This is a genomic window from Streptomyces sp. NPDC056628, assembly GCF_042792555.1.
In the GTDB taxonomy this organism is placed as follows: domain Bacteria; phylum Actinomycetota; class Actinomycetes; order Streptomycetales; family Streptomycetaceae; genus Streptomyces.
Genome location: NZ_JBHTWG010000006.1, coordinates 173,406 through 229,436, shown reverse-complemented (window position 1 = coordinate 229,436; position 56,031 = coordinate 173,406). Strand labels below are relative to the sequence as shown.

The following is a 56,031-nucleotide window of genomic DNA, read 5'->3' as shown; positions in this document are numbered from 1 at the left end:
CTCCCCCGCGGCGACGGCGAGCGGCACGTCGTCGCTGACGAGTTCCCCGCGCGCCGGTACGGCCGCCTCGGCTGAGCCCCCGAAGGTGAGCCGGGTGAGCGTCCCGGGCCGTACGGCGCCCCCGGGTGCCGTACGGCCGACGCTCGCGGCCGCGATCCGCACGGGCGAACTGCCGTACGCGTGCCCGAGCCGTATCCGCAGCCGTTCCCCGCCCGCCGACAGCCGGACGGCCTGCCGCAGCGACTGGCGCCAGAAGCCCTCCCGGGACCAGTTGGGGGTGAAGCCCTCGCTGGGTGGCTGGGGCGAGGCGCTCCAGGACGTGGTGAACACGCGAAGCCTCCAAACGGAATCACAGTCCCATTAATTAATGGCACAGTAGCACCGTTAGGAGAAAACCTGAGTACGCGTACTCAGGCGCCGGGCGCTCCGCCCGGCCGACGATGGAAGGCATGCTGTGGTCCGACCCCGAGAACGAGCCGCCCGAGGAACTGCGCGAGATGCAGGACAGGTTGCGGCGGCTGGGCGTTCTCATGGCACTGGCCATGGTCCTGACGATGATCGTGATCGGGTTGAGGTGAGCACGGCCCTGCCCGCCGATACGCTGACGGCATGACTGATCAGCCGCGCCGCCGACTCGTCCTCGCCTCCCAGTCCCCCGCCCGGCTCAACCTCCTGCGCCAGGCCGGACTGAGCCCCGAGGTCCTGGTGAGCGGCGTCGACGAGGACGCCGTCACCGCCCCCACCCCCGCCGAGCTGGCGCTGGCCCTGGCGGAGGCGAAGGCCTCCGTCGTCGCGGCACGGCCCGAGGTCCAGGGCGCGATCGTGATCGGCTGCGACTCGGTCCTCGACCTCGACGGGCAGCCGCTCGGCAAGCCGGCCGACGTCGAGGAGGCCGCCGCACGCTGGAAGGCCATGCGCGGCCGCGCGGGCACCCTCCAGACCGGCCACTGCATCTACGACACCGCCATCGGCCGCTACTCCTCGGCGACCGCCTCCACGGTGGTCCATTTCGGTGAGCCGACCGACGACGAGATCGCCGCCTACGTGGCCTCCGGCGAACCGCTGCACGTCGCCGGGGCGTTCACCCTGGACGGCCGTTCGGCCCCGTTCATCGACGGCATCGAGGGCGACCACGGCAACGTCATCGGCATCAGCCTGCCCCTGGTCCGGCGGCTGCTCGGCCGGCTCGGTGTCGGGATCACGGAGTTGTGGGCGCCGGCGGGGGCGTGACCGGGGAACCGCCACCCGCGGAGCCGTCGCCGTCCCCTGCGGACGGGGCGTCGGCCGGCTTCGCGGGCGCGCCCTGACCGTCGTACGTCATCAGCACCAGCACGATCAGGGCGAACACGACGACCATGAAGAGGAACGCCGTCCAGCCCACCAGGCCCCAGGCGAACGCGCCCAGCAGCGCGTGCACCACGGCGGCGCTGATCAGCAGGACACGCCCGAACCCGGCCGGCGCGCGGTCGCGCAGGGCCACGAGCAGGGCCACCAGACCGCACAGCGCGAAGTAGGCGCCGAAGACGACACCGCCCGCCTTCGACGACACCGACATCACGTCAGGATCCAGACCGGCCAGGGACATGTCCTGGCGGTCCACGACGATCCCGAGGAACCAGTTCAGCGCCCCGACGCCGAGCGCCTCGACGAAGAGCACGACCGCCACGACCCACGCCACCGGTCTGCGCACCACCGGCCCCACCCACTTCCGAGCTCACCGAGCGCCGCCCCGGCCCATCCGGGCGCGGCCGCTGTTACCCCAAGTACGTTTCGAGACATCGCGAACGCTACTAACGGGTAAACCCCGGGACAAGGGTCCGGGCGGGGGCAAAGAATCATTGGGCCATTCGTAGGGATTCCACAAAGAAACCAAGTGGCCCGCAGCACGTGGTGACAGAGACCTTGACCACAGCGGAGGGCTAGGGTTTTCCGGGAGAGACCTGCGTGCCGAGGCGCGACATGGGATTTCGCAGGGTGGGCCGACCCCGAATCACGCTCCGTGTGGGCAAGGTCACCACTGGGGACGGGTCGAAGTGCCGTGTCGGCAGTCCCTAAACTCGGCTTGTTTCAAGGAGGGAGCCTCAATCGTGCGCAAGGTGCTCATCGCCAACCGTGGCGAAATCGCTGTCCGCGTGGCCCGGGCCTGCCGGGACGCCGGGATCGCGAGCGTGGCCGTCTACGCGGATCCGGACCGTGACGCGTTGCATGTCCGCGCCGCGGATGAGGCGTTCGCCCTGGGCGGTGACACTCCGGCCACCAGTTACCTGGACATCGGCAAGGTCCTGGCCGCCGCCCGTGAGGCCGGGGCGGACGCGGTCCACCCGGGGTACGGGTTCTTGTCGGAGAACGCCGACTTCGCCCAGGCCGTCCTGGACGCCGGGCTGATCTGGATCGGCCCGCCGCCGCAGGCCATCCGCGACCTCGGGGACAAGGTCGCCGCCCGGCACATCGCCCAGCGTGCCGGGGCCCCCCTGGTCGCCGGGACGTCCGACCCGGTCTCCGGCGCCGACGAGGTGGTGGCCTTCGCCGAGGAGCACGGCCTGCCCATCGCGATCAAGGCCGCCTTCGGCGGCGGTGGCCGCGGCCTGAAGGTGGCCCGCACCCTGGAGGAGGTCCCCGAGCTCTACGACTCCGCCGTCCGTGAGGCCGTCGCCGCGTTCGGCCGGGGCGAGTGCTTCGTGGAGCGCTACCTCGACAAGCCCCGCCACGTCGAGACGCAGTGCCTGGCCGACACCCACGGCAACGTCGTGGTGGTCTCCACCCGTGACTGCTCGCTGCAGCGCCGCCACCAAAAGCTCGTGGAGGAGGCCCCCGCGCCGTTCCTGTCCGAGGAGCAGGTCCGCCAGCTGTACTCGGCGTCGAAGGCGATCCTGAAGGAGGCCGGGTACGTCGGGGCCGGCACGGTGGAGTTCCTGGTCGGTGTGGACGGCACGATCTCCTTCCTGGAGGTCAACACGCGTCTGCAGGTCGAGCACCCGGTCACCGAGGAGGTCGCCGGGATCGACCTGGTGCGGGAGATGTTCCGTATCGCCGACGGTGAGGAACTCGGCTACGGCGATCCGGTCCTGCGGGGGCACTCCTTCGAGTTCCGCATCAACGGCGAGGACCCGGGGCGGGGCTTCCTGCCCGCTCCCGGCACGGTCACCACGTTCGCGCCGCCGTCCGGTCCGGGCGTGCGTCTGGACGCGGGGGTGGAGTCCGGCAGTGTGATCGGCCCGGCGTGGGACTCCCTGCTGGCCAAGCTGGTCGTCACCGGTGCCACCCGTGAGCAGGCCCTGCAGCGGGCCGCGCGTGCTCTGGAGGAGTTCACGGTCGAGGGCATGGCCACGGCCATCCCGTTCCACCGGGCCGTGGTCAAGGATCCCGCGTTCGCTCCCGAACTGACCGGGTCGAGCGAGCCGTTCACGGTCCACACCCGGTGGATCGAGACCGAGTTCGTCAACGACATCAAGCCCTTCACCTCCCCCACCGACACCGACACCGACGAGGAGGGCAGCCGCGAGACGGTCGTCGTCGAGGTCGGCGGCAAGCGCCTCGAGGTCTCCCTCCCGGCGTCGCTCGGCATGTCGCTGGCCCGCACCGGCCTCGCCGCCGGCGCCAAGCCGAAGCGCCGCGCGGCCAAGAAGTCCGGTCCGGCCGCCTCCGGCGACACCCTGGCGTCCCCGATGCAGGGCACGATCGTCAAGGTCGCGGTCGAGGAGGGCCAGGAGGTCAAGGAGGGCGACCTGATCGTCGTCCTGGAGGCCATGAAGATGGAGCAGCCGCTGAACGCCCACAAGGCGGGCACGGTCAAGGGCCTGACCGCCGAGATCGGTGCCTCCCTCACCTCCGGCGCCGCGATCTGCGAGATCAAGGACTGACGCCCCACCACGGCACCGACGAGGCGCCCGGCGGACCCCATGGACGGTCCGCCGGGCGCCTCGTCGTACGGGTGGCATTCTTGAGGCACACCGGAGCCGGGGCGACTAGGAGGCAGGGTGGGCGCCACCTCACGCGAGCGAGCGGGGAGCGAGGACCTCTTGGTGCCTGTGCGTGCCATGCGCGCGGACGCCCGCCGCAATCACGAACGGCTGCTGACGGAGGCCCGCGCGGCCTTCGCCGAGCACGGCACCGACGCGTCCCTGGAGGACGTGGCCCGGCGGGCCGGCGTGGGCATCGGCACGCTGTACCGGCACTTCCCCAACCGGGACGTCCTGGTGAGCGCCGTCTTCGAGGACGCCGCGGGTGAGCTGCTGACCCGCTCGCGCCAGCTCCTCGACGCCCCGGAGCCCTGTGCGGCCCTGGTGACCTGGCTGCGCGAGACGGTGACGCACGCGGGCGAGTACCGGGGTCTGGCCCGCTCCCTGATGGCCGTCTCCGCCGACGGGTCCTCCGCGCTCGCCCGGTGCAGCGACCCGATCCGGCAGGCGGGCGGGGCGCTGCTCGCCCGCGCCCAGCAGGCCGGCTCCGTCCGCGCGGACGTGGCGATCGCCGACCTGCTCCAGCTGACGCACGCGATCGCCCTGGCGGCGGAGGAGACCCCGTCCGACCCGGGCCTCGCGGACCGGCTGCTGAACCTGACCCTGCGGGGCCTGAAGCCCTAGACGAATTCAGCGCCGCCGCAGATCGGCGACCCGGGCCCGCTCCCGCTCGGCGCCCTGCTCACCGAGCATCGTGGCGGCGGGCCGCAGCCCCGGAGGAGCCTGACCCCGGCGCGGTCCCGGCAGCGCGCGCTGCTGCCGCCGCGCCGGGGCCTCGTCACCCCCCGACGCCCCGGCCGCCCCGGCCACGGCGATCTGCACCCCCTGGTCGGCGAGGGCCTGGAGCTCGGTGTGGGCACGGTCGTCATGGGCCGGCGGCTCGTCGGTGACCAGCCGCGTGATGACGTCCGAGGGCACCGTCTGGAACATGGTGTCGGTCCCGAGCTTGGTGTGGTCGGCGAGGACGACGACCTCCGCTGCGGCCTGCACCAGCGCCCGGTCGACGGACGCCGACAGCATGTTGGACGTGGACAGTCCGCGCTCGGCGGTCAGACCGCTCCCGGAGAGGAAGGCCCGCGACACCCGCAGCCCCTGGAGGGACTGCTCGGCGCCGCTGCCGACGAGCGCGTAGTTCGAACCGCGCAGCGTGCCGCCGGTCATCACGACCTCGACCCGGTTGGCGTGGGCCAGTGCCTGCGCCACCAGAAGGGAGTTGGTGACGACGGTCAGCCCGGGCACCCGGGCGAGCCGGCGGGCCAGCTCCTGGGTGGTGGTCCCCGCCCCGACGACGATGGCCTCGCCCTCCTCCACGAAGTTCGCGGCGAGGTCGGCGATGGCCGTCTTCTCGGCGGTCGCGAGATGTGACTTCTGCGGAAAGCCGGACTCCCGCGTGAACCCGCCCGGCAATACCGCACCGCCATGCCGGCGGTCGAGGAGTCCTTCTGCCTCCAGCGCGCGCACGTCCCGCCGTACGGTCACTTCGGAGGTCTGGACGACGCGGGCGAGCTCACGGAGCGACACGGCCCCGTTCGCTCGCACCATTTCGAGGATCAATTGGCGACGTTCTGCAGCGAACACGAAACTGACAGTAACCCCAACGACCGTCTGGTTTCAGCAGTTTGCGCCGAATAACAGAAGTTGTTCGTCCGCTGGCACGCGGAGTGGTATAAGGCCTAGTCCCGCCGCCTATGCCGCTCGCATGCCCGGCAACTCCCCGTGACCAGCGAGGAGTCGGATCCAGCCGTCAGAGGTCGGCGCCCGCCTTGCGCGTGTGCAGCTGCCGGGCGACCTCGGCGATCGACCCCGAGAGCGAGGGGTACACGGTGAAGGCGTTCGCGATCTGCTCGACCGTCAGATTGTTGTCGACGGCGATCGAGATGGGGTGGATCAGTTCCGAGGCGCGAGGGGCGACGACCACCCCGCCGACCACGATGCCGGTGCCCGGCCGGCAGAAGATCTTGACGAAGCCGTCGCGGATGCCCTGCATCTTCGCGCGCGGATTGCGCAGCAGCGGCAGCTTCACCACGCGGGCGTCGATCTTGCCCCCGTCCACGTCGGCCTGGCTGTAGCCGACGGTGGCGATCTCGGGATCCGTGAAGACGTTCGAGGACACGGTCTTCAGATTCAGCGGGGCCACCGCGTCGCCCAGGAAGTGGTACATGGCGATACGTCCCTGCATCGCCGCGACCGAGGCGAGGGCGAAGACGCCCGTCACATCACCGGCGGCGTAGACGCCCGGCGCGGTCGTCCGGGACACCTTGTCGGTCCAGATGTGCCCGGACTCGCGGACCTTGACGCCGGCCTCCTCCAGGCCGAGGCCCTCGGAGTTCGGGACGGCGCCGACCGCCATCAGGCAGTGGCTGCCGCTGATGACCCGGCCGTCCGCCAGCGTGACCTCCACCCGGTCGCCGACGCGCTTGGCGGCGGCGGCGCGCGAGCGCGCCATGACGTTCATGCCGCGGCGCCGGAAGACGTCCTCCAGGACAGCGGCGGCGTCCGGGTCCTCGCCGGGCAGCACCCGGTCCCGGGACGACACCAGCGTGACCCGCGACCCCAGCGCCTGGTAGGCACCGGCGAACTCGGCGCCGGTGACACCGGATCCGACCACGATGAGCTCCTCGGGCAGCTCGTCGAGGTCGTAGACCTGGGTCCAGTTCAGGATCCGCTCGCCGTCCGGCTGGGCGTCGGGCAGCTCGCGCGGATGACCGCCCGTCGCGATGAGCACGGCGTCGGCGACCAGCGTCTCCTCGCTCCCGTCGGCGGTCCGCACCACGACCTTGCGCGACCCGTCGAGGGCCTGCATGCCCTCCAGCCGCCCGCGCCCGCGCATGACCCGGGCGCCGGCCCGGGTCACCGAGGCGGTGATGTCGTGCGACTGGGCGAGCGCGAGCCGCTTCACACGGCGGTTGACCTTGCCCAGGTCGACACCCACGACACGCGCGGGCGTGTCGATGTGCGGGGTGTCGTCGGCGACGATGATGCCCAGCTCCTCGTACGAGGAGTCGAAGGTGGTCATCACCTCGGCCGTGGCGATCAGAGTCTTGGACGGTACGCAGTCGGTCAGCACCGACGCCCCGCCCAGACCGTCGGAGTCGACGACGGTCACCTCCGCGCCGAGCTGAGCGGCCACCAGCGCCGCTTCGTATCCGCCGGGTCCGCCACCGATGATCACGATCCGAGTCACGTACTCCATTGTCCCGCACGCCACGGGGTGCGACCGCCTGGGGGGCCGCCCGAGACACCACCGTTACGGGAGTGGCACTGCCGTACCCTCTCCCCATGTCGCTCTACGCCGCGTACGCCGGCAATCTCGACGCGCGGCTGATGACCCGCCGCGCCCCCCACTCGCCGCTGCGCGCCACCGGCTGGCTCAACGGATGGCGGCTGACGTTCGGCGGCGAGCAGCTCGGCTGGGAGGGCGCGCTGGCCACGCTCGTCGAGGACCCGCTGGAGCAGGTCTTCGTCGCGCTCTACGACCTCGCGCCGATGGACGAGGAGTCCCTGGACCGCTGGGAGGGCGTGGGCCTGGGCGTCTACCGCCGCCTACGGGTGCGCGCCCACACCCTGGAGGGCGAGGAGCCGGCCTGGACGTACGTCCTGAACGCCTACGAGGGCGGCCTCCCCTCGGCCCGCTACCTGGGCGAGATCGCGGACGCCGCCGAATCGGCCGGAGCCCCTCACGACTACGTCATGGAACTGCGCAAGCGCCCCTGCTGACCCACCAGCCCCGCTTTTCGTCGGATACGACAAGACAACGATCGCCATCCCGTGAGCTCCGTCATCTACGCGCGTAGGACCAAACCGGCTACCCTCAGGCGCGTGAACGCATCTCTTCTTCCGGACGACATCCAGGGCGACCCGCACGCGGCCGCCGACGCCGCTGCCGCGCGCCTGCGCGAACTCACGGGCGCCGACACCCACGACGTCGCCCTGGTGATGGGCTCCGGCTGGGCACCGGCCGTGGACGCCCTCGGCGCGCCCGAGGCCGAGTTCCCGGTCACCGAGCTGCCCGGCTTCCCGCCGCCGGCGGTCGAAGGGCACGGTGGCAAGATCCGCTCGTACCGCACGGGCGACAAGCGGGCCCTGGTCTTCCTGGGCCGCACGCACTACTACGAGGGCCGCGGCGTGGCCGCCGTCGCCCACGGTGTGCGCACCGCGGTGGCGGCGGGCTGCAAGACGATCGTGCTCACCAACGGCTGCGGCGGCCTGCGCGAGGGCATGCGCCCCGGCCAGGCGGTCCTGATCAGCGACCACATCAACCTCACGGCCACCTCCCCCATCGTCGGTGCCAACTTCGTCGACCTCACCGACCTCTACAGCCCCCGCCTGCGCGCCCTGTGCAAGGAGATCGACGCCACCCTCGAAGAGGGCGTCTACGCACAGTTCCCCGGCCCGCACTACGAGACGCCGGCCGAGATCCGCATGGCCCGCGTGATCGGCGCCGACCTGGTCGGCATGTCGACGGTCCTCGAGGCGATCGCCGCCCGCGAGGCCGGCGCCGAGGTCCTCGGCATCTCCCTGGTCACGAACCTGGCCGCCGGCATGACGGGCGAGCCCCTCAACCACGAGGAGGTCCTCCAGGCGGGCCGCGACTCGGCCGCCCGCATGGGCTCCCTCCTGGCCCAGGTCCTGGGCCGCCTGTAGGCCCCGAGCCGCGGCGCCCCCGTGAAGCCCCCGCCCGGGTGCCGCACGGCGGGGACAGCCGCGTACGGCGAGAAGGGCCCGGGATGGCGGTGTCCGCCCCCCAGCGGCCGGCGTCAAGGAACGGCACAGCCGTTCCGCCCGAGCCGCCGTACCGAGGACGGACACCCCCATCCCGGGCCCGCACCCCGTTCCACGGCCCGGCGCCGCACCAGCCCCACCCGGCGGAACGGGCCCCCGCAGGCACGGACAACGCGGCCCGCACCGGGAAGACGGCCCGCACCCGCCCTCCGACCCGACCACCACGAGAGGCTGACCGACGTGCAAGACGACCTCATCGCCCGGGCCCAGGCATGGCTCGCCGAGGACCCCGACCCGGAGACCCGCGCCGAACTCGCCGCGCTCCTGGACGCCGGGGACACCGACGAGCTCGCCGCCCGCTTCGCCGGCACCCTGCAGTTCGGCACCGCGGGCCTGCGGGGCGAACTCGGCGCCGGCCCGCTCCGCATGAACCGCTCGGTCGTCATCCGCGCCGCCGCCGGCCTCGCGGCGTACCTCAAGAAGCAGGGGACCCCCCACGGGGACGGCACAGCCGGCCTGGTCGTGATCGGCTACGACGCCCGCCACAAGTCAGCCGACTTCGCCCGCGACACCGCGGCCGTCATGACCGGCGCCGGCCTCCGCGCCGCCGTCCTGCCCCGCCCCCTCCCCACCCCGGTCCTCGCGTACGCGATACGGCACCTCGGCGCGGTGGCCGGCGTGGAGGTCACCGCCAGCCACAACCCGCCCCGCGACAACGGCTACAAGGTCTACCTCGGCGACGGCTCCCAGATCGTGCCCCCCGCCGACGCGGAGATCGCCGCCGAAATCGCCGCGATCGCGTCCCTCCACGACGTCCCCCGCCCCGACACCGGCTGGGAGATCCTCGGCGACAGCGTCCTCGACGCCTACCTCGCCCGCACGGACGCGGTCCTCGCCGAGGACTCCCCCCGCACCGCCCGCACCGTCTACACGGCGATGCACGGCGTCGGCAAGGACGTCCTCCTCGCCGCCTTCGCGCGCGCGGGCTTCCCGGCCCCCGCCCTGGTCGCCGAGCAGGCCGAGCCCGACCCGGACTTCCCCACCGTCGCGTTCCCCAACCCGGAGGAGCCCGGCGCGATGGACCTGGCCTTCGCCAAGGCCCGCGAGGAGGACCCGGACCTCGTCATCGCCAACGACCCGGACGCCGACCGCTGCGCGGTGGCCGTCAAGGAGAACGGCGCGTGGCGCATGCTGCGCGGCGACGAGGTCGGCGCGCTGCTCGCCGCGCACCTGGTCGCCCGCGGAGCGCAGGGCACGTTCGCGGAGTCGATCGTCTCGTCCTCCCTCCTCGGCCGTATCGCCGAGAAGGCGAAGCTGCCGTACGAGGAGACCCTGACCGGCTTCAAGTGGATCGCCCGGGTGGACGGTCTGCGCTACGGCTACGAGGAGGCGCTCGGCTACTGCGTCGACCCGGAGGGCGTACGCGACAAGGACGGCATCACGGCCGCCCTGCTGATCACCGAGCTGGCCTCGACGCTCAAGGCCGAGGGCCGCACCCTGCCCGACCTCCTGGACGACCTCGCCGTGGAGCACGGCCTGCACGCCACCGACCAGCTCTCGGTGCGGGTGGAGGACCTGTCGGTGATCGCGGACGCGATGCGCCGCCTGCGCGAACAGCCGCCGGCCGAGCTGGCGGGCCTGCCCGTCACCCGCGCCGAGGACCTGACCGAGGGCACGGAGAAGCTCCCGCCCACGGACGGCCTGCGCTACACCCTGCGGGGCGCGCGCGTCATCGTCCGCCCCAGCGGCACGGAGCCCAAGCTCAAGTGCTACCTGGAGGTCGTGGTCCCGGTGGCGGACCACGAGGCCCTGCCGGCAGCGCGCGCGAAGGCGGCGGACCTGCTGACCGCGATCAAGAGGGACTTGTCGACCGCGGCGGGCATCTGAGACACGACGGGGGTGCCTCGGACCGACCGAGGCACCCCACCGAGCCGCACCCGACCGGGGGCGCTCAGCCCGCGGCGAGCAGGATCACCAACAGCACGGCCCCGGCCACCGCGGGCCCGATCACCTCATAGGCCCAGCGCACGCTGACCTCGCCCACGCTCGGGGCGTCACTGCGCGACGCCCGGTCCTCCCACCGCTCCAGCAGCTCCCGCAGCTCGTCCATGACCTTGTCGGTCTCGGCGCGCACGGGCCCGTCCGCCCCGGCGCCCCCGCCCGGCGTCCCGAGGCCCAGCCCGAGCCCCCGGTCACCGCCCCGGCGCCCGCCGCGTGACCCGCCGCGCTCGGCGGCCGCCGTCTGCCGCGCCGCCTTCTTGCGGGCCCGCAGCGACACCGGGACGGCCCAGAGCGCGAACTTGGCGCCGGACGCCGTGACGACCTCGTTGGAGTAGCGCGACCGCAGGGACGCGACCTGCCCCCAGGGCAGCACGACGACCCGGAGCGGGTTGCGGATCCGCAGCCGCTCCTCGTTGGCGTACACGGCCGGGCGCAGCGTGAACGCCGAGACCAGCGGCACGGCCAAGATGAGGGCGGCGAGGGCCAGCCACGGGGTGCGCCCCGTGCCGATCACCAGGGCGTCGATGCCGAGCCACAGGGCGATGGCCAGCAGGAGGGCACCGCCGAGGATGCCCATGGGCGAGCGGTAGACCCGGTCCTTCACGGCGGGGTCGGGGCTGGGTGCGGGGGTCGTCATGGTGCCGATTCTGCCGTACGTCCGAAAAACGGAACCGCTCGCCTGTTCCCCGGACCGCCCCGCCACCCACCTCGCACTCCGCACACCCCCACGCACCCCACCGACCCACCACCACCACGCATCCCACGCCGGCGCCGCCCGCCCCCACGGATCCGTCGCATGGGGTGTACAGCTGCTACGCGCGTAGATATGCTCGTCTGGTGACCATGCCCACCAATGCACCTGCCGCAGCTCACGCACTCAAGGACGTCGCCGCGTCCGACAGCACGCTGCGCCGCTTCCTCCACGGGCTGCCCGGCGTAGACGCGGTCGGCCTGGAGGCGCGGGCCGCGTCCCTCGGCACCCGTTCCATCAAGACGACCGCCAAGGCGTACGCCATCGACCTCGCCATCTCGATGGTCGACCTGACGACGCTGGAAGGCGCGGACACCCCGGGCAAGGTCCGGGCGCTCGGCGCCAAGGCGGTCGGCCCCGACCCGACCGACCGCACGACCCCGTCGACCGCGGCAGTCTGCGTCTACCCCGACATGGTGGCCACCGCGAAGGAGGCCGTCGCCGGCTCCCCCGTGAAGGTCGCCTCGGTCGCCACCGCCTTCCCGGCGGGCCGCGCCGCGCTGTCCGTGAAGCTCGCGGACGTGCGGGACGCCGTCGCCGCCGGTGCCGACGAGATCGACATGGTCATCGACCGCGGCGCCTTCCTCGCCGGGAACTACCTCAAGGTGTACGACGAGATCACCGCCGTGAGGGAGACCTGCGGATCCGGCGCCCGGCTCAAGGTCATCTTCGAGACCGGCGAGCTGTCGACGTACGACAACATCCGGCGGGCGAGCTGGCTCGGCATGCTGGCCGGCGCGGACTTCATCAAGACGTCCACCGGCAAGGTCGCCGTCAACGCCACCCCGGCCAACACCCTCCTCATGCTGGAAGCGGTACGCGACTTCCGCGCCCAGACCGGTATCCAGGTGGGCGTGAAGCCGGCCGGCGGAATCCGCACCTCCAAGGACGCGATCAAGTTCCTCGTGCTGGTCAACGAGACCGCGGGCGAGGACTGGCTGGACAACCACTGGTTCCGCTTCGGCGCCTCCTCGCTTCTGAACGACCTGCTGATGCAGCGGCAGAAGCTGGCCACCGGCCGCTACTCCGGCCCTGACTACGTGACGGTGGACTGATCACCATGGCATCGGTATTCGCATACGCCCCGGCCCCCGAGTCCCGCTCGATCGTCGACATCGCGCCGTCGTACGGCCTGTTCATCGACGGCGAGTTCACGGACGCGGCGGACGGCAAGGTCTTCAAGACCGTCTCGCCGTCGTCCGAGGAGGTCCTGTCCGAGATCGCCCAGGCCGGCGAGGCGGACGTGGACCGCGCGGTGAAGGCCGCCCGCAAGGCGTTCGAGAAGTGGTCCGCGCTGCCCGGCTCCGAGCGCGCCAAGTACCTCTTCCGCATCGCCCGCATCATCCAGGAGCGCAGCCGCGAGCTGGCCGTCCTGGAGACGCTGGACAACGGCAAGCCGATCAAGGAGACCCGCGACGCGGACCTCCCCCTGGTCGCCGCGCACTTCTTCTACTACGCGGGCTGGGCGGACAAGCTCGACCACGCCGGCTACGGCCCGAACCCGAAGCCGCTCGGCGTCGCCGGCCAGGTCATCCCCTGGAACTTCCCGCTGCTGATGCTGGCGTGGAAGATCGCCCCTGCGCTCGCGACAGGCAACACGGTCGTCCTGAAGCCCGCCGAGACCACCCCCCTCTCGGCCCTGTTCTTCGCGGACATCTGCCGCCAGGCGGGCCTGCCCAGGGGTGTCGTCAACATCCTGCCCGGCTTCGGCGACGCGGGCGCGGCCGTCGTGGCGCACCCGGACGTGAACAAGGTGGCCTTCACCGGCTCCACGGCCGTCGGCAAGGAGATCGCGCGCACCGTCGCGGGCACCCGCAAGAAGGTCACCCTGGAGCTCGGCGGCAAGGGCGCCAACATCGTCTTCGACGACGCCCCGATCGACCAGGCCGTGGAGGGGATCGTCAACGGGATCTTCTTCAACCAGGGCCAGGTCTGCTGCGCGGGCAGCCGCCTGCTCGTCCAGGAGTCGATCCAGGACGAGTTGCTGGACTCCCTCAAGCGCCGTCTGTCGACGCTGCGCCTCGGCGACCCGCTCGACAAGAACACCGACATCGGCGCGATCAACTCCGCGGAGCAGCTGAGCCGTATCACCGCTCTGGTGGAGCGGGGCGAGGCCGAGGGCGCCGAGCGCTGGTCGCCCGCCTGCGACCTGCCCGAGAGCGGCTACTGGTTCCCCCCGACGCTGTTCACGAACGTCACGCAGGCGCACACCGTCGCCCGGGACGAGATCTTCGGCCCGGTGCTGTCGGTCCTCACCTTCCGCACCCCGGACGAGGCCGTCGCCAAGGCCAACAACACCCCGTACGGCCTGTCGGCGGGCATCTGGACGGAGAAGGGGTCGCGGATCCTCGCCGTGGCCAACAAGCTCCGCGCGGGCGTCGTCTGGTCCAACACGTTCAACAAGTTCGACCCGACCTCGCCGTTCGGCGGTTACAAGGAGTCGGGCTTCGGCCGCGAGGGCGGTCGCCACGGCCTGGAGGCGTACCTCGATGTCTGACCGTTTGAGTGTCCTCAAGACTTACAAGCTGTACGTCGGCGGGAAGTTCCCGCGTTCCGAGAGCGGCCGGGTGTACGAGGTGACGGACTCGAAGGGCAACTGGCTGGCGAACGCACCGCTGTCGTCCCGCAAGGACGCCCGTGACGCGGTGGTCGCCGCCCGCAAGGCCGTCGGCGGCTGGTCCGGCGCGACCGCGTACAACCGCGGCCAGGTCCTCTACCGCGTCGCCGAGATGCTGGAGGGCCGCCGGGCGCAGTTCGTCCACGAGGTCGCCGACGCCGAGGGCCTGTCCAAGTCGAAGGCGGCCGAGCAGGTCGCCGCGGCCGTCGACCGCTGGGTCTGGTACGCGGGCTGGACCGACAAGATCGCCCAGGTGGTCGGCGGCGGCAATCCGGTCGCGGGCCCGTTCTTCAACCTGTCCTCGCCCGAGCCGACGGGCGTGGTGGCCGTCCTGGCGCCTCAGGAGTCGTCGTTCCTGGGCCTGGTCTCGGTCGTGGCCCCGGTGATCGCGACGGGCAACACGGCGGTCGTGGTGGCCTCGGAGAAGGCCCCGCTGCCCGCCCTGTCCCTGGCCGAGGTCCTGGCCACGTCCGACGTCCCCGGCGGAGTGGTGAACATCCTCTCCGGCCGTACGGCGGAGATCGCCACGCCGCTCGCCGCGCACCAGGACGTCAACGCGATCGACCTCGCGGGCGCCGACGAGGTGCTGGCGAAGGAGCTGGAGATCGCGGCGGCGGACAACCTCAAGCGCGTGCTGCGTCCACAGCCTGTGGACGACTGGTCGGCCGCCCCCGGCACCGACCGGATGACGGCGTTCCTGGAGACCAAGACGGTCTGGCACCCGACGGGTTCGCTGGGCGCGTCCGGCTCCTCGTACTGAGGACGCCCTGTCGACCGGAGAGCCGTGTCTCCCCTCCGTCCGGGGGAGCCACGGCTCTTCGCCGTTCCGGTGCGCGCCCGCCGGGACGGCCCCGGGATGTGATGCGCGCATCAACGGCGTCCGCCGGGTCGTCCGGGGGCCGGTGGATGCCTCAGACTGGTGTCCCGTGAGTTCCCCTGTGCCCATACCGACGCGAGTCGTGCTGCTCTGCGGCCCCTCCGGCTCCGGCAAGTCCCTCCTCGCGGCCCTCTCCGGTCTTCCGGTGCTCCGGCTCGACGACTTCTACAAGGAGGCCGGCGACCCGACCCTGCCGCGGGTCCCCGGGAGCTCCGACATCGACTGGGACCACCCCGGCTCGTGGGACGCCGACGCGGCTGTCGCGGCGATCGCCGACCTGTGCCGCAGCCAGCGCACGGACGTGCCGGTCTACGACATCTCGCTGAGCGCCCGCACCGGGCACGAGAGCGTGGACATCGGGCGGACCCCGCTGTTCATCGCGGAGGGCATCTTCGCGGCCGAGATCGTGTCGCGCTGCCGGGAGCTCGGGCTGCTGGCGGACGCCCTGTGCCTGAGCCGCGGCTCGGTGAGGACGTTCCGGCGCCGCTTCCTGCGCGATCTGCGGGAGGGCCGGAAGTCGGTGCCGTTCCTGCTGCGCCGCGGCTGGCGGCTGATGCGCCTGGAACGCTCGATCGTCGCCCGCCAGACGGCCCTGGGCGCCCACGCCTGCGACAAGAACGAGGCCCTGAGCCGCCTCACGGCGGCCGCCGCGGTGACGCCGGCACCGGCGGGCTGAACGCTCACGCCGCCTCCTCCGTCGTAGACACGGCATCCGACGACTCCTGCGGCGGAGAGGACGCACGATGAGGCGTGCGGTTCTGGCGGCGGCCGGGTGCTCCGGCGGGGGCGGCGGGGAGTCCGGCGAGGCGTCCTGCTCGGGGCTGGTGACCTACGACGGCCGCGACTACCTGCCCACGGGGAGGTCCGGCTTCACCGTGGGCGAGCTGCTCGGCACCGCCACCGTCGCGGCCTGCGACGACACCCCGAACGACGCGGAGACCGGCCTGGCCGAGGCCACGACCGGCGTCTACGCGGTCGAGGGAGCCGATCCCACCGAGGCCGTCGCCGTCGGGGACGACCCCGCCGGGGCGGCGCACATGACCGCCCGCCGACCGCACACGGAAACGGGGCCGGCGGACCCCCCGGCCCCGGCCCCGCACCGTCGTGCTCCACCGCTTCCCCCGTGGTGGAGCACCCCCCGTTCCCCCCGTGGTCCCCCCGGTGGCCCCCCAGCCTCCGTGAGTCCCCCCACTGGGTACCGCTCCCCCGAACGGTCCCCCCTTCACCTTCAGGCGACGAGCTCCCCGAAGGCGTCCTCCTCGTCACGGCCGAAGCTGAGGACCTCGTCCTCGCGCAGCCGGCGGAGCGACCGCCAGATGCTCGACTTCACCGTGCCGACACTGATGTCGAGGATCTCCGCGATCTCCGGGTCGGTGCGGCCCTCGTAGTAGCGCAGGACCAGCATCGTCCGCTGGAGTTCGGGCAGCCGGGCCAGCGCCTGCCACAGGACCGCGCGCAGCTCCGTGCCGCGCATCGCGTCCGTGTCGCCGGGCGTCTCCGGCAGCTCCTCGGTCGGGTACTCGTTCAGCTTGCGGCGGCGCCACGCGCTGATGTGCAGGTTCGTCATCGTCCGCCGCAGGTAACCACCCACCGCGGCCTTGTCACTGATCCGGTCCCACGCCCGGTACGTCGAGAACAGCGCGCTCTGCAGCAGGTCCTCGGCCTCGAAGCGGTCACCGGTCAGGTGGTAGGCGGTGGCGTACAGGGAGGCGCGGCGCTCCTGGACGTAGGCGGTGAACTCCGCCTCCGACAGCGAGCGCCGGCTCTCCCCCGAGTCCTCCCCGTACGCGGATCCCCCGTGCGTCTCCCCCGTGCGGCCGTCGACCACCGTCATGTAACCGGTGTGCTGACGCCCCGTGCCGCGAGCGCACCCCCGCCCCGTCGTCCCCCGGCCCCCGTTCACGTCGTGCAGACGCGTGATCACTGCGCTGGTGCTGATGCCGTGCAGCGTGTTCATCTCGCGCCCCCCGTCGTGGACTTCCGGTCGTTCTTCGGTGCTGTCTTGCCTGTGCCGAAAAGCTTGCCCGGCCACTTTCATGGCCCTGTCCGCCGACTGTCACAGACCTGTCACAGGGGTCCGGGACACCCCAGCACTGCGCGCGCGTGAGCGAACTGCTCGTACAGGTGTCGAAACACCACCCCCGCATGGGCCAGAATGTGCGGCGTGCCTTCCCTGTTGCTGATCGAGGACGACGACGCCATCCGTACGGCCCTGGAGCTCTCACTGACGCGCCAGGGACATCGGGTGGCCACCGCTGCCACCGGCGAGGACGGTCTGAAACTGCTGCGTGAGCAGCGGCCGGACCTGATCGTGCTGGACGTGATGCTGCCCGGCATCGACGGTTTCGAGGTGTGCCGGCGCATCCGGCGCACGGACCAGCTGCCGATCATCCTGCTCACGGCCCGCAGCGACGACATCGACGTCGTGGTCGGCCTGGAGTCCGGCGCGGACGACTACGTCGTCAAGCCCGTGCAGGGCCGGGTCCTGGACGCCCGGATCCGCGCGGTGCTGCGCCGCGGGGAGCGGGAGTCGAACGACGCGGCGACCTTCGGCAGCCTGGTCATCGACCGCGCGGCGATGACCGTCACGAAGAACGGCGAGGACCTCCAGCTCACCCCGACCGAGCTGCGCCTGCTGCTGGAGCTCAGCCGCCGCCCCGGCCAGGCCCTGTCCCGTCAGCAACTGCTGCGCCTGGTCTGGGAACACGACTACCTGGGCGACTCCCGCCTGGTGGACGCCTGTGTGCAGCGTCTGCGCGCCAAGGTGGAGGACGTCCCGTCCTCGCCCACCCTGATCCGCACGGTCCGCGGGGTCGGCTACCGCCTGGACGCGCCTCAGTGACGGACACGCAGGCAGGTCTCCGCGGCTGGTCCGCGGCTCGCAAGGGAGTGTGGTCGAGGCTGCGTTTCACGAGTCTGCGGCTGCGGCTGGTGGTGGTGTTCGGCCTGGTGGCGCTCACCGCCGCCGTCTCCGCCTCCGGGATCGCGTACTGGCTCAACCGGGAGGCGGTCCTCACCCGCACCCAGGACGCGGTGCTGCGCGACTTCCAGCAGGAGATGCAGAACCGGGCCGGGCTGCTGCCCGAGCGGCCGACCCAGGACGAACTGCAGCACACCGCCGGGCAGATGGCGAACAGCAGCCAGCGCTTCAGCGTGCTGCTCGTCGCCCAGGACGCCGACGGCAAGCCGCTGTACAGCAGCTCCGGCGCCCTGGACGGCTTCACCCTCGCCGACGTACCCAAGTCCCTGCGCACGGCGGTCAACGACAAGCAGCAGGTCGACTCCTCCGACAGGGCCGAGTACCACCTGTACTGGCAGCGGATCGTGGAGGACGACAAGCCGTACCTGATAGCCGGCACCAAGGTGATCGGCGGCGGCCCGACCGGCTACATGCTCAAGTCCCTCGAACAGGAAGCCAAGGACCTCAACTCCCTGGCCTGGTCGCTGGGCATCGCCACGGGCCTGGCCCTGATCGGCTCCGCGCTCCTCGCGCAGGCCGCCGCCACGACCGTGCTGAAGCCGGTGCACCGCCTCGGTGTCGCCGCCCGCCGCCTCGGCGAGGGCAAGCTCGACACCCGGCTGCGGGTGTCCGGCACGGACGAACTGGCGGATCTGTCGCGGACGTTCAACAACGCCGCCGAGGCGCTGGAGAAACGGGTCGCCGACATGGCCGGCCGGGACGAGGCGTCCCGGCGGTTCGTGGCCGACATGTCCCACGAACTGCGCACCCCGCTCACCGCGATCACCGCCGTCACCGAGGTCCTCGAGGAGGAACTGGAGGCGGGGACCGGCTCGGTGGACCCGATGATCGAGCCCGCCGTCCGCCTGGTGGTCAGCGAGACCCGCCGCCTGAACGACCTCGTCGAGAACCTCATGGAGGTCACCCGCTTCGACGCGGGCACGGCCCGCCTGGTCCTCGACGACGTCGACGTGGCCGACCAGATCACCGCCTGCATCGACGCCCGCGCCTGGCTGGACGCGGTGGAGCTGGACGCCGAGCGGGGCATCATGGCCCGCCTCGACCCGCGCCGCCTCGACGTCATCCTGGCCAACCTGATCGGCAACGCCCTCAAGCACGGCGGCTCCCCGGTACGGGTCACGGTCCGCGAGGAGGACGACGCGGTCGTCATCGACGTACGCGACCACGGCCCAGGCATCCCCGAGGACGTCCTCCCGCACGTCTTCGACCGCTTCTACAAGGCCAGCGCCTCCCGGCCGCGCTCCGAGGGCAGCGGCCTCGGCCTGTCCATCGCGCTGGAGAACGCCCACATCCACGGCGGCGAGATCACCGCCGCCAACTCCCCCGACGGCGGAGCCGTCTTCACCCTGCGCCTGCCCCGGGACGAGCCGGCGGACAAGAAGGAGGACGCCTGATGAACCCGCGTCTCACGGCCCTCCTCGCCCTGGCGGCCGTCCCACTGGCGGGCTGCGGCATACGGTCCACGGAGGTGCCGACCAACTTCGGTCCCGCCCCCTCCCGCGTCCACTGCTCGCTCTCCGAACCGGACCCCTCCCAACAGGCGAGCCGCGGCCTCCCGGTACAGGTCTTCCTGCTGTGCGGCTCCCAGCTGGTCGCGGTCGACCGGACCGTGCGCGTCCCCGACAGCACGGCCGACGCGGCGCGCCGCGTCCTGGTGGCCCAGGTCCTCCTCGACGAGCTCCAGGCGACCCCGTCGGCGGCCGAGAAGGAGGCCGGCTACACCACGGACGTCCGAGGCGCCATGGGCGTCACGGGCCCGCGCCGGAACGACCCCGACGAGACCCTGCGCCTGACCACCGCCCCGACGTCCCTCACCTCGTACGCCCTGGCCCAGATCGTCTGCACGTTCTCGGACTCCGCGGCGGCCGAGGGCGACGGCTCGGTCATCCTGGGCGGCCCCACGGACACGCCGCCCCGCCGCTACGAGTGCACGGACGAGGTCCGCACCCGCCCCGGCAGCAACGAGCCCCCGTCCACGGAGGCGGGCACGACCTGACAGGCCCCGACCGGGACGGGCACGGCGGGCCCCCACGCCGCAGGCGTGAGGCGCTCCCCCACCGAAGGCGAGGACGCGCCCGCGGACACCCCTCACGGCGCCGCCCCCTCGGACGCACCGCACCCCCCGCACCGCCCCCGGCCCCACCGTGTGGCGGACACCTCACCCCGCCCCGCCCCCACCACCCGGAACCGATCCCACCGATGGGCGCGTCTTGGGGGGCGTGCAGCGTCAAGGCTCCATCGGCGACAGCGCCGTGATCCGCGTCCGCGCGACAGGAGGCATCCTCCTGGTCGCCCACCTTGCGTTGGTCGCCTGGCTCACGCTGCGCCCCCTGGACGTCCCCTGGGTGATGCCCGCCAACCTCCAGCCGTTCGCCGGCATCCGCGCCGACCTCGCCCTCGGCTGGCGCGAGGCCACCCGCTCCCTCGTCGAGGGCCTCGCCCTGCTCGCCCCGCTCGGGGTGCTGCTGCCGATGGCCCACGGCAGGACGACGTCCTCCCCGCTGGGCTCCCTGGCCCGTACGACGGCCGCCGCCGCCCTCATCTCCCTCGGCATCGAGCTGCTCCAGACCGGCGTCCCCGGCCAGCTCGTCGACGTCGACTCCCTGCTGCTCAACACCGTGGGCGTGGCACTGGCGCACACGGCCGTCGTCCCCGCGGCCCGGGCGCGCTTCCGTCGCGGGTCCACCGAGGGGCGCCGCGCGCCGGTACCCCAGGAGGAGCCGTCTCAGGGTCGGACCCCGACGATCCCCAGGGTCGGGATGGCCCCGTAGCACGACGCTTCATCCTGTTTGTCCTCGTAGCGTCGAGGTCAGTGGAGGAGACACCACTCGGAGGGCCCGACAAGGAGCCGCCGACCGACGCTCACGAAGGAGCCGCACCATGACCGCGCTCGCCCGACCCACCCACGGCCGCATGATCGGCGGAGTGTGCGCCGCGCTGGCGCGCCGCTTCGGCACCTCCGCCACGACGATGCGCGTGATCTTCCTGCTCTCCTGTCTGCTGCCGGGCCCGCAGTTCCTGCTCTACATAGCGCTCTGGCTGCTGCTGCCGTCCGAGGAGAAGGCGGACAGCACCCGCACGGCGTGGTGACATGACGGACCCCCTGACCCGGTACCGGTCAGGGGGTCGTCCGTCACGTGGACACACACGGCCCGCAGCCGCCCGCCCCCGTCAGGCGACCGCCACGGCCGCCCGGGCCCGAGCCGCCCGCGTCCCCAGCACGGTGATCGTCACGACGCCGAGGACCGCCAGCAGCCCGACGCCGACCGTCCCGCCCCAGCCACTCGCGTGGAAGGCGACCGCGCCCACGGTGCTGCCCGCGCTGGAGCCGATGTAGTAGGCCGACTGGTACAGCGCCGCCGCCTGAGCACGCCCGTGCGTGGCGGTCTTGCTGACCGCGGACGACGCCACCGCGTGCCCCGCGAAGAACCCGCCGGTGATCAGCACGAGCCCCAGCAGCACCATCGGCAGCGATCCCGCCAGGGACAGCAGCAGCCCCGACGCCGTGGTGGCGCCGGCCGCGTACAGGGCACCGCGCCGGCCGAGCCGGTTCACCAGCCGTCCCGCCGTGGACGCGGAGACCGTGCCGACGAGGTACACGAGGAAGATGGAGCCGACGACGCCCTGGGGCAGCGAGAACGGCGCCTCGGTGAGCCGGTAGCCGATCACGGTGTACACGCCGCCGAAGACCGTCATGAACAGCGCGCCGATCGCGTACAGCCGGCGCAGCAGCGGGTCGGAGAGATGGTCGCGCACGGTCCGCGCCAGCACCCGCGGCCGCAGCGACCCGGACGAGAAGTGGCGCGGTGCCGGGAGCAGCAGCCGGAAGGCGACCGCGCAGGCCACCGCGACGGCGCCGATGACGCCGACCGCGACCCGCCAGCCCCACTCCTGGGCCACCCAGCCGGTGATGACGCGTCCGCTCATGCCGCCCACGCTGTTGCCGGCGACGAACAGCCCGATCGCCGTGACCAGCGCCCTGGGACGCACCTCCTCGGCGAGGTACGCGGTCGCCGAGGCCGGCAGGCCCGCCAGCGCCGCGCCCTGGACCGCCCGCAGGAGGACGAGCGCGGTCAGGTTCGGCGCGAAGGGCACCGCGAGGCCGACGGTGACCGCGACGGCCAGGGAGGCCGTCATGACGGTACGGCGGCCGAACCGCTCGGACAGGGCGCTCATGGGGAGCACGAACAGGGCCAGTCCGCCGGTCGCGGCCGCCACCGTCCAGCTGGCCGCGCTCGCGGGCACGCCGAACTCACCGGAGATCAGCGGCAGGAGGGCCTGCGTGGAGTAGAGGAGGGCGAAGGTCGCGACGCCGGCGAGGAACAGGGCGAGGCTCATCCGGCGGTAGCCGGGACCGCCCGGGGCCATACGGGAGTCGGCGACAGGGGCTGCGGGTGCGGCGACCACGGGAGTGGACGCCGCGGTACTGGCGGGAGACATGCTTCGACGCTACGTACGGGTCACTGATCCGTCCAATGCATGGATTCGCCATAATCGTTCCCATGGCGCATCAGCACAGTTCACGAGGTCGGCTGTCACCGTACGGTGACACAGAAGACATGGCCGACATGGCGCGGCTGCTCGCTCCCCGCCTCGCCTACTTCGCCGGTGTGGCCCGGACCGAGCACGTCACCCGGGCCGCGCGGGAGATGGGGGTGCCCCAGTCGACGCTGTCCCGCGCCATGGTCCGCCTGGAGCAGGATCTCGGCGTGGATCTGTTCGCCCGGCACGGCCGTACGGTCTCGCTGACCCCCGCGGGCCGCACGTTCCTCGCCTCCGTCGAGCGTGCGCTCGCCGAGGTGGAGCGCGCCGCCGAGGAGGTCCGCGCCGACGCCGACCCGGCGACCGGCAAGGTCGCCTTCGGCTTTCTGCACACCATGGGCGCGGAGACGGTGCCGGGCCTGCTGCAGGCCTTCCGCGCCGATCATCCCCGCGTCCGCTTCAGCCTGGTACAGAACTACGGGGAGGCGATGCTGGAGGGCCTGCGGGCCGGTGAACTGGACCTGTGCCTGACGTCGCCGGTCCCGGACGCCCCCGACCTGGTGGCCCGCCGCCTGGACGAGCAGAAGCTCCGGCTGGTCGTCCCCGTCGACCACCGGCTGGCCGGCCGCCGGCGCATCCGGCTGGCGGAGGCGGCGGAGGAGAACTTCGTGACGCTGGAGCCGGGCTACGGGCTGCGCCGGATCACCGACGACCTGTGCCTGGAGGCCGGGTTCCGGCCGCGGATCGCCTTCGAGGGCGAGGAGGCGGAGACCCTGCGGGGGCTGGTGGCGGCCGGTCTGGGCGTGGCGCTGCTGCCGCCGCCGGCCGTGCCCCGGCCGGGGGTCAGCGAGCTGACCGTGACGGCTCCCCGGGCGGCCCGCGAGATCGGCGTCGCCTGGCTGGCGGACCGCCCGGACACGCTCCCGGTGGCGGCGTTCAAGAAGTTCCTGCTCTCCCGCAGGGGGACGCTGCTGCCCTGAGAGAGCGATGACGGGGCTACCGGCGCAGCGACTTGCCGAACCCGGAGGCGAGCGGCATGCGCAGCCCGAGGGGCGGCGGTGCGGCGAACGCGTCGGCGACCGGCCGCGAGAACACCGTCCCGAACAGCGCCCCCATGACGAAGTCCTCGGCCAGGGCGAGGACTTCGTCGCGGTGCTGCTGCAACCGGTGCCGGTCGGAGTGCACTTCGAAGCGGCACACCTCCCGGTTCGCCTTCTTCGCCCGCGCCGCCAGCCGGAAGGACAGTTCGGGGTCGGTGCGCTCGTCGTTCGTGCCGTGGACGATCATCACGCGCCGCCCGGCGAGCTGCTTCACCGGTTCGGGCGGGTCCGCGGTGTCCTCGTCGGGCAGCCAAGGGGCGATGGCGAGCACGGAGTTGACGGCCTCGTGGCCGCCCGCGCGCAGCGCCGCACGTCCGCCCATGTCGAGGCCGGCGAGGCACACGGGCACGTCGCCGTAGAGCCGTACGGCCTCGTCGGCGGCCCACAGGGCGTCGCTCAGGAGGGCAGCCTCGTCGCCGTTCCAGCCGCGGTAGCGGTAGTGGACGACGTGGACGGCGAGCCCTTCCCCGCGCCCGGCGCGGGTGAGCCGGCGGCCGAGGGTGCGGGTCATGGGGGTGGCCAACAGCGGTGCGGGTCTGCGGTATGAGGTCTCGTCACCCGGTGGGAGCAGCAGGACGACGCCGCTCACCGCCGTCGGCTCCGGCCCCATCGCCCTGCCCAGCCGGACCCTGCGCACCGGCGTCGCTTGCTGTGCCATGACAGAACAGTGGCAGAAGTGGGGGCGTCCGCGACCCGTCCGTGCGGTCACCGTTACGTATCGACGGATGTGTAAAGCGGCGATCCGGACGTGTGCGCGGGGACGCGCTCTCTACGCGCGTAGGCGTTAGAGTGCGGAAATGACGAGCCAGACCGCCCCGCAGGCGCACACCCCGAGCTCGGACCAGATCCGCCGGGCCCCGAAGGTTCTGCTGCACGACCACCTCGACGGCGGGCTCCGCCCCGGCACGATCGTCGAGCTCGCCCGCGAGTCGGGCTACTCCCAGCTTCCCGAGACCGACCCCGGCAAGCTCGGCCTCTGGTTCCAGGAGGCCGCCGACTCGGGCTCCCTGGAACGCTACTTGGAGACGTTCTCGCACACCGTGGCGGTCATGCAGACCCGCGACGCCCTGGTGCGCGTGGCCCGCGAGTGCGCCGAGGACCTCGCGGAGGACGGCGTCGTCTACGCCGAGGTGCGCTACGCCCCGGAGCAGCACCTGGAGGGCGGGCTGACCCTGGAGGAGGTCGTCGAGGCCGTCAACGAGGGCTTCCGCGAGGGCGAGCGGATCGCCCGGGAGAACGGCCACCGTATCCGGGTGGGCGCCCTGCTCACCGCGATGCGTCACGCGGCCCGCTCGCTGGAGATCGCCGAGCTCGCCAACACCTACCGTGACCTGGGCGTCGTCGGCTTCGACATCGCGGGCGCCGAGGCGGGCCACCCGCCGACCCGGCATCTCGACGCCTTCGAGTACCTCAAGCGGGAGAACAACCACTTCACGATCCACGCCGGTGAGGCGTTCGGGCTGCCGTCCATCTGGCAGGCCCTCCAGTGGTGCGGCGCCGACCGGCTCGGGCACGGGGTGCGCATCATCGACGACATCCGGGTGCGGGACGACGGCTCGGTGGAGCTCGGCCGGCTCGCGTCGTACGTGCGGGACAAGCGCATCCCGCTCGAGCTGTGCCCGAGCTCCAACCTGCAGACGGGCGCGGCCGACTCGTACGAGGCGCATCCCATCGGGCTGCTGCGCCGGCTGCACTTCCGCGCCACGGTGAACACCGACAACCGCCTGATGTCCCACACCAGCATGAGCCAGGAATTCGAGCATCTTGTCGAGGCGTTCGGTTACACGCTCGACGACATGCAGTGGTTCTCCGTCAATGCGATGAAATCATCGTTCATTCCTTTCGATGAACGGCTGGCGATGATCAATGACGTGATCAAGCCCGGATATGCCGAACTCAAGTCCGAGTGGCTTTTCCGACAGACAACCCCCACCAGCGGTTCTCCGAGCGCGGGCGACTGATCGGCGGCCCGGCGCGCACAGGGACTTCGGACGCCGTTCACAATCCGTCCGCAATTCGATGTTTGCGGCCGAACGGCGGGGTTGTTTACGGTCGAAGAACCGCTCACATCCCCGTTCTCGAATTCCGAGGTTTTCCATGAAGCAGTCTGCCGCCAAGTCCCTCGGTGTCGCCGCGCTCGGTGCCGCCTTCGCCGCCACGGGCGCGGGTGCCGCGAACGCCGCGCCCGCCGTCCCCGACGCCGGCGCGGCGCTGGACACCGTGACCCGCACGCTCCCGGCCGAGAGCCTCACCCAGGCCGCCCCGAGCGCCGCCGAGGGCCTCATCCAGGCCGCCCCGAACGCCACCGAGGGCCTGGCCGGCGGCCAGGAGGCGGTCGCCGCCGGGCTGGCCGCCGCGCAGCCGGCCGCCGAGCGGACGCTGGCCGGCGCCCCGACGGGCGTGGCCGCCGGGCTCCTCGGCGGTCTGCCGGTGCAGAGCCTGCCGACGCAGGGCCTGCCCGTGAACGGCGTCCCGCTGGGCTGAGCCCGGCACACGGCCGCACACCATCGGGGCGCACCCGTGACAGGGTGCGCCCCGCAGCCATGTCCCCGTCCACCTGCGGCTTTTCCGACTCCGGGGGCCATTGTCAGTGGGCTGCGGTAGCTTCCGAAGTGGTGGGACGCGACGAGGCGTCCCCCAGGACGGCCACAGGGGTGGGTGGACGATGAGCGACGGTACGGCGACCACGAAGACGGACCTCGACGTCAGGCTGGAGAAGCACCGCGTCGAGCTGACCGGGTACTGCTACCGCATGCTCGGTTCGTCCTTCGAGGCCGAGGACGCGGTGCAGGACACGATGGTGCGCGCCTGGCGCAGCTACGACAAGTTCGAGGGCCGCTCCAGCCTCCGCTCGTGGCTCTACCGCATCGCGACGAACGTCTGCCTGGACATGCTGACCGCGGGCAGCAAACGGGCCAGGCCCATGGACCTCACCGAGTCGACGCCGCTCGCGCAGGCGGCCCTCTCCCCGCGCCCGGACCACACCTGGCTGGAGCCGGTGCCGGACAGCCGGGTGCTGCCCACGACCGACGACCCGGCCGAGGCCGCGGTCGCCAAGGAATCGGTGCGGCTCGCCTTCATGGCCGCGCTCCAGCAGCTGCCGCCGAAGCAGCGGGCGGTGCTGATTCTGCGCGAGGTGCTGGCGTGGCGGGCGAGCGAGGTCGCCGAGCTGCTCGGCACCTCGGTCGCGTCGGTCAACAGCGCGCTCCAGCGGGCCCGGGCCACCCTCGCCGAGCAGCAGCAGCCCGGCGCCGAGGCGGCGGTCGCCGACCCGCTGGACGAGGAGCAGCAGAAGCTCCTGGACCGCTATGTCGCCGCCTTCGAGGGGTACGACATGACGGCGCTGACCGCGCTGCTGCACGAGGACGCCATCATGACGATGCCGCCGTTCGACCTGTGGCTGACCGGCGCCGGGGACATCACCGGGTTCATGACGACGCTGGGCGCCCCGTGCGCGGGCTCCCGGCTGGTCCCCGTCCAGGTCAACGGGCTGCCGGGGTTCGCCCAGTACAAGCCGGACCCGGAGGCGGGCGGGTTCACGCCGTGGGCGGTCCAGGTCCTGGAGATCTCAGGGGGGCGGATCACCGGGTTCCACTGCTTCCTCGACACGAAGCGCTGGTTCCCGCTCTTCGGGCTGCCGCTCCATCTCGAAGCGGAGGCCGACGAGGTCGAGCAGGGCGTGTAGGGCGGGGTCGGAGTCCCGCAGCCGTATCCGGCCACCGGCGCGCCGGGCGGTGAGCTGGAGCCGGGCCAGCAGGTCGACGGTGCCCAGGCCCGGCGGGCCGAGCCCGCCGACATCGCACACGACCACCCTCGACCTGCCGCTCTCCAGGCGTGCCCGGACGGCCGCGCACAGCCTCGCCACCTCGCCCCGGGTGACGGGGCCGGCCAGCACGAGTACCGCGGGTGTCTTGGCGTCCACGAGCGGTAGACCGGGCCCGGGCCGCCAACTCATCGCGGGGCCTGCGGCGGCGTGTCCGCCGGTCGGGATCACATTGACCGGGCCCCCTCCCTCACCGGAGGGTTGGGTGTATGCCCCACGCACCGGCGACTCCCCGAAGACCGCGCGCCCCGCTTCCCGCGAAGGAGACTCCGTGCAAGGGGTGTTGACGGGGTTCGCGGTGATCGCGGTGGTCATCGCCGTCGGCTATGTGATCGGCCGGCGCGGCCACCTCGGGGAGCACGGCCGGGAGGTGCTGACGAAGCTGGCCTTCCATGTGGCGTCGCCCGCGCTCCTCTTCACCACCCTCGCCGGGACCGACCTCTCGGTGATCTTCTCCAGCCGTCTCCTGGTCACCGCGCTGAGCACGGCCGCGGCGGCCGGGGTCTTCGTGGCGGTCGGCGCCGTACGGCGGTGGGGCGTGGGCCGCACCACGATCGGCGCCCTGTGCTCCAGTTACGTCAACGCCGGGAACCTGGGCATCCCCATCGCCGTGTACGTCCTGGGCGACGCGTCGCTGGTGGCGCCGGTGCTGCTGTTCCAGCTGGTCGGGATCACGCCGGTCGCGCTGACGATCCTCGACCTGTCCGGCGGCGGCGCGAAGGGCCCCCTGTGGCGCCGCCTGCTGACGCCGCTGCGCAACCCGATCGCGCTCGGCTCCCTGGCGGGTGTGGCGGTGTCGGCGGCGGGGGTGCGGGTGCCGCCGCCGGTGATGGACCCGCTGACCCTGATCGGCGGCATGTCGGTCCCCGCGGTCCTGCTGGCCTTCGGCATCTCCCTGTGCGGCAGCACGACGCCGGGCCGGGGCCCGGACCGTCACCCCGTGATCCTCTCGGTCGCGCTGAAGTCCCTCGGCCAGCCCGCCGCGGCCTGGGCACTGGCGGCGGGCGTCTTCGGCCTGCGGGGCGCTCCCCTGCTCGACGTCGTGGTGACCTCGGCCCTGCCCGCCGCGCAGAACCTGTTCACCTACGCGTCGAGCTACGGCGTCGCCGAGCGCCTGGCCCGCGACTCGATCCTGCTGTCGACGGTGCTCTCGGTACCGGTCCTGGTGGTGGTGGCGGCACTCCTGGGCTGAGGGTCGGCCGACGGGGAACCCACCGGTGTCGATCGTCACGCCGAACGGGACCGGCGGAGGTCCACCGGTCCCGTTCACCCGGAAGGGGAAACCGCAGGTCAGGCGATACGTTCCCGCACGACCGGCGGGGCGTTGAAGGCCGTGCCCGACGGAGCGATGTCGTAGGCGTCCGTCAGCGACTGGAGGGCGTACTCGAAGCGCTCCGGGGTGTCGGTGTGCAGGGTGAGCAGGGGCTGGCCCGCGGTCACGGTGTCGCCGGGCTTGGCGTGCATCTCGACGCCGGCGCCCGCCTGCACCGGGTCCTCCTTGCGGGCGCGTCCGGCGCCCAGGCGCCAGGCGGCGACGCCTACGTCGTAGGCGTCGAGGCGGGTGAGGACACCGGAGGACGGGGCCGTGACGACGTGCTGCTCGCGCGCGACGGGCAGCTCGGCGTCGGGGTCGCCGCCCTGGGCCGCGATCATGCGTCGCCAGACGTCCATCGCGGAGCCGTCGGCCAGCGCCTTCGCCGGGTCGGCGTCCTTCAGCCCGGCCGCCGCCAGCATCTCGCGGGCCAGGGCGACGGTCAGCTCGACCACGTCGGCGGGGCCGCCGCCGGCCAGGACCTCGACGGACTCGCGGACCTCCAGCGCGTTGCCCGCGGTGAGGCCGAGCGGGGTGGACATGTCGGTGAGCAGGGCGACCGTCCGCACGCCGTGGTCGGTGCCGAGGCCCACCATGGTGGACGCCAGCTCGCGCGCGTCCTCGATGGTCTTCATGAAGGCGCCGGAGCCGACCTTGACGTCCAGGACGAGCGAGCCGGTGCCCTCGGCGATCTTCTTCGACATGATCGAGGAGGCGATCAGCGGGATGGCCTCGACTGTGCCGGTGACGTCCCGCAGGGCGTACAGCTTCTTGTCGGCGGGCGCCAGGCCGTCGCCCGCCGCGCAGATCACCGCGCCGGTGGTGCCGAGGACGTCCAGCATCTCCTCGTTGGACAGCAGCGCGCGCCAGCCGGGGATGGACTCCAGCTTGTCCAGGGTGCCGCCGGTGTGGCCGAGCCCACGGCCGGACAGCTGCGGGACGGCGGCGCCGCAGGCGGCGACCAGGGGCGCGAGCGGCAGGGTGATCTTGTCGCCGACTCCGCCGGTGGAGTGCTTGTCGGCGGTCGGGCGGCTCAGGGACGAGAAGTCCATGCGCTCGCCGGAGGCGATCATCGCGGCGGTCCAGCGGGCGATCTCGCGGCGGTTCATGCCGTTGAGCAGGATCGCCATGGCGAGCGCGGACATCTGCTCGTCGGCGACCTCCCCGCGGGTGTACGCGTCGACGACCCAGTCGATCTGTTCGTCGCTGAGCTCGCCGCGGTCCCGCTTGGTGCGGATGACGGAGATGGCATCCGTCGACAAAACAGCCATGGCTTTCCTTCCGAAGGTTCCAGAAGAGACACGGCCCCTCCGGACGGTCGCGTGAGCGACGCAGAGGGGCCGCAGGGGGTTACTTGCCGAGGTGGTCCGGGCCGAACGCCTGGGGCAGCATCTCCGACAGCGGCAGGATGCCGGCCGGGGTGTCGAGCAGCAGGTCGGGGCCGCCGAACTCGTAGAGCAGCTGGCGGCAGCGGCCGCAGGGCACCAGCGGCCGGCCCTCGCCGTCGACGCACGCGAAGTGCGTGAGCCGGCCGCCGCCGGTGTTCTGCAGCTGCGAGACCAGTCCGCACTCGGCGCACAGACCGAGCCCGTACGAGGCGTTCTCGACGTTGCAGCCGGTGACCGTACGGCCGTCGTCGACCAGGGCCGCGACGCCGACCGGGTAGCCGGAGTAGGGGGCGTAGGCGCGGGACATGGCGTCCCGCGCGGCCGCCCGCAGCGTCTCCCAGTCGACGTCGGGGGCGCCGGCCGGGCTCACTTGCCCTGTCCCTTGCGGTACGGCAGGCCGTCCGCCTTCGGCATCCGCAGGCGCTGCGCGGACAGCGTGAGGACGACGAGGGTGACGACGTACGGCGTGGCGGAGACGACCTGGTTGGGCACCTCGTTGGTGGTGGCGTACCAGGTGTACACCAGGGCGCCGACCACCGCGGTGATCATGGACGGGACGTACTTCTTGCGGATCACCAGCCAGATGGCGCCGATGATCAGCAGGAGGGCGCCGAGCAGCAGCAGGGCGTGGACGTTGGTGGAGCCGCCGCGCAGGTTGAGGCTGTCGGTGTAGCCGAACAGCCCGGCGCCGAGGGCGAGTCCGCCCGGCATCCAGTTGCCGAAGATCATGGCGGCGAGGCCGATGTAACCGCGGCCGCTGACCTGGCCCTCCAGATAGAAGGGGTTGGCCACGATGGAGAGGAAGACGCCACCGAGACCGGCCAGACCGCCGGAGATGATCACGGCGATGTACTTGTACTTGTAGACGTTGACGCCGAGGGACTCGGCGGCGACGGGGTTCTCACCGCAGGAGCGCAGCCGCAGACCGAAGGCGGTGCGCCACAGGATGTACCAGGTACCGGGGACCAGCGCGACGGCGATCAGGGTCAGCCAGGAGACGTTGGTGACCAGTCCGCCGAGCAGGCCGGCGATGTCGGAGATGAAGAACCAGCCGTGGTTGTTCAGGTCCTTGAGCCCGTCCGACAGGCCGGGCACCGTGAAGTGGCCGAGGGAGTCGACCGCCGGGGACTGCTTGGCGGAGCCGCCCGGGTGGCCCTCGAAGGCGAGGGGCGCGAGATAGCGGGTGATGCCGAGGGCCAGGATGTTGATCGCCACACCGGAGACGATGTGGTTGACCCGGAAGGTGACGGTGGCGATGGCGTGCAGGATGCCGCCGATGCAGCCGCCGAGGATGCCGACGACGACACCGGTCCAGGGGCCCCACTGGAAGCCCGCCCAGGCGCCGAACCAGGTGCCGAGGATCATCATGCCCTCGAGACCGATGTTGACGACGCCGGCCCGCTCGGCCCACAGACCGCCGAGACCGGCGAGGCCGATCGGCACGGCGAGCTGGAGGGCGGTGGACATCTGGCTGACGTTGGTGATGCCGTCGGCGCCGGTGACGAGGCGGACGATCGAGGTCAGTGCCAGGGCTCCGGCGATGACCAGCAGCAGCACCGGCCAGGACAGACGGCGGCCGGTCGGCGCCGCGGGCTGCAGCGAGGGCTGGTTGACATCAACCGCTGAGGTCGGGGCAGTCATCGGCCAGCCACCTCCTTCGTGGTGTTGTTGTCGGCGCCGAGGACGTGACCGGCTGCCAGTTCGGCGCCGACCCGGCGCTGCTGGCGGCGCAGGCCCCACTCACGGACGGCCTCGTAGGAGACGACGACCGAGAGCACGATCAGGCCCTGCATGATGACCGCGATCTCCTTGTCGTAGCCGTGGAAGTCCAGCTCGGGGGACGCCTTGTCGAGCCAGGCCCACAGCAGGGCGGCGAACGCGATGCCGACGGGGCTGTTGCGGCCGAGCAGCGCGATGCCGATGCCGAGGAAGCCGATGCCGGTGGGGAAGTTCAGGCTGTACGTGTGGGTGTCGCCGAGCAGGATCGGCAGGCCGGCGAGGCCCGCGATGCCGCCGGAGAGCAGCATGGCGGTCAGCACCATGCGCTTGGGGTCGACGCCGCTGGCCGCGGCGGCCGTCTCCGAGGCGCCGGAGGCGCGCAGGTCGAAGCCGAAGCGGGTGCGGTTGAGGACGACCCAGTAGCCGACGCCGAGCAGCACGGCGAGGAAGACCAGGCCGTAGATCTCGCCGGCGTCGCCGACGGGGATGCCGGGGACCCAGCCGGACTTGTGCATCTCGCCGGTGGTGTTGTTGTTGCCGACCTTGACGCCGAAGACGTTCGGCAGCCACAGGTAGGCGATCACGGAGGTCGCGATCGCGTTGAGCATGATCGTCGCGACGACCTCGCTGACGCCGCGGGTGACCTTCAGGACACCGGCGATACCGGACCAGAAGGCGCCGGTGAGGACGGCGGTGAGAAGCAGCAGCGGCACCTGGAGGCCGGCCGGCAGGCTGGCGTGGGCGCCGACGACGGCGGCCATCATGGCGGCGAGCTGGTACTGGCCGTCGACACCGATGTTGAACAGGTTCATCCGGAAGCCGATGGCCACCGCGAGGGCCGCGATGTAGTAGAGCGTCGCCTGGTTGATGATCAGCACCTGGATGTCCGAGAAGCCGAGCTGCTCGAACATCAGGGCGTACGGCTCGACCGGGCTCTTGCCCGAGGCGATCAGGACGATCGCGGTGAGCACGAAGGCCACGGCGAGCGCGATGACCGGTCCGGCCACCGCGAGGAGCACGCGCTCCTTGTCGAACTTCTTCATCAGCGTGCCTCGTCTTCGCCGGACTCGGGAGACTTGCTCAGGTTCGGAGTCCCGGGGGTCGTGTCGTCGTCCTCGAGGTGCCCGGTGGCGGCACCCGTCATCGCCGAGCCCAGTTGCTCCGGGGTGATGGCGGCCGGGTCGGCGTCCGCGACCAGCCTGCCGTTGTAGATCACGCGGAGGGTGTCGGACAGGCCGATCAGCTCGTCAAGGTCGGCGGAGATCAGCAGCACCGCCAGGCCCTCGCGGCGGGCCTCGCGGATGTGGTCCCAGATCGCGGCCTGCGCGCCGACGTCGACACCGCGGGTGGGGTGCGCGGCGATCAGGAAGCGCGGCTTGTGGCTCATCTCGCGGCCGACGATCAGCTTCTGCTGGTTGCCGCCGGACAGCGAGGCGGCGGTGACGTCGATGCCGGGGGTGCGGACGTCGTACGCCTCGACGATGCGGCGCGTGTCCTGCTGCGCGGCCTTCAGGTTCAGCCAGACGCCCTTGGCGAGGGGTTCCTCGGTGACGTGCCCGAGGATGCGGTTCTCCCAGAGGGGGGCCTCCAGGAGCAGGCCGTGGCGGTGCCGGTCCTCGGGGATGTAGCCGATGCCCTGCTCGCGGCGCTTGCGGGTCGCCCAGCCGGTGATCTCCTCGTCGGCGAGGGTGATCGTGCCGGAGTCGGCGTGCTTGAGGCCGATGAGGGCGTCGACCAGTTCGGTCTGGCCGTTGCCCTCGACGCCGGCGATGCCCAGGACCTCGCCCGCGTGGATGGTGAAGGTGATGTCGTCCAGCAGCGCCTTGCCGCCGGCGGTCTCCAGGCGGAGCTTGTCGACGGTGACGACCGCGCGGTCGGTGACCGTGGACTCGGCGGTCTCCGGCGTGGGCAGCTCGCTGCCGACCATCATCTCGGCGAGCTGCTTCGGCGTGGTCTCGGCGGGGACGGCCGTGCCGACGGTGGTGCCGCGGCGGATGACGGTGATCTCGTCGGCGACGGAGAGCACCTCGCCCAGCTTGTGGGAGATGAAGATGACCGACAGGCCCTCGGACTTCAGCTCGCGCAGGTTCTCGAAGAGGGCGTCGACCTCCTGCGGCACGAGGACAGCGGTCGGCTCGTCGAGGATCAGGATGCGGGCGCCGCGGTAGAGGACCTTGAGGATCTCCACGCGCTGGCGGGCGGCGACGCCGAGCTCCTCGACGAGGCGGTCGGGCTCCACGCCCAGGCCGTAGCGCTCCGAGATCTCCTTGATCTTGCGGCGTGCCTTGGCGCCGATTCCGTACAGCTTCTCGCTGCCCAGCACCACGTTCTCGAGGACGGTGAGGTTGTCCGCGAGCATGAAGTGCTGGTGGACCATGCCGATGCCGCGCGCGATGGCGTCGGCCGGGGACGAGAAGGTGACCTGCTCACCGTCGATCGCGATGGTGCCCTCGTCCGGCTTCTGCATGCCGTAGAGGATCTTCATCAACGTCGACTTGCCGGCGCCGTTCTCGCCGACGAGGGCGTGCACGGTGCCCTTGCGGACGGTGAGGTGGATGTCGTGGTTGGCCACGACGCCCGGGAAACGCTTGGTGATCCCGGCGAGCTCGACGGCGGTCACCTGACCGTTGACCGCCGCGCCGGCCGGAGGGCTGCTGGACGCGTTGATGGCGCACACTCCTGGGGACGGGGGTCGTCTACGCGCGTAGCGCCCCTATGGCCTGAGAAGGGACCGGCGTACCGCGACAACGGGGTACGGGGAGCGAGCCTCCCCGTACCCCGTCGAGCGGACACAACCCCTGGGGTTACCGCTGCTCAGGGTCTGGCTTCACTCAGCTGGTCTTGACCGTGATCTCGCCGCTGACGATCTTCTCCTTGGCCGTCTTGAGGGCTTCCTGGAGCTCGGCGTCGTCCGCGAACTTCGGGTTGGAGTTCGACAGGCTCACCTCACCCGACTTCAGATCGCCACGAACGATACCGGTCTCGGGCTTGCCGTCCTCGACCGACTTCGCAAGGTTGTACACGGCCTTGGCGACGTCCTTCATCGCCGAGGTCAGGATCGAGTCCTTGTACTTGGCGAGCGCTTCCTGGCTGTACTGGTCCGAGTCGACGCCGATGGCCCACACCTTGTTGGCGGCGGCGGCCTCGATGACACCCTGACCGGACAGACCGGCGGCGGCGTAGACGACGTCCGCCTTCTTCTCGATCTGACCCTCGGCGGCCGACTTGCCCTTGTCGGGGCTGGAGAAGCCGCCCTCCTCCGCGGTCTGCGTGAGGTACTGGGTCAGGACCTTGGCCTTGGGGTTGGTGTCCTTGACGCCCTGCTCGAAGCCGGCCTGGAACTTGTGGATCAGCGGGATGTCCACGCCGCCCACGAAGCCGACCGTGTTCGTCTTGGTGGACTTGGCGGCGGCGACACCGGCCAGGTAGGACGCCTGCTCCTCGGAGAAGACGAGGCCGGCGACGTTCTTCGCTTCGACGGTGGAGTCGTCGACGATGCCGAAGGTGGTGTCGGGGAACTTCTCGGCGGCACCCTTGACGGCGGCGGCGTAGGCGTAGCCGACACCGATCACCGGGTTGTAGCCCTGCTTGGCCAGCGAGGCGAGGCGCTGCTCCTTGTCCGCGTCCGTCTCACCGTCGGTGGGCTCGAGGTCGGCGGTCTTGTAATCGAACTCCTTCGCCGCCTTCTGCAGGCCGGCGTAGGCGGCGTCGTTGAAGGACTGGTCGCCCTTGCCGCCGACGTCGTAGGCGATGGCGAGACCCTTGTCCCCGCCCTTCGAGTCCTCCGAGGAGGCCTTGGTGGAGGTGCCGCCGCAGGCGGAGAGAGCGAGGGCCAGAGAGGCGGTCGCTGCGCCTGCGACCGTGATCCGGGAAATCCGGCGCATGTCGTGAGACTCCTGTCGTACCAGCGCCGGGGGGGTACAGCCGTGGGACAGCTTGCAGCAACGGCGCTTGCTTCCGCCGCAGAGTAACGCGCGTAGACCTGCCAGGAAACCCCTTCTGTCCACCTTGTTATAGGCCCGTGGCCAATCGCACGCCCGGGGCGGGCCGAGGGCCGTTCACGGCGGCCGGAGGGTGGCCGTGGGTGACCGGCACGTCACTCGGACGGTCGGCGGCGGGGCCGGGAACGGCGAGCGGGCGGGCACCCGTCGGATGCCCGCCCGCTGAACCGTCGTACGACGCTCCGCCGTACGGCCGCTGCTACTCCGTCTTGACCTTGATGGTGCCGTCGATGATGCCTTCCTTGGCCTTGTTCACGGCCTCGGTCAGGCCCGGGATCTTCGCGAACTCCGGGTTGGAGTCGGCGAGGCCCACGCCGTTGACCTTGAGGTCGAAGGTCTGCGTGCCGGTCAGCGGCTTGCCGTCGTGGACGGACTTGGCCAGCGTGAACACGGCGCCGCCGACGTCCTTCAGGGCGGAGGTCAGGATGGCGCTCTTGTACTTGGCGAGAGCCGCCTGCTTGTACTGGTCGGAGTCGACACCGATCGCCCAGACCTTGGCCTTCGCGGCGGCCTCGATCACGCCCTGGCCGGAGAGGCCGGCGGCGGCGTACTCGACGTCCGAGCCCTTCTCGATCTGGCCCTCGGCGGCGGCCTTGCCCTTGTCGGGGCTGGAGAAGCCACCCTCCTCGGCGGTCTGCGTCAGGTACTGCGACAGGACCTTGACCTTGGGGTTGGTGTCCTGGACGCCCTGCTTGTAACCGGCCTCGAACTTGTGGATCAGCGGGACGTCGACACCGCCGACGAAGCCGACCGTGTTCGTCTTCGTGGCCTTGGCCGCGGCGACGCCGGCCAGGTAGGAGGCCTCCTGCTCGGCGAAGACGAGGGAGGCGACGTTCTTGCCCTCGACCACGGAGTCGACGATGCCGAAGGTGGTCTTCGGGTACTTCTTGGCCACGGCCTCCATCGCGGGACCGTAGGCGAAGCCGACGCCGATCACCGGGTTGTAGCCCTGCTTGGCCAGCGACGACAGCCGCTGCTCCTTGTCGGCGTCCGTCTCGCCCTCGGTGGGCTCGATGTCGGCGGTCTTGTAATCGAACTCCTTCGCCGCCTTCTGCAGGCCGGCGTAGGCGGCGTCGTTGAAGGACTGGTCGCCCTTGCCGCCGATGTCGTAGGCGATGGCGAGACCCTTGTCGCTGCCGCCGTCGCCGCCGCTCTCGCTGCTGGTACCACCGCACGCCGTGGCGGCGAGCGCGATCGACGCGACCCCCACCGCGACACTGGTCAGTTTGGATGTCCGACGCATCGTGAAGTCCCCATTCTCCAAGCCCCGCAGTGGGTGCTGGGTTCGGCGCACATTAACGCGCGTAGACACTCCTGGGAACGGGGTTTCGCCTGCCGTTATCCATTCGTGCCGATGGCCGGTTACGTCCTTGTGAACCACCGGACCGAAAGGCACACATGGGGCGACGGCGCCCACGGAGCCCTCCACGCGACAGCACTCCGGACCGCCCGCCACGGCCCAGACTCCCCCCGCCCCCGAGCGGTCGCAAGCGGCGCGGGCGCGAGACGGGTGGCGGGGCGTCCGGGGCCGGCCGGCGGGCGTCGCGGTCAGCGGCCGGCGTCGAGCAGGGCCGCCGCCGTGAACAGCTCCACGCCGACCGTGATGGCCGACTCGTCGACGTCGAAGTCGCCCTGGTGCAGGTCACGGCCGATCCGGTCGCCCGGGTGGCGGACGCCGAGACGGGCCATGGCGCCGGGGACGTGCTCCAGATACCAGGAGAAGTCCTCGCCGCCGAGGCTCTGCTCGGTGGACTCGACGGAGTCGGCGCCGCGACGGGCGGTCATCGCCTCGCGCAACAGCTCGGTGGAGTCGGCGTCGTTGACGACCGGCGGGACGCCCCGCACGTAGTTGATCTCCGACTTCGCGCGATGCAGGTTGGCGACCTCGTCGATCGCGGCGACGACCAGGTCGGGCGCCTGCCGCCAGGTGTCGAGGTCCAGGCAGCGCACGGTTCCGGCCACCTCGGCGTGCTGCGGGATGACGTTGGGCGCGTGCCCGGACTCGACGCGGCCCCAGGTCACCGACAGTCCGCTGCGGGCGTCGACGCGCCGGGCGACGATCGCGGGCACGTCGGTCACCACCCGGGCGACGGCGGTGACGAGGTCGGTCGTCAGATGCGGGCGGGCGGTGTGGCCGCCGGGCCCGGCCAGGGCGATCTCGAGGCGGTCGCAGGCGGAGGTGATGGGGCCCTCGCGCAGTCCGATCCGGCCCGCGTCCACCTTCGGGTCGCAGTGCAGGGCCAGGAACCGGCCCACCCCTTCGAGCACCCCGTTCGCGATGGCCTCGACGGCGCCGCCGGGGAGGACCTCCTCGGCGGGCTGGAAGAGCAGGCGCACCGGCCGGGGCAGCTGCCCGCGCCGCTCCAGCTCGGCCAGGACGAGCCCGGCGCCGAGCACCACGGTGGTGTGCACGTCGTGGCCGCAGGCGTGCGCGCGGTCGGGCACCGTGGAGCGGTACGGGCACTCACTCTTCGTGTCCGGGATGGGCAGCGCGTCGATGTCGCCGCGCAGCGCGAGCATGGGGCGTCCGCCGTCCCACTCGCCGATGTCGCAGACGAGGCCGGTGCCGCTCGCGAGGACGCGGGGCTCCAGGCCGGCCTTCTCCAGGCGGGCCTTGATCGCGGCGGTCGTTCGGAACTCTTGATTGCCGAGCTCAGGGTGCATGTGGAGGTCGCGCCGGAACTCGATGAGCTCGGCGCGCAGCGCTTCCGGCACGGTGCCGGGCAGGGCTGATTCTCCGGTTTGGTCGGCCTCGGACTCTGCGGACATCAGTTGGTTCACCCTCTGAAGGGTAGGACGCCGAGACGGCCGACTGACCCTCGATCAACAAAAGTTCAACCCGTTCGGGGAAGAAAATCTGGTCGTCCGACGCGTAGGTATTGATTCAGGTGGGTAAACTCGCGCGCTTCTCACCGAGCCGACCTGGGGAGCCGACGGGCGTCGCGACGACGCGGGTTGCCCATACTCCACGGATACCACGCCCGGGACAGAACCGTCGGGCGTGTTCACCTGTCGGGATCGGACGCACCCCCGAAAGCGCCGGCCAGGATCGCGCGGGGCGCACGGCGGAGGAGGGAGTCGATGCGGCGCGTCGGCGACCGGCGACAACGCCGCGAGGCGCGGTGCCGGACGCCGGGAGCCGGCAGGAGCGGCGGGACAGGCGGTCGCCGCCAGGCCGGCGGGGGCCTGTCGCGGCTGACGGCGCGGACGCCGCGGGAGCCCACGGGCGGGGAGAAGCGCCTCCTCGCCGTCCTCCTCGCCGAGAGGCCGCCGCGCTCACACCGAGCTGACCGCCGGCAGCCGGTGCACGTCCCGCGCGGTGCCGGTGACCCCCGAGAGGAAGCCCTGGGCCCGCGGTGACGCGTGCGCCGTCAGCCACGCCGGGTCGATGTCACACACCGCGACCTGGACCCCGGTGCCGGCCAGGGCGAGCGGCAGGGTGTGCACGACGGTCGACGGGAAGCTCAGGACCGTGCGCCCGATGGGCCCGCGCCGGGCGATCAGCTCCAGGGGGAGGTCCGGCCGGACGACCTCCAGGCCCGTCCCGACCGCGAGCCGGTGCAGTTTCTCCGCGCTCTCGCGGCGGTGGGCGAAGTAGCGGGTGGCGCCGTGCGCCGCGGCCAGGGCCCGGACGGCGTCCAGGTACCGGTCGCCGTCCACGACCCCGGTCTCGACCAGGGACGTGCCGACCAGGTCGGCGCCCTTGGTGAGGCGGGGCGGACCGAAGCGGTCACGGGTCCAGGCGAAGGCGTTCGCCGTGACCGTCACCCCGGGCGGTGTCTCCTCCACCGGCATGGCCGAGAAGACCTCGACCGTCCGCCGGGCGCCCGGGGTGAGGCGCCTGCGGGCGACCGCCGACACCGGCGCGAACACCAGGTCGCGGGGGCCGGGGCGGCCGCCCTTGCGGTGCCAGCGCACCAGGCGGTCGCCGCGGGCGAGCTGCGCCACGAACTCCATGGTCGCGGTGCCGTCGTCGACGACGACGAGGTCCCGGGCGCCGGTGATCGTCAGCAGGAGCTGCACGTATCGGGAGAAGGGGTCGCCGAGGACGATCCGCCCGGCGCCGCGCAGCAGGGCCGCGAGCCCGCCGATGGTGCGGAAGGGGGCCGCGGGGCCGCCGCGGGCCTCCTCCCAGCGGACCCCGTGCCCCTCCTGGCGGGCCAGCTCGGCCATCCGGCGGAGCTGGCCACGCGTCATGGGGTCGGTCGGGGACAGCACGACGAGGGTGAGCTCCGCACCGGACGCGCGGGCATGGGCCCACTCCAGAACGTTCAGGAGCTGCACCGGGCTCTCGACGAACGCGAGGGTGGAGTGGCCGGCGTTCCCGGCGCGGCGGCTCATCGGCGTACGACCGTCCCCTGCCTCGTGGTGTCCGGGCTCAGACCGTGACCGGCTCGCCGGCCGCGGCGGCGATCTCCGCCTCGGCGACCACGCCGGAGACACGGCGGAGCTTCTTCATCGGGCCGAGCTCGGAGTCGTAGACCTTCTTCACGCCGTCGCCGAGGGACGCCTCGATGGTGCGGATGTCACGGACGAGGCGGGTCAGGCCCTGCGGCTCGACGGAGGCGGCCTGGTCGGACCCCCACATCGCGCGGTCCAGGGTGATGTGGCGCTCGACGAAGACGGCGCCGAGGGCGACGGCGGCCAGCGTGGTCTGCAGCCCCGTCTCGTGGCCGGAGTAGCCGATCGGGACGTTCGGGTACTCCTTCTCCAGCGCGTTGATCACGCGGAGGTTCAGCTCCTCGGCCTTGGCCGGGTAGGTCGAGGTGGCGTGGCACATCAGGATGTTGTCGGAGCCGAGGACCTCGACGGCGTGCCGGATCTGGCGCGGGGTGGACATGCCGGTGGAGAGGATGACCGTACGGCCCGTCGCGCGCAGCTCGCGCAGCAGTTCGTCGTCGGTCAGCGAGGCGGAGGCCACCTTGTGGGCGGGCAGGTCGAACTTCTCCAGGAAGGCGACGGCCTCGGTGTCCCACGGGGAGGCGAACCAGTCGATCCCCTTCTCCTGGCAGTACGCGTCGATCTGCCGGTACTCGTCCTCGCCGAACTCCACGCGGTGGCGGTAGTCGATGTAGGTCATCCGGCCCCAGGGGGTGTCGCGTTCGATGTCCCACTGGTCGCGCGGGGTGCAGATCTCCGGGGTGCGCTTCTGGAACTTGACGGCGTCGCAGCCGGCTTCGGCGGCCACGTCGATGAGCTTGAAGGCGTTCTCCAGCTCGCCGTTGTGGTTGATGCCGATCTCGCCGCAGATGTAGACGGGGCGGCCGGGGCCGACCTCGCGCGAACCGAACGTGCGCAGGCGGGAGTTGGTGCTCATGGCAGAGATGTCCTTACTGGGTGAGGGAGTCGAGGGAGGGGCCGAGGATCCAGCCGGCGATCTCCCGGATGGCGCCGTCGCCACCGGGGACGGTGGTGACCGCGCGTGCGGCGCCGCGGACGATGTCGTGGGCGCTCGCGACCGCCACGGGCCAGCCCACCAGGGCGAAGCACGGGAGGTCGTTGACGTCGTTGCCGACGTAGAGCACGCGCTCCGGCGCGATGCCCTGCTCCTCGCACCACTGCTTGAGTGCGAGGTCCTTGCGGTCGATGCCGTGCAGCACGGGAATCCGCAGCTTGCGGGCGCGGGCGGCGACGACCGGGTTCTGCTCCGTGGAGAGGATCAGCATCTTCAGGCCGCTCTTGCGCAGGGCGGCGATGCCGAGTCCGTCGCCGCGGTGCACGGAGACGAACTCCTTTCCGTCGGCGTCGATCAGCACCCGGTCGTCGGTCTGGGTGCCGTCGAAGTCCAGGACGACCGCGTCGATGTCGCCGGCGGCCGGGAGGGCGCCGAGCGCCCGGTCCGCGTCGAGCAGCGGCGCCAGCGCGCGGGCGCGGGCCAGGTCGTGCGGGTCGTCGATCTCCAGCACCCGGGCGGGGTCGGTGCGCACGAGGTCGGTGCGGCCGAAGAAGCGGTGCCGGTGGGCGCGGAAGCCGGCCGCGTCCATGGCGTAGGCGGCGCCGGTCTCCAGGAAGTCCTGGGGGCGGTCCTGGCGGCGCGGGCGGTGGGACTTGTCGTGGTTGACACCGTCGCCGCCCTCGGTGGGCTCGCCGCTCTCGCGCCAGACGAAGCCGTGGAAGGGAGCCACGGTGACGGCGGTGTCGGCGCCGTTCTCGGCGACCGCGGCGGCGACCTTCTCGATGTCGTCGCGGACGAGGAACGGGCTGGTGCACTGCACGAGCAGGACCACGTCGACGGGGGCGCCGTGCAGCGCCTCATGGGTGTCGAGGGCGTGCAGGACCGCCGCCTCGGAGGTGGCGGTGTCCCCGGCGATGGCGCCGGGCCGCAGCACGACCTCGGCGCCGGCCTCCCGGGCGGCGGCGGCGATGGCCTGGTCGTCGGTGGAGACGACGACGTCGGTCACCAGCCGGCTCGCCCGGCACTCGCGTACCGCGCGGGCCACCAGCGGGACTCCGCCCACCGGGGCGAGGTTCTTCGCCGGCACGCCCTTGGAGCCGCCGCGTGCGGGAATCACCGCGAGCACCCGGCGGGTCGAAGCGCCGTGGCCCGCTGCCGGGTCGGACATGGGTTCTCCTTGTCGATGGGGGGTCACAGCTCGCCCATCCGCCGGATCACGGGGGCGACGCGCTGGACGCCGTGCCGGTAGGCGCCGCGTGCGGCCCGGCGCACGATCTGCCGGACGGGGCCGGGCGCGTCGTCCGCGGCCGGTGCTCCGGGCAGCGGCGCGCCGTCGGGGCCGAGATGGTGGCGGGCGAGGACGCCGGGCAGGTAGCCGGGCGCGGTCTCGGCGGTGTACCAGGGCGCGAGCGGTGGCAGCCCGCCCGGCCGGTCCAGCAGGCGGGCGACGCGTTCGCGGGCGCGGTCGAACGCGGTGGCGTAGGTTCCGCCGGCGGCCACGCCCTGCCGGGCCACCCAGTCCTCGTCCGGCTCCGGCAGGTACCCGGCGTCGAGCTGGTCCCAGGAGGCGAGGCAGCCGGAGCCGATGAAGTGGTGGTTGCCGAGGGCCTCGCGCACCCCGAGGTCGGTGAGGACGGCCGTCGGGACACGGCGGTGCAGGGCTTCCAGGGCGGCGGTGGAGCTGACCGTGACGAGCAGGTCGGTGCGGTCCAGCACCTCCCCCATGTGCCCGTACACCAGGCGGAGGTTGGGCGGCAGGTCCTGGCCCCGGACCAGTTTCTGGTACGGCAGTTCCTCGATGTGGGTGGTGTGTTCGCCGGGCCTGGAGCGCAGTTTGAGCAGCACCTCGCGCTCGGGGTGCTCGCGGGCGTGCCCGATGAGGCGGTTCAGCAGGTAGGTGCGGTCTCGGCGGTTGTCCGGCACGGAGGGCTGGGCCGCGAACACCACGGTGCGGGGCTCGTGTTCGCCGGCGTGCGGGTCACCGCCGAGGAAGGGCAGTGCCACCTCGGTCACCGCCGAGGCGTCGGCGCCGACCCCCTCGTACACCGCGCGGAAACGCTCGGCGTCCTGCCGTGAGTTGGCGAGGACGAGGTCCGCGCCGTGCCGCAGCAGCAGGCCGTCGGCGAGCTTCTCGTAGACGACGCCGACGTAGCCGGTGACCACGACGGGGCGCCCGGGACGGTCCGCCCACACCCCCCGCAGGCCGTGCAGCATGGCCTGCACCCCGCCGCCGACCAGCGCGAGGACGACCACGTCGTACTGCTCCCGCGCCATGACGCGCAGGAACTCGGCCGCGGTCACCTCGCGCAGGGAGTCGGCGTGGGCGCCGGTCTCCTGGAGCTGACGGGCCGTGGGCGTGGCCCGGCCGCGCAGAAGGTAGCCGTCCAGGCGGACGTCCTCGTCCTCGGGGGCGATGCGGTGCGCGGTGAGCGCGCCCCATTTCCACCGGGTGTCGGAATCCGCGAGCACGGCCGTTCGCCGGGTCTTCGTCGTACTTGCTGGCACGCCGAAGACGCTAGGAATGCATTCGAAGCACCCGCCCAACCCGAACACAACAAACGGTTAACAGCACACCGACGAACGGCGAATCAGGTCGGGTGAGGCCCGTGAAAAAGCCCGGTTCACGGCTTCGCCACACGTCGTTCACCTGAATTCAAGGAAGGCGTCAAGACGAATGCCGGGCCGCGCCCTACCGTCTTTTCCGTGGTCAAGCTCTCCGTCATCGTGCCGTTCTTCAATGTGCGGCAATACGCGCCCGACACCCTCCGGAGCCTTCGTGCGAACGCGCGCGACGACTTCGAGTTCATCCTCGTCGACGACTGCTCGCGCGACGGGACCCCGGAGATCCTCGCGCGCGCCGAGCGCGAACTGCCGGGCGCCGTCCTCGTGCGGCACGAGAGGAACGGAGGACTGGCGACCGCGCGCAACACCGGGATCGACCGGGCGCGCGGCGAGTACCTGACGTTCCTGGACGGCGACGACTGGCTCGCGCCGGGCTACTACGCCCGACTGGTCGCCGCGATCGAGGAGCTGGGCTGCGACTTCGTGCGCACGGACCACGTCCAGTGCACGGCGCGGGCCCGCAGTGTGCACCGGGTGCCGCACGGCCGCCGCGGGGTCGTGCTGCGGCCGCGGGACGCGATCCTGCCGGCCGACCGTTCCACGTCCGTCGACTACGCGTACGCCTGGGCGGGGATCTACCACCGCCGGCTGGTCGAGCGGGGGCTGCTGCACTTCACCGACGGGCTGCGCACCGCGGAGGACCGCCCGTGGATCTGGCGGCTGCACCGGGAGGCGGATTCCTTCGCGGCGGTCGGCCTGCTCGGTGTCTTCTACCGGCGCGGGGTCGCCTCTTCCTTGACGCAGATCGGGGACGTACGGCAATTGGATTTCATCCGCGCATTCGACCAGGTCGTCGCGGAAACCGCCGAGGACCCCGCGGCGGACGCGTTGCTGCCGAAAGCCGTGCGCACGTATTGCGCCATCATTTCCCATCACCTGGGTTCCATCGAGAGGTTCGAACCCGCGGTGGCGAGAAAACTCAAAGCCATGAGTGCCGCGGCGCTGCGGCGGATGCCGCAGGCCGTGCTGGAGGAGGCACTGGACTCGATGGACGTGCAGCGGGCCACCCGGCTGCGGCGGCTGCGCCGCCGTCCCGCCGTCGCGGGGGCCGCCGCGTGACGACCCAGATCTTCCAGGCGTCCACGCTGTACGGCGCCGCCACCCTGGCCGCCGCCCTGGACGCCGGCTGCTTCGGCCCCGCGGACCGGCGGATCCTGCTGGTCTGCAACAACGCGGCGACCCCGGAGACCACACCGGGCCTGGAGACCCTGCCGGGATTCGGGCGGCTGCGGGACCGCTTCGACGACGTGCTGTCGTACAACGAGACGTTCTTCCCGTTCCACCCCGGCGGCTGGGCTCCCCGGCCGGACGACCTGCCGCTGTGGGAGCGGTTCGTGCGCCACGAGTGGCGCCTGGGCGACGACGACGTGGCGCTGGCGGTCGAGTCGATCCAGGTCAACCCGTCGCTGGCGCTCGCCCAGATCTTCACCGGCGCCCCGGTCACGGTCTACGCCGACGGCCTGATGAGCTACGGCCCGACCCGCAACAAGATCGATCCGCTGGTCGGCACCCGGGTGGACCGGGTGCTGCACGTCGACCTGGTGCCGGGCCTCGCGCCGCTGCTGCTCACCGAGTTCGGCGTGCCGGCGGAGATCGTGCCCACCCCGGCCCTGACCAAGGTGCTGGCCGACCTCGCGGACGGGGAGGAGGGCCTGCCGGACGTCGAGGAGCCCGCGCTGCTGCTCGGCCAGTACCTGTCCGCGCTCGGCATCCTCTCCCCCGAGGAGGAGGACGCCCTGCATCTGCGGATGCTGAGGGGCGTGGTGGCGCTCGGTCACGAGCGGGTGGTGTTCAAGCCGCACCCCTCGGCGCCCGCGCGGTTCACCCGCAGCCTGGAGGAGGAGGCCGGTCGGCTCGGCGCCGACCTCGTCGTCTGCGACACGCCGGTCCTCGCCGAGGTGCTGTTCCAGCGGACACGTCCGGCGCTGGTGGCCGGCTGCTTCTCCACCGCGCTGCTCACAGCGTCCGCGCTGTACGGCCTGCCCGTGGCCCGGGTGGGCACGGACCTGCTGCTGGAGCGGCTGACGCCGTACGAGAACAGCAACCGGGTGCCCGTCACGATCGTGGACGCGCTGCTGCCCGCGCTGGAGGACCGGGCGGCGGTCGACGAGCGGCGCCCGGGCCTGGACGTCGAGGCGCTGGGCGCGCTGGTGCGCGCGGTCGGTTTCGCGATGCAGCCCAAGATCCTGCCGGGCCTGCGCGCGGAGACGGAACACTTTCTGACGCTCCATCTGGGCAGCCCCATGCTGCGCTACTTCAAGCGCAGGCGGCTGACCTCGCTCGGGCTGCCGGGCGGGCTGCCCGGGCAACTGGCCTTCATCCCCCGCAATGCCACGGTCCGCCGGGTCGCCCGCCGCGCGCGGGACATACGCCGGTCGGCCCGCAGGGGCACCTCGTGATCGACGCACCCACCACGGCGGGCATCCCGGTCCGCCCCGCCGCCCCCGCCCGCCCCCGGCAGACCCGGCTGCGCGCCCTGGACGGGCTGCGCCTGGTCGCCGCGCTGATGGTGGCGGCGTACCACTACGGGGGGCGGGACGGCGAGGTCACCGAGGCGTGGGGCACCTCCCCGAGCCTGCAGTTCCCCACGCTCCACGGCTGGTTCGCGTACGGCTGCCTGGGCGTGCAGGTGTTCTTCGTGATCAGCGGGTTCGTGATCTGCATGAGCGGCTGGGGCCGCACCCTGACGTCGTTCTTCGCGTCCCGCGCCGCCCGGCTGCTGCCCGCCTACTGGGCCGCGGTCGTCCTGGTGACGGCCGTGTTCGCGCTGCCCGTCGTCGCGTACCGCGCGGTGTCGCCCAGCGACGCGCTGCTGAACCTGACGATGCTCCAGCAGCCGCTGGGCGCCGACCGGGTGCTGGGGGTGTGCTGGACGCTGTGGGCGGAGATCCGCTTCTACGCGCTGTTCGCGCTGTGCGTCGTGCTGCCCGGCGCGACCCGGCGGCGGATCATCCTGTTCTGCGCGGCCTGGACGCTCGCCGCCGCCCTCGCGCAGGGGGCGGGGGAACCGTTCCTCGACCTCGTGCTGATGCCCGAGTACGCCCCCTTCTTCGTCGGCGGCGTCGGCCTGTACCTGGTGCACCGCGACCGCCGGGACGCCTACGCGTGGGGCATCGTGGCCGTGAGCTGGCTCATCGGCCAGCACTACGCGGTGGCCCGGCTGTGGCACGCGCCGGACGTCGACGCCTTCTCCTACCGCAGCTCCCTCGGCATCGTCCTGGTCGTCACCTGCGGCTATCTGGCCGTCACCGCGATCGCGCTGGGATGGCTCGCCCGGGCCGACTGGCGCTGGCTGACGGTCGCCGGTGCGCTGACGTACCCGTTCTACCTCGTCCACGAGCATCTGGGCTGGGTCGTCATCCGGGCCCTGCACCAGGGACTCGGCCTGCCCTCCTCCGTCACGGCCCTGCTCACGGTGGCCGCGATGCTGCTGCTGGCCCGGCTGCTCAACTGCTACGTCGAGGAGTGGGCGACCCCGCTGCTGCGCCGCACGCTGTCCGGGCGGGCCTCCCGCCCGGGGTGAGCGCCGCTCGGCGGATCCCGTAGCGGGCCTGCCCCTCCTCGAAGCACCGGTCGTAGTCGGCGAAGCCCTCCGCGCCCGCCCGCGCCGAGAGCGGGTGGTCAGCGGAGTACGCGGAGGAGCTGCGGCTCGTCCGACCCCTACGCGCTCGCCAGCGACAGCTTCACCGCGAACCCCAGGAACAGCGCACCCGCCGCCGAGGTCGCCCCGGCCGACAGACGCCTGCGGCGGCGGAAGACGGCGGCCAGCCTGGTGCCGCTGAAGATCAGGGCGCTCAGGTAGAGGACGCTGGCCAGCTGCGCGAAGGTGCCGAGCACCACGAAGGAGACGGCCGGGTGGGCGTAGGTCGGGTCGACGAACTGCCGCAGAACGTTCCAAAATCCAACTGCCTGTTAGCCTCCGGCCATGACGACCAGGACCAGACCCAGACGCCAAGCGACCAGAGCCAAGGCAGCCGTAGAGGTCGAGACCAAGTGGACGGCCGAAGAGCTGGCCGAGCTGGCCGAGCTGGAAGCCGCCACGGCCCTCCTGCCCGAGGACGCTCCCCGTGCACTGCTGTCGGTCCGCCTGTCGGTCCTCACAGAGGGCACCACCTCACCGGCGCGACAGGAACTGGACCTCAGGCGGCACGCCGCACGTGAAGGAATCCGAATCGCCGGAGTAGCCCGAGACCTCAACACTTCAGCAATGAAGGAGTCGCCGTTCGAGCGCAAGGAACTTGGCGACTGGCTCAAAAACCGGATTCCAGAGTTTGACCTGATCCTCTTCTGGAAGCTTGACCGGTTCATTCGCCGCATCACCGACCTTCACGAAGCAATCACGTGGTGTCAGAGGTACGACAAGAACCTTGTTTCTCTGAATGACACTCTGAATCTCGATTCCCCTATGGCACAGGCGATGGTCACCTTCATCGCTGCCGTGGCCGAGATCGAAGCGGCCAACACCAAAGTCCGTGTTACGTCCCTGTGGGAGCACACCAAGGCCAGCGATGAGTGGAGAGTCGGAAAGCCCCCCTACGGGTATTACGTCGACAAGGTGGACGGGAGGAACAGACTCGTTCAGTACCCAGACGAGGCAAAGGTGCTCAGGTACATGTACCGAGCTGCTATCCGAGGAGTCCCGGCAAACCGGATTGCACTGGTCCTCAACAGGGCCAAGGTTCCGACCTACAGCAATAGAACATGGAACAACCAGCAAGTACTTCGGAACCTTCGGAACCCAGCCATCAAGGGCGTACGCACCGAAGGCGGAACCAAATCTGCTGGATACCGCTCTAAGCCCGTTCTGGACAAGAACGGCAAAGAGATCATGGTCACCGACGAACCCATCCTCACAGCTGAAGAGTTCGACAAGGTTGGTGAAGCTCTCGACACCCGGAAGAGGAACAAGAGACATCACGAGAAGAACCGAAACCCCACCCGATTCCTGGGTGTCATGAAGCACCGCGACTGCGGTAACAACATTAACGAGACCAATAATTACAAAAAGCTCACTTCTGGCGAGGACAAGGAATACCGCTACCTCAGGTGCCCCAAATGCCGAAAGCCCGGATTCGTAATCCCCCAGCCTGAGCAGATGTATAGCTGGATCGCTAGCGAAGTGATCCAATCCATCGGAGAACATGACGTGGTCTACCGAGAATACTCCAAAGGGGAAGAAAACCGTAAGGAGCGGAAGCGCATCCAAGATTCCATCGCCTACTACATGACCGGCCTGGAACCTGGAGGCCGGTATGACAGAGAGGGTTTCGTTAAGGAGCGAGCTCAGGAAACTCTCGATAATCTCATTACCGAGCTGGACAAGATTGACCCGGATTCGACTAAGGACAGATGGATTTACGTTCGATCTGGACAGACCTACGTCGAACACTGGCAAAGCGGCGGAGTGGAGGCCATGGAAAACGATCTCCTGCGAGCTGGAATCACATTCGACATCTGGAAGGAGGACGGAGAAGTACTGACGGACATGAAAATCCCTGAAGACTTGCTTGACCGCCTCGTACAGACCACAGATATCGACTAGGCCGACTAGCCCATAGCATCAGAATGAGCCCCGGCTTTCGAGCCGGGGCCTTTCTCATGTCCGCACACAAATCAAGAAGGCCGGAATGTGGACACCAGGCCCCCGAAAGCGCCTCTCGCCCAGTAATACCAAGGTCACGTGATTATGGTCACATCCCAAAATGAGCCCTCTTTCATGACTTTCAAATCCACGAAGACCCGTACAAGACCTTGGTCCTGATGACGTCCCGATCAGCGTAATGCGTGGGCCCGGACTCCCCGCTACCCCTGGGCACCCACTTACACAGGCGCTGCGAGAAATCCACAACCAATGTTCTGCGCTCGATCAATGAGAGAAACGAGCAATCGCTAACGCTGCTGCAAGCGTCTCCGTGTCTCGATCTCAGTGCGCTTGACCCAGACCACTTGGCTTGGATTGCTCGGCTGTCAGACGACAACTCGTCAGCGCTGTCGACAGAAGACCTGAGCGGAGCCACCTGGAATCCAGAGCACTAGTACGACACAGGGGCCCTACGGGCGGCCAACAGAGCGCCGGGGGCTGGTTCGGTATCGGGGAGGATCTGAGATGACGGCAGGAGGAGACACAGAGGGCCGGGGGGTCTTTGCCGACAGGGCACTACCCCAGACACACCAAAGGGGCCGACCCGAGAGCCGGCCCCCAGGGGTCTTACCGACTAATCGTCCGGGCTATTCGATTGAGCTTGAAGAGAGACCCCTCCCCCCAGGTACCCCCTGGCACAGATAATCCTCGTACTGGCGCGGACTCAGAATCTCACGCAACCAATCCTCATACCTTTGCTTTCGCTGCGCCCTCATGCCTTTACAATCAAGTGAATCGCCGTGTGCGCACTCGCCATCTACGGTGACATCAAGCAGGGTCCTGTTTCCCTCATTGTCAACTTCGAACGTCCTGACACCAATCAACCCTCTGCTACGCATAGAACACCCCTTCTCGGCCTGCTTCCGCCAGACCATTTCACTATCCAGCCTGAGCTATTCGATCGTCCTCTATCCGATGAATCCCCTCTTTATCGCTTCCTTCAAATCTTTCTCAATCGAAATAGAGTCACACGGAAGAAAGAAAGACATCTTCTCGATCGCTGATGCTGCAACAGCATTATTCATCGCGACATAAGCAGTCACTAGGGCTTTCAGATAGATATCATCCGCCGCCCCCATCCCCTCTTCCCGAAGGGCTCGCACTACCCGCAAGGCATCAAGAGCCACATTCATCGCTCTATCCAGCTCTAGCGGGTCCGGGTGCTGGAGAAGGTCCAGATTCCGGAGCAGGGCGCTCGTGATGCCGTACTCGGCGGCTCTCGGCTCCTCCGTCGTGATGTGCAGCTCTGAGGGGAACCGGCTGGCCTTCGTCCAGACGGCGCACACCGTCCAGTCACCGAACCGATGGGTTGTCTCTGTGGTCTCCATGCCGCTGACCGTACCCCCCTGGCATGACGCACGGCCCTCGAATACTCAAAATTACCCTCCCCCTACTTACTTAGTTAGTTAGGCAGGGGCCACCTAAATAAGTCCGAGACCCAGATCACACCACCATACCTGTAACACCAAAGCCGTGCAGAGCGATGTACCTAGTGATGGACCGATCGCCTATCCATCAGGAATCAAAAGCTGCTGATGCTTTAGCCTGCCATAAAACAGGTTGCCAGCTCAGCCATAACTAAACGCACACATCCCACATCGAGGGGTCTGGCTTTGATCCGGGCCTCTTTCTTTATGCCCAAAGGAGCCCCTATGACTACCGCTATATCCAAGTGCAACAGGCCGTTCTGCCCCTGCGCCAATCCCGTGATCGATACACCTTGCCCCGAGAGGCCACGGGAGGCCTTTTTCACGCTTGAGCCTGCCCCTCCGAAGGAATCGCCTACCGGTCTGCAGTGGGCAAGCGCAACCGGGCAGGGAATCTCGTCTCCATTTTCTTGGCGCCCTTCGGGACCTTGATCTTGACAAACTGTCACATGATCGGCCGGACAGGTCTTAGTTGGCGGTGTGCGGGCCCGCCTTGCCCGTGAACGGGAAGAGCGGATAGCCTTCCACGCATTGACCCTCGGGTGGGTGATAAGGCCAGCCCATCCCAAACCGGTACAGGAGGGTCAGTGTGATGGCCACTCCGAGCAGGGCGAGCCACATGATGGCCCGCCCGCCGGGAAGAGGCCACCGTCGCAGTGCGAGTTGGGTCAGAAGCAGCAACAGGGCCATGCAAAGCCACACGACGGGCGTCATCATCTGCAGCCCTGTGTTGTTGCTGAAGTTGTTCCCGAGCGGGCAGTCCGCCCACGATCGAACAGTCCACACTGTGCCGCCATACACGCCGACGGCAGAAAGAGCGGGAGCCAGCAAATACCAGCTGCAACCCGGCGCAGAGGTGATCGCCCCGTCCTGCCCCCGCGAAACGTGCATCCCATAGCCTCCACTGAACGACTGCGGCGCCGACTACCAAGCGAGCTGGCCGGCCGACTCCCAACACGGCGACCGAGCTACTTCACCCACGCTGACCAAAGAAACGATCAGTCGGTTCCCGCTTGAGTCACCGTTTCGTGATCGGCCGGACAAGTCCTAGTCGCGAGGCTTCCCGCGTGAAGCCCTGGAATCGCGTTGCCCACTGCTCACCAGCCAGGAACACGAACAGCCTCCCTCAAGACGGCTTCCGGGATCTCTGTGAGCCCTTCCCCCTCTGGCGGCTGGGACGCTTGGGACACGTCGCCCTGGACGACGAACGAACCTGAAGCGGTGCGATAGACGTTGGCGCAGTCGTCCTGACCGCACTCCCCGTTGCCGGTCGGCCGTTGCAGCTCCCCGCGTGCCAAGTGACCCCCTTTGGCTGGCACCTGTTGGGGCCGACGTCATGACGCTACGAGGGTTCACGACGGTCGCCAATGCGGCCTCGCGGGATTCGCGTAATCGGGTATCTCTGTGTCCGACCGTTGGGCGGAAGGCTCCCACCCGGAGTCAGGTTGGGACCTCTGCACGCACTACAGAGCATCAACTCATCGCAAGCTAAAGCTAGTTGGTGCGTCGCACGGCGCGGATGACGGGCGGCTTCCTCCGTCGCGACTGGGCAACCTCGGCCGCATTCTCAGCCAGCGAGGCAAGAGGGGTCCTGGGGGTGTCTGGCTTCGGTCGGCGTTGTCTTGGCGCTGCGCCCACACCCAAGCCCTGGAGAGCCTCCTCCTGCTCCTCGAGGGTCAGGCGGGCAAACCGCTCAGCAGCCTTCTGGAGGTCCATAGCCAGCCCCCTACACGCTTGCCAGGGAGAGCTTCACCGCGAACCCGAGGAACAGCGCCCCAGCGGCCGAGGTGGCCCCCGCGCTGAGCGTCCTCCGACGACGGAACGCAGCAGCTAGACGAGACCCGCCGAAGATGAGCGCAGACAGGTACAACACGCTTGCCACCTGGGCGAGTACGCCTAGAGTCACGAACCCCACGACCGGGTTGGACTCTGACACGAACTGCACGAAGAAGGCGACGAAGAACAGGATCGCCTTCGGGTTGACCAGGCTGACGACCAGGGCGCGGCGGAAGGGCCGCTCCTCGCCGGCCGGGGCCTCGCCGGTGGCCGCGGCGACCGTCTCCCGGCGGGAGCGCCACATGCCCCAGGCGGCCCGCAGCATGCCGATCGCCAGCCAGGTCAGATAGCCGGCGCCGGCGTACTTCACGATCGAGAACAGCACGGCGTTCGCCTGGAACAGCGAGGCGACCCCCGCGGCCGACAGGGTCATCAGCACGGCGTCCCCGCACCAGACGCCGGCCGCGGCGGTGTACCCGGCGCGGACGCCGCGCCGGGCGGCCACCGAGAGGACGTAGAGCGAGTTGGGACCGGGCAGCAGGATGATGAGGACCAGACCTGCCAGATAGGTGGGGAGATCGATGACGCCGAACATGGACAGAAGTGTCACACGCGTCCCGGCCCGTGCACCCGGTGTTCCGCAGGGTGGGACACCGCGGTCCGCCGGCTGTGCTCAGAAGGTGCCGGACGGCTCGTACCGGCCCCACACCTCGCGCAGGGTGCCGCAGACCTCGCCGACCGTGGCGCGGGCCCGCAGCGCCTCCTTCATCGGGTACAGCACGTTGTCGTCGCCGGTCGCCGCCTTCCTCAGCGCGGCCAGCGCCGACTCCACCGCCCGCCCGTCCCGTTCCGCGCGCAGCCGGGCGAGCCGCTCCGCCTGCCGCGCCTCGATGGCGGGGTCGACCCGCAGCGGCTCGTACGGCTCCTCCTCGTCGAGCCGGAAGCGGTTGACGCCGACCACGACCCGCTCCCCGGAGTCGGTCTCCTGGGCGATCCGGTAGGCGTTCCGCTCGATCTCGCCCTTCTGGAAGCCGCGCTCGATGGCCGCGACGGCACCGCCGAGGTCCTCGACCCGGCGCATCAGGTCCCGCGTCGCCTCCTCCACGTCGTCCGTCATCCGCTCCACGGCGTAGGACCCGGCGAAGGGGTCGACGGTCGCGGTCACGTCCGTCTCGTACGCGAGCACCTGCTGGGTGCGCAGGGCGAGCCGGGCCGACCGGTCCGTCGGCAGGGCGATCGCCTCGTCGTAGGAGTTGGTGTGCAGCGACTGGGTGCCGCCGAGCACCGCGGCGAGGCCCTGCACCGCCACCCGGACCAGGTTCACCTCGGGCTGCTGGGCCGTCAGCTGCACGCCGGCCGTCTGCGTGTGGAACCGCAGCATCTGGGACTTCGGGTTCCGCGCGCCGAACTCGTCCCGCATGACCCGGGCCCAGATCCGGCGGGCGGCGCGGAACTTGGCGACCTCCTCCAGGAACGTCGTCCGGGCCACGAAGAAGAACGACAGCCGGGGCGCGAAGTCGTCCACGTCCATGCCCGCGGCGACCGCCGTACGGACGTACTCGATGCCGTCGGCGAGGGTGAAGGCGATCTCCTGGACGGGACTCGCCCCCGCCTCGGCCATGTGGTACCCGGAGATGGAGATCGTGTTCCAGCGCGGGATCTCGGCCCGGCAGTACCGGAAGATGTCCGCCGTCAGCCGCAGCGAGGGCTTCGGCGGGAAGATGTAGGTGCCGCGCGCGATGTACTCCTTCAGCACGTCGTTCTGGATCGTGCCGGTGAGCCGGTCCGCGGACACGCCCTGCTCCTCGGCGACGAGCTGGTACAGGAGCAGCAGCAGGGCCGCCGGCGCGTTGATGGTCATCGACGTCGACACCTGGTCCAGCGGGATGCCGTCGAACAGCACCCGCATGTCGTCGATCGAGTCGACGGCCACGCCGACCTTGCCGACCTCGCCGTGCGCGAGGGGCGCGTCGGAGTCGTGGCCCATCTGGGTGGGCAGGTCGAAGGCGACCGACAGGCCGGTGGTGCCGTGCGCGATGAGCTGCCGGTAGCGGGCGTTGGACTCCGTGGCCGTGCCGAACCCCGCGTACTGGCGCATCGTCCAGGGCCGGCCGGTGTACATCGTCGGGTAGACGCCGCGGGTGAAGGGGTGGGCGCCCGGCTCGCCCAGTTGCACGGCCGGGTCCCAGCCCCGCAGCGCGTCCGGCCCGTAGACCGGCTCGACGGGCAGTCCTGACTCCGACTCACGCGCCATGGTGGGTGCCTCTCGCGTCGCTGGGGTGTCGGGCGCCGGCACGGCCCGCCGGTCGCCGTGACTCCTGTGTTCCACCATGCCGCCTGGTTCGCCACCGGTCACGCGCGGGGAACATGTCGAGTGACATCCGGACGGCCCGGGGTGGCCACGATGAGACGACGGGGGCCTGGATGCGTACCAGGGGCATGGGGCGCGGGACACGGAGCGGGCGCGGCGCGCGGGCCGGCGGCCTGCGCGCACCGACGGCCGTGCTGGCCTGCGGCGCGACGCTCGCGGTGCTCGCCGGCTGCACGGTCGAGGGACCGGACGGGGAACGGCACTCACCGGTGCGCATAGAGCTCCCCGGCGGCACCCCGTCGCCGAAGTCCGCGCCGCCCGACGGCAAGCCGGGCGCCCCGGCGGGCCCGGCCGCGCCCGCCGTCCTGTGGGGGCCCGGCGACGAGGGCCGTGACGTGCGGGAGCTCCAGGCGCGGCTGCGTCAGGTCGCCTGGCTCTTCGACGGGCCGACCGGCGTCTACGACGACCTCACCGAGCGGGCGGTCCGGGGCTTCCAGGGAAAACGGGGGCTGCCGAAGACCGGCCGGACGGACCGGGTCACCTGGGAGCGGCTGCTGAGGATGACGCGGGAACCCGGCATCTGGGACCTGTATCTGATGGGCGGGCAGCCGGCCGACCCGCCGGACGCGCGGTGCCTGACCGGGCGGGTGCTGTGCATCAGCAAGAAGAGCCGGACACTGCGCTGGATGGTGGACGGTCGTACGGAGCTGACGGTGCCGGTGCGGTTCGGCTCGGAGTACACCCCGACCCGGGAAGGCGTGTTCCGCGTCTACTGGAAGTCACGCCACCACGTGTCGACGCTGTACGACTCCCCCATGCCGTACGCGATGTTCTTCAGCGGCGGCCAGGCGGTGCACTACTCGGCGGACTTCGCGGCCCGGGGTTACGCGGGCGCCTCGCACGGATGTGTGAACGTGGCGGACGAGCCGGCGATCCGGGAGATGTTCGCGCGGGTGCGGACCGGTGACAAGGTCGTCGTCCACCGGTGAGGCGAGGAGTGTGGGGCGCGGGCGGGACCGGGGGAACGTGTCCCGCCCCCCCCCATGACCAGGCCCCGGGTAGGGGGGGAACCCCGCACTGGGGGAGGGGCCAATACCACGCGGCGACACCAGTAAAACACCGGGGGC

Annotated in this window: 52 protein-coding genes and 2 pseudogenes (1 of these 54 cut by a window edge); 27 read left to right on the top strand and 27 right to left on the bottom strand. The window is 71.0% G+C overall.

Annotation, left to right across the window (positions count from 1 at the left end; translation table 11 throughout):
- Window positions 1-330 carry the 5' end (the start) of an SGNH/GDSL hydrolase family protein gene (locus ACFRAC_RS11660; RefSeq protein ID WP_382923615.1) on the bottom strand. 804 nt of this gene lie to the left of the window's left edge, so 330 of the gene's 1,134 nt are visible here — the first part of the coding sequence; it begins with the start codon at window positions 328-330; the stop codon falls past the left edge of the window.
- A 119-nt stretch (window positions 331-449) separates the two neighbouring features.
- Here ACFRAC_RS11660 and mmpB point away from each other — a divergent pair, with 119 nt between their 5' ends.
- Together mmpB and ACFRAC_RS11650 are read left to right on the top strand one after the other, a co-directional pair.
- Complete coding sequence (gene mmpB / locus ACFRAC_RS11655) at window positions 450-578, top strand: morphogenic membrane protein MmpB (protein WP_086869350.1); 129 nt, start codon at window positions 450-452, stop codon at window positions 576-578.
- A gap of 31 nt (window positions 579-609) precedes the next feature.
- A complete protein-coding gene (locus tag ACFRAC_RS11650) occupies window positions 610-1,230 on the top strand; it encodes a Maf family protein (RefSeq protein ID WP_382923613.1) in 621 nt (206 codons plus the stop codon).
- Here the strand turns inward: ACFRAC_RS11650 and ACFRAC_RS11645 are convergent.
- Complete coding sequence (locus ACFRAC_RS11645) at window positions 1,199-1,693, bottom strand: hypothetical protein (RefSeq protein ID WP_382923611.1); 495 nt, start codon at window positions 1,691-1,693, stop codon at window positions 1,199-1,201. The genes ACFRAC_RS11650 and ACFRAC_RS11645 overlap by 32 nt on opposite strands.
- A 394-nt stretch (window positions 1,694-2,087) precedes the next feature.
- Here ACFRAC_RS11645 and ACFRAC_RS11640 point away from each other — a divergent pair, with 394 nt between their 5' ends.
- Window positions 2,088-3,860 (top strand): acetyl/propionyl/methylcrotonyl-CoA carboxylase subunit alpha, encoded by a 1,773-nt coding sequence (locus ACFRAC_RS11640; protein ID WP_382923609.1) that lies wholly within the window; start codon window positions 2,088-2,090, stop codon window positions 3,858-3,860.
- 177 nt (window positions 3,861-4,037) lie between these two features.
- Window positions 4,038-4,583: a TetR/AcrR family transcriptional regulator gene (locus tag ACFRAC_RS11635; protein WP_382923742.1), complete on the top strand. Its 546-nt coding sequence runs from the start codon at window positions 4,038-4,040 to the stop codon at window positions 4,581-4,583.
- A gap of 6 nt (window positions 4,584-4,589) precedes the next feature.
- Here ACFRAC_RS11635 and ACFRAC_RS11630 read toward each other — a convergent pair whose 3' ends face one another.
- On the bottom strand, window positions 4,590-5,537 hold the full coding sequence (locus ACFRAC_RS11630) for a DeoR/GlpR family DNA-binding transcription regulator (protein WP_382923607.1): 948 nt from the start codon (window positions 5,535-5,537) through the stop codon (window positions 4,590-4,592).
- A gap of 166 nt (window positions 5,538-5,703) precedes the next feature.
- Window positions 5,704-7,167, bottom strand: coding sequence for an NAD(P)H-quinone dehydrogenase (locus ACFRAC_RS11625; RefSeq protein ID WP_382923605.1), 1,464 nt, complete (start codon window positions 7,165-7,167; stop codon window positions 5,704-5,706).
- A gap of 71 nt (window positions 7,168-7,238) precedes the next feature.
- Here ACFRAC_RS11625 and ACFRAC_RS11620 point away from each other — a divergent pair, with 71 nt between their 5' ends.
- The 3 genes from ACFRAC_RS11620 to ACFRAC_RS11610 all read left to right on the top strand — a co-directional run bounded on the left by ACFRAC_RS11620 (window position 7,239) and on the right by ACFRAC_RS11610 (window position 10,568).
- On the top strand, window positions 7,239-7,676 hold the full coding sequence (locus ACFRAC_RS11620; RefSeq protein WP_382923603.1) for a gamma-glutamylcyclotransferase: 438 nt from the start codon (window positions 7,239-7,241) through the stop codon (window positions 7,674-7,676).
- 102 nt (window positions 7,677-7,778) lie between these two features.
- Complete coding sequence (locus ACFRAC_RS11615; protein WP_382923601.1) at window positions 7,779-8,603, top strand: purine-nucleoside phosphorylase; 825 nt, start codon at window positions 7,779-7,781, stop codon at window positions 8,601-8,603.
- Between the two features lie 318 nt (window positions 8,604-8,921).
- Window positions 8,922-10,568, top strand: coding sequence for a phospho-sugar mutase (locus ACFRAC_RS11610; RefSeq protein WP_382923599.1), 1,647 nt, complete (start codon window positions 8,922-8,924; stop codon window positions 10,566-10,568).
- Between the two features lie 64 nt (window positions 10,569-10,632).
- On the opposite strand, the gene ACFRAC_RS11605 is transcribed toward ACFRAC_RS11610, so the two are convergent.
- Window positions 10,633-11,319 carry a PH domain-containing protein gene (locus ACFRAC_RS11605; RefSeq protein WP_382923597.1) on the bottom strand — a complete coding sequence of 229 codons (687 nt, stop codon included), beginning with the start codon at window positions 11,317-11,319 and terminating at the stop codon, window positions 10,633-10,635.
- Between the two features lie 206 nt (window positions 11,320-11,525).
- Here ACFRAC_RS11605 and deoC point away from each other — a divergent pair, with 206 nt between their 5' ends.
- The 5 genes and pseudogenes from deoC to ACFRAC_RS11580 form a co-directional block, all read left to right on the top strand.
- Entirely contained in the window at window positions 11,526-12,488 is a 963-nt protein-coding gene (gene deoC / locus ACFRAC_RS11600; RefSeq protein WP_382923593.1) for a deoxyribose-phosphate aldolase, read from the top strand.
- A gap of 5 nt (window positions 12,489-12,493) precedes the next feature.
- Entirely contained in the window at window positions 12,494-13,930 is a 1,437-nt protein-coding gene (locus tag ACFRAC_RS11595) for an aldehyde dehydrogenase family protein (protein WP_382923591.1), read from the top strand.
- Entirely contained in the window at window positions 13,923-14,810 is an 888-nt protein-coding gene (locus ACFRAC_RS11590) for an aldehyde dehydrogenase family protein (RefSeq protein WP_382923589.1), read from the top strand. Before ACFRAC_RS11595 ends, ACFRAC_RS11590 begins: the two co-directional genes overlap by 8 nt.
- Window positions 14,811-14,976: 166 nt before the next feature.
- Window positions 14,977-15,603: a uridine kinase gene (locus tag ACFRAC_RS11585; RefSeq protein WP_382923587.1), complete on the top strand. Its 627-nt coding sequence runs from the start codon at window positions 14,977-14,979 to the stop codon at window positions 15,601-15,603.
- Window positions 15,604-15,670: 67 nt separating this feature from the next.
- Window positions 15,671-15,961 (top strand): annotated as a pseudogene (locus tag ACFRAC_RS11580) (DUF6281 family protein); the annotation flags it as partial.
- 194 nt (window positions 15,962-16,155) lie between these two features.
- On the opposite strand, the gene ACFRAC_RS11575 reads toward ACFRAC_RS11580, so the two are convergent.
- The gene (locus tag ACFRAC_RS11575) at window positions 16,156-16,884 is read right to left on the bottom strand and encodes a SigE family RNA polymerase sigma factor (protein WP_382923586.1); all 729 of its coding nucleotides are present in this window, start codon (window positions 16,882-16,884) and stop codon (window positions 16,156-16,158) included.
- 207 nt (window positions 16,885-17,091) lie between these two features.
- Between ACFRAC_RS11575 and afsQ1 the strand changes: the two genes are divergently transcribed.
- From afsQ1 to ACFRAC_RS11550, 5 genes are all read left to right on the top strand, one after another.
- A complete protein-coding gene (gene afsQ1, locus ACFRAC_RS11570; RefSeq protein WP_037886857.1) occupies window positions 17,092-17,769 on the top strand; it encodes a two-component system response regulator AfsQ1 in 678 nt (225 codons plus the stop codon).
- A complete protein-coding gene (locus ACFRAC_RS11565; RefSeq protein ID WP_382923583.1) occupies window positions 17,766-19,301 on the top strand; it encodes an ATP-binding protein in 1,536 nt (511 codons plus the stop codon). The genes afsQ1 and ACFRAC_RS11565 overlap by 4 nt, the downstream gene beginning before the upstream one ends.
- Window positions 19,301-19,903: a hypothetical protein gene (locus ACFRAC_RS11560; RefSeq protein WP_382923581.1), complete on the top strand. Its 603-nt coding sequence runs from the start codon at window positions 19,301-19,303 to the stop codon at window positions 19,901-19,903. Before ACFRAC_RS11565 ends, ACFRAC_RS11560 begins: the two co-directional genes overlap by 1 nt.
- Before the next feature lie 223 nt (window positions 19,904-20,126).
- Complete coding sequence (locus ACFRAC_RS11555; protein WP_382923579.1) at window positions 20,127-20,678, top strand: VanZ family protein; 552 nt, start codon at window positions 20,127-20,129, stop codon at window positions 20,676-20,678.
- Window positions 20,679-20,787: 109 nt separating this feature from the next.
- Window positions 20,788-20,997, top strand: a complete 210-nt coding sequence (locus ACFRAC_RS11550) for a PspC domain-containing protein (protein WP_382923577.1) — start codon at window positions 20,788-20,790, stop codon at window positions 20,995-20,997.
- A gap of 81 nt (window positions 20,998-21,078) precedes the next feature.
- Here ACFRAC_RS11550 and ACFRAC_RS11545 read toward each other — a convergent pair whose 3' ends face one another.
- Window positions 21,079-22,347: an MFS transporter gene (locus ACFRAC_RS11545; RefSeq protein WP_382923575.1), complete on the bottom strand. Its 1,269-nt coding sequence runs from the start codon at window positions 22,345-22,347 to the stop codon at window positions 21,079-21,081.
- Window positions 22,348-22,409: 62 nt separating this feature from the next.
- Here ACFRAC_RS11545 and ACFRAC_RS11540 point away from each other — a divergent pair, with 62 nt between their 5' ends.
- Window positions 22,410-23,369: a LysR family transcriptional regulator gene (locus ACFRAC_RS11540; protein ID WP_382923573.1), complete on the top strand. Its 960-nt coding sequence runs from the start codon at window positions 22,410-22,412 to the stop codon at window positions 23,367-23,369.
- A gap of 16 nt (window positions 23,370-23,385) precedes the next feature.
- Here the strand turns inward: ACFRAC_RS11540 and ACFRAC_RS11535 are convergent, their stop codons facing one another.
- Window positions 23,386-24,147, bottom strand: a complete 762-nt coding sequence (locus ACFRAC_RS11535; protein WP_382923571.1) for an alpha/beta hydrolase — start codon at window positions 24,145-24,147, stop codon at window positions 23,386-23,388.
- Between the two features lie 139 nt (window positions 24,148-24,286).
- On the opposite strand from ACFRAC_RS11535, the gene ACFRAC_RS11530 reads away from it, so the two are divergent.
- From ACFRAC_RS11530 to ACFRAC_RS11520, 3 genes are all read left to right on the top strand, one after another.
- Window positions 24,287-25,450 (top strand): adenosine deaminase, encoded by a 1,164-nt coding sequence (locus tag ACFRAC_RS11530; RefSeq protein ID WP_382923569.1) that lies wholly within the window; start codon window positions 24,287-24,289, stop codon window positions 25,448-25,450.
- Window positions 25,451-25,586: 136 nt separating this feature from the next.
- On the top strand, window positions 25,587-25,973 hold the full coding sequence (locus ACFRAC_RS11525; RefSeq protein WP_382923567.1) for an ATP-binding protein: 387 nt from the start codon (window positions 25,587-25,589) through the stop codon (window positions 25,971-25,973).
- Between the two features lie 181 nt (window positions 25,974-26,154).
- Window positions 26,155-27,174 (top strand): sigma-70 family RNA polymerase sigma factor, encoded by a 1,020-nt coding sequence (locus ACFRAC_RS11520; protein WP_382923565.1) that lies wholly within the window; start codon window positions 26,155-26,157, stop codon window positions 27,172-27,174.
- On the opposite strand, the gene ACFRAC_RS11515 is transcribed toward ACFRAC_RS11520, so the two are convergent.
- Window positions 27,058-27,444: an STAS domain-containing protein gene (locus ACFRAC_RS11515; RefSeq protein WP_382923740.1), complete on the bottom strand. Its 387-nt coding sequence runs from the start codon at window positions 27,442-27,444 to the stop codon at window positions 27,058-27,060. The two genes, ACFRAC_RS11520 and ACFRAC_RS11515, sit on opposite strands and share 117 nt — an antisense overlap.
- 139 nt (window positions 27,445-27,583) lie before the next feature.
- Here ACFRAC_RS11515 and ACFRAC_RS11510 point away from each other — a divergent pair, with 139 nt between their 5' ends.
- The gene (locus ACFRAC_RS11510; RefSeq protein ID WP_382923563.1) at window positions 27,584-28,504 is read left to right on the top strand and encodes an AEC family transporter; all 921 of its coding nucleotides are present in this window, start codon (window positions 27,584-27,586) and stop codon (window positions 28,502-28,504) included.
- 98 nt (window positions 28,505-28,602) lie between these two features.
- On the opposite strand, the gene ACFRAC_RS11505 is transcribed toward ACFRAC_RS11510, so the two are convergent.
- The 12 genes from ACFRAC_RS11505 to ACFRAC_RS11450 all read right to left on the bottom strand — a co-directional run bounded on the left by ACFRAC_RS11505 (window position 28,603) and on the right by ACFRAC_RS11450 (window position 43,632).
- Window positions 28,603-29,895, bottom strand: coding sequence for a thymidine phosphorylase (locus tag ACFRAC_RS11505; protein WP_382923561.1), 1,293 nt, complete (start codon window positions 29,893-29,895; stop codon window positions 28,603-28,605).
- 79 nt (window positions 29,896-29,974) lie between these two features.
- The gene (locus tag ACFRAC_RS11500; protein WP_382923559.1) at window positions 29,975-30,382 is read right to left on the bottom strand and encodes a cytidine deaminase; all 408 of its coding nucleotides are present in this window, start codon (window positions 30,380-30,382) and stop codon (window positions 29,975-29,977) included.
- The gene (locus ACFRAC_RS11495) at window positions 30,379-31,653 is read right to left on the bottom strand and encodes an ABC transporter permease (protein ID WP_382923557.1); all 1,275 of its coding nucleotides are present in this window, start codon (window positions 31,651-31,653) and stop codon (window positions 30,379-30,381) included. The genes ACFRAC_RS11500 and ACFRAC_RS11495 overlap by 4 nt, the downstream gene beginning before the upstream one ends.
- Window positions 31,650-32,774, bottom strand: a complete 1,125-nt coding sequence (locus tag ACFRAC_RS11490; RefSeq protein WP_382923555.1) for an ABC transporter permease — start codon at window positions 32,772-32,774, stop codon at window positions 31,650-31,652. The genes ACFRAC_RS11495 and ACFRAC_RS11490 overlap by 4 nt, the downstream gene beginning before the upstream one ends.
- Window positions 32,774-34,351 (bottom strand): ABC transporter ATP-binding protein, encoded by a 1,578-nt coding sequence (locus ACFRAC_RS11485; protein ID WP_382923738.1) that lies wholly within the window; start codon window positions 34,349-34,351, stop codon window positions 32,774-32,776. Before ACFRAC_RS11485 ends, ACFRAC_RS11490 begins: the two co-directional genes overlap by 1 nt.
- Before the next feature lie 211 nt (window positions 34,352-34,562).
- Window positions 34,563-35,615 (bottom strand): BMP family protein, encoded by a 1,053-nt coding sequence (locus tag ACFRAC_RS11480; RefSeq protein WP_382923553.1) that lies wholly within the window; start codon window positions 35,613-35,615, stop codon window positions 34,563-34,565.
- 316 nt (window positions 35,616-35,931) lie between these two features.
- Window positions 35,932-36,975, bottom strand: a complete 1,044-nt coding sequence (locus ACFRAC_RS11475; protein WP_382923551.1) for a BMP family protein — start codon at window positions 36,973-36,975, stop codon at window positions 35,932-35,934.
- A 305-nt stretch (window positions 36,976-37,280) separates the two neighbouring features.
- Window positions 37,281-38,501: a M20 family metallopeptidase gene (locus ACFRAC_RS11470; RefSeq protein WP_382923549.1), complete on the bottom strand. Its 1,221-nt coding sequence runs from the start codon at window positions 38,499-38,501 to the stop codon at window positions 37,281-37,283.
- Window positions 38,502-39,008: 507 nt separating this feature from the next.
- Window positions 39,009-40,073 (bottom strand): hypothetical protein, encoded by a 1,065-nt coding sequence (locus tag ACFRAC_RS11465; RefSeq protein WP_382923547.1) that lies wholly within the window; start codon window positions 40,071-40,073, stop codon window positions 39,009-39,011.
- 37 nt (window positions 40,074-40,110) lie between these two features.
- A complete protein-coding gene (locus tag ACFRAC_RS11460) occupies window positions 40,111-41,049 on the bottom strand; it encodes an N-acetylneuraminate synthase family protein (protein ID WP_382923545.1) in 939 nt (312 codons plus the stop codon).
- Between the two features lie 13 nt (window positions 41,050-41,062).
- The gene (locus ACFRAC_RS11455; RefSeq protein WP_382923543.1) at window positions 41,063-42,295 is read right to left on the bottom strand and encodes a cytidylyltransferase domain-containing protein; all 1,233 of its coding nucleotides are present in this window, start codon (window positions 42,293-42,295) and stop codon (window positions 41,063-41,065) included.
- Between the two features lie 23 nt (window positions 42,296-42,318).
- Complete coding sequence (locus ACFRAC_RS11450; RefSeq protein ID WP_382923541.1) at window positions 42,319-43,632, bottom strand: DUF6716 putative glycosyltransferase; 1,314 nt, start codon at window positions 43,630-43,632, stop codon at window positions 42,319-42,321.
- Between the two features lie 198 nt (window positions 43,633-43,830).
- On the opposite strand from ACFRAC_RS11450, the gene ACFRAC_RS11445 reads away from it, so the two are divergent.
- From ACFRAC_RS11445 to ACFRAC_RS11435, 3 genes are read left to right on the top strand one after another with little or no spacing between them, the layout of a single operon-like run.
- A complete protein-coding gene (locus ACFRAC_RS11445; protein ID WP_382923539.1) occupies window positions 43,831-44,808 on the top strand; it encodes a glycosyltransferase family 2 protein in 978 nt (325 codons plus the stop codon).
- Window positions 44,805-46,148 carry a polysialyltransferase family glycosyltransferase gene (locus tag ACFRAC_RS11440; RefSeq protein ID WP_382923537.1) on the top strand — a complete coding sequence of 448 codons (1,344 nt, stop codon included), beginning with the start codon at window positions 44,805-44,807 and terminating at the stop codon, window positions 46,146-46,148. Before ACFRAC_RS11445 ends, ACFRAC_RS11440 begins: the two co-directional genes overlap by 4 nt.
- Window positions 46,145-47,272: an acyltransferase family protein gene (locus tag ACFRAC_RS11435; RefSeq protein WP_382923535.1), complete on the top strand. Its 1,128-nt coding sequence runs from the start codon at window positions 46,145-46,147 to the stop codon at window positions 47,270-47,272. The genes ACFRAC_RS11440 and ACFRAC_RS11435 overlap by 4 nt, the downstream gene beginning before the upstream one ends.
- Window positions 47,273-47,409: 137 nt before the next feature.
- Here ACFRAC_RS11435 and ACFRAC_RS11430 read toward each other — a convergent pair.
- Window positions 47,410-47,646: pseudogene (locus ACFRAC_RS11430) on the bottom strand (LysE family transporter); the annotation flags it as partial.
- A gap of 28 nt (window positions 47,647-47,674) precedes the next feature.
- Between ACFRAC_RS11430 and ACFRAC_RS11425 the strand changes: the two are divergent.
- Window positions 47,675-49,291, top strand: a complete 1,617-nt coding sequence (locus tag ACFRAC_RS11425; RefSeq protein WP_382923533.1) for a recombinase family protein — start codon at window positions 47,675-47,677, stop codon at window positions 49,289-49,291.
- A gap of 1,007 nt (window positions 49,292-50,298) precedes the next feature.
- Here ACFRAC_RS11425 and ACFRAC_RS11420 read toward each other — a convergent pair.
- From ACFRAC_RS11420 to ACFRAC_RS11400, 5 genes are all read right to left on the bottom strand, one after another.
- Window positions 50,299-50,718 (bottom strand): hypothetical protein, encoded by a 420-nt coding sequence (locus ACFRAC_RS11420; RefSeq protein ID WP_382923531.1) that lies wholly within the window; start codon window positions 50,716-50,718, stop codon window positions 50,299-50,301.
- Window positions 50,719-51,285: 567 nt separating this feature from the next.
- Window positions 51,286-51,708: a hypothetical protein gene (locus tag ACFRAC_RS11415; protein ID WP_382923529.1), complete on the bottom strand. Its 423-nt coding sequence runs from the start codon at window positions 51,706-51,708 to the stop codon at window positions 51,286-51,288.
- Between the two features lie 206 nt (window positions 51,709-51,914).
- Window positions 51,915-52,115, bottom strand: coding sequence for a hypothetical protein (locus ACFRAC_RS11410; RefSeq protein ID WP_382923527.1), 201 nt, complete (start codon window positions 52,113-52,115; stop codon window positions 51,915-51,917).
- Window positions 52,116-52,543: 428 nt separating this feature from the next.
- A complete protein-coding gene (gene leuE, locus ACFRAC_RS11405) occupies window positions 52,544-53,188 on the bottom strand; it encodes a leucine efflux protein LeuE (protein ID WP_382923525.1) in 645 nt (214 codons plus the stop codon).
- Window positions 53,189-53,266: 78 nt separating this feature from the next.
- A complete protein-coding gene (locus ACFRAC_RS11400) occupies window positions 53,267-54,847 on the bottom strand; it encodes a methylmalonyl-CoA mutase (protein ID WP_382923523.1) in 1,581 nt (526 codons plus the stop codon).
- Window positions 54,848-55,017: 170 nt separating this feature from the next.
- Between ACFRAC_RS11400 and ACFRAC_RS11395 the strand changes: the two genes are divergently transcribed.
- Entirely contained in the window at window positions 55,018-55,893 is an 876-nt protein-coding gene (locus ACFRAC_RS11395; protein WP_382923521.1) for a L,D-transpeptidase family protein, read from the top strand.
- Window positions 55,894-56,031 lie beyond the last annotated feature (138 nt).

Bases quoted from the DNA above. Each gene is read 5' to 3' on its own strand.
- mmpB (WP_086869350.1), top strand. From the start codon at position 450: ATGCTGTGGTCCGACCCCGAGAACGAGCCGCCCGAGGAACTGCGCGAG.
- ACFRAC_RS11460 (WP_382923545.1), bottom strand. From the start codon at position 41,049: ATGAGCACCAACTCCCGCCTGCGCACGTTCGGTTCGCGCGAGGTCGGC.
- ACFRAC_RS11525 (WP_382923567.1), top strand. From the start codon at position 25,587: ATGAAGCAGTCTGCCGCCAAGTCCCTCGGTGTCGCCGCGCTCGGTGCC.
- ACFRAC_RS11650 (WP_382923613.1), top strand. From the start codon at position 610: ATGACTGATCAGCCGCGCCGCCGACTCGTCCTCGCCTCCCAGTCCCCC.
- ACFRAC_RS11540 (WP_382923573.1), top strand. From the start codon at position 22,410: ATGGCGCATCAGCACAGTTCACGAGGTCGGCTGTCACCGTACGGTGAC.
- ACFRAC_RS11545 (WP_382923575.1), bottom strand. From the start codon at position 22,347: ATGTCTCCCGCCAGTACCGCGGCGTCCACTCCCGTGGTCGCCGCACCC.
- ACFRAC_RS11425 (WP_382923533.1), top strand. From the start codon at position 47,675: ATGACGACCAGGACCAGACCCAGACGCCAAGCGACCAGAGCCAAGGCA.
- ACFRAC_RS11550 (WP_382923577.1), top strand. From the start codon at position 20,788: ATGACCGCGCTCGCCCGACCCACCCACGGCCGCATGATCGGCGGAGTG.
- ACFRAC_RS11490 (WP_382923555.1), bottom strand. From the start codon at position 32,774: ATGAAGAAGTTCGACAAGGAGCGCGTGCTCCTCGCGGTGGCCGGACCG.
- ACFRAC_RS11530 (WP_382923569.1), top strand. From the start codon at position 24,287: ATGACGAGCCAGACCGCCCCGCAGGCGCACACCCCGAGCTCGGACCAG.
- ACFRAC_RS11480 (WP_382923553.1), bottom strand. From the start codon at position 35,615: ATGCGCCGGATTTCCCGGATCACGGTCGCAGGCGCAGCGACCGCCTCT.
- ACFRAC_RS11420 (WP_382923531.1), bottom strand. From the start codon at position 50,718: ATGGAGACCACAGAGACAACCCATCGGTTCGGTGACTGGACGGTGTGC.
- ACFRAC_RS11590 (WP_382923589.1), top strand. From the start codon at position 13,923: ATGTCTGACCGTTTGAGTGTCCTCAAGACTTACAAGCTGTACGTCGGC.
- ACFRAC_RS11575 (WP_382923586.1), bottom strand. From the start codon at position 16,884: ATGAACACGCTGCACGGCATCAGCACCAGCGCAGTGATCACGCGTCTG.
- ACFRAC_RS11520 (WP_382923565.1), top strand. From the start codon at position 26,155: ATGAGCGACGGTACGGCGACCACGAAGACGGACCTCGACGTCAGGCTG.
- ACFRAC_RS11465 (WP_382923547.1), bottom strand. From the start codon at position 40,073: ATGAGCCGCCGCGCCGGGAACGCCGGCCACTCCACCCTCGCGTTCGTC.
- ACFRAC_RS11560 (WP_382923581.1), top strand. From the start codon at position 19,301: ATGAACCCGCGTCTCACGGCCCTCCTCGCCCTGGCGGCCGTCCCACTG.
- ACFRAC_RS11620 (WP_382923603.1), top strand. From the start codon at position 7,239: ATGTCGCTCTACGCCGCGTACGCCGGCAATCTCGACGCGCGGCTGATG.
- deoC (WP_382923593.1), top strand. From the start codon at position 11,526: ATGCCCACCAATGCACCTGCCGCAGCTCACGCACTCAAGGACGTCGCC.
- ACFRAC_RS11535 (WP_382923571.1), bottom strand. From the start codon at position 24,147: ATGGCACAGCAAGCGACGCCGGTGCGCAGGGTCCGGCTGGGCAGGGCG.
- ACFRAC_RS11515 (WP_382923740.1), bottom strand. From the start codon at position 27,444: ATGAGTTGGCGGCCCGGGCCCGGTCTACCGCTCGTGGACGCCAAGACA.
- ACFRAC_RS11595 (WP_382923591.1), top strand. From the start codon at position 12,494: ATGGCATCGGTATTCGCATACGCCCCGGCCCCCGAGTCCCGCTCGATC.
- ACFRAC_RS11415 (WP_382923529.1), bottom strand. From the start codon at position 51,708: ATGCACGTTTCGCGGGGGCAGGACGGGGCGATCACCTCTGCGCCGGGT.
- ACFRAC_RS11475 (WP_382923551.1), bottom strand. From the start codon at position 36,975: ATGCGTCGGACATCCAAACTGACCAGTGTCGCGGTGGGGGTCGCGTCG.
- leuE (WP_382923525.1), bottom strand. From the start codon at position 53,188: ATGTTCGGCGTCATCGATCTCCCCACCTATCTGGCAGGTCTGGTCCTC.
- ACFRAC_RS11605 (WP_382923597.1), bottom strand. From the start codon at position 11,319: ATGACGACCCCCGCACCCAGCCCCGACCCCGCCGTGAAGGACCGGGTC.
- ACFRAC_RS11400 (WP_382923523.1), bottom strand. From the start codon at position 54,847: ATGGCGCGTGAGTCGGAGTCAGGACTGCCCGTCGAGCCGGTCTACGGG.
- ACFRAC_RS11395 (WP_382923521.1), top strand. From the start codon at position 55,018: ATGCGTACCAGGGGCATGGGGCGCGGGACACGGAGCGGGCGCGGCGCG.
- ACFRAC_RS11455 (WP_382923543.1), bottom strand. From the start codon at position 42,295: ATGTCCGACCCGGCAGCGGGCCACGGCGCTTCGACCCGCCGGGTGCTC.
- ACFRAC_RS11635 (WP_382923742.1), top strand. From the start codon at position 4,038: ATGCGCGCGGACGCCCGCCGCAATCACGAACGGCTGCTGACGGAGGCC.
- ACFRAC_RS11495 (WP_382923557.1), bottom strand. From the start codon at position 31,653: ATGACTGCCCCGACCTCAGCGGTTGATGTCAACCAGCCCTCGCTGCAG.
- ACFRAC_RS11470 (WP_382923549.1), bottom strand. From the start codon at position 38,501: ATGTCCGCAGAGTCCGAGGCCGACCAAACCGGAGAATCAGCCCTGCCC.
- ACFRAC_RS11505 (WP_382923561.1), bottom strand. From the start codon at position 29,895: ATGGCTGTTTTGTCGACGGATGCCATCTCCGTCATCCGCACCAAGCGG.